Origin of the sequence: Sphingomonas sp. 10B4 (assembly GCF_035019905.1) — a bacterium.
Classification (GTDB): Bacteria; Pseudomonadota; Alphaproteobacteria; order Sphingomonadales; family Sphingomonadaceae; genus Sphingomonas; species Sphingomonas glacialis.
In genome coordinates this window covers 1-56,233 of record NZ_JASJVC010000005.1, presented here as the reverse complement: position 1 = coordinate 56,233, position 56,233 = coordinate 1, and the positions used below count along the sequence as shown (strand labels likewise).

Annotated in this window: 57 protein-coding genes, 1 tRNA gene and 1 pseudogene (1 of these 59 cut by a window edge); 28 read left to right on the top strand and 31 right to left on the bottom strand. The window is 64.1% G+C overall.

The window, feature by feature from the left end; all coding sequences use genetic code 11:
- From QN347_RS02665 to QN347_RS02585, 17 genes are all read left to right on the top strand, one after another.
- Positions 1-875: the 3' end of a hypothetical protein gene (locus tag QN347_RS02665; protein WP_322163346.1), read on the top strand. It extends 1,216 nt beyond the left edge of the window; 875 of the gene's 2,091 nt are visible here — the last part of the coding sequence; its start codon lies beyond the left edge, outside the window; its stop codon occupies positions 873-875.
- On the top strand, positions 875-1,828 hold the full coding sequence (locus QN347_RS02660; protein WP_322163344.1) for a hypothetical protein: 954 nt from the start codon (positions 875-877) through the stop codon (positions 1,826-1,828). Before QN347_RS02665 ends, QN347_RS02660 begins: the two co-directional genes overlap by 1 nt.
- The gene (locus QN347_RS02655) at positions 1,821-2,942 is read left to right on the top strand and encodes a hypothetical protein (protein WP_322163342.1); all 1,122 of its coding nucleotides are present in this window, start codon (positions 1,821-1,823) and stop codon (positions 2,940-2,942) included. The genes QN347_RS02660 and QN347_RS02655 overlap by 8 nt, the downstream gene beginning before the upstream one ends.
- On the top strand, positions 2,939-3,490 hold the full coding sequence (locus QN347_RS02650; protein WP_322163340.1) for a phage baseplate assembly protein V: 552 nt from the start codon (positions 2,939-2,941) through the stop codon (positions 3,488-3,490). Before QN347_RS02655 ends, QN347_RS02650 begins: the two co-directional genes overlap by 4 nt.
- A gap of 174 nt (positions 3,491-3,664) precedes the next feature.
- Positions 3,665-4,048: a hypothetical protein gene (locus QN347_RS02645; RefSeq protein WP_322163338.1), complete on the top strand. Its 384-nt coding sequence runs from the start codon at positions 3,665-3,667 to the stop codon at positions 4,046-4,048.
- 4 nt (positions 4,049-4,052) lie between these two features.
- Positions 4,053-5,180 carry a baseplate J/gp47 family protein gene (locus QN347_RS02640; RefSeq protein ID WP_322163336.1) on the top strand — a complete coding sequence of 376 codons (1,128 nt, stop codon included), beginning with the start codon at positions 4,053-4,055 and terminating at the stop codon, positions 5,178-5,180.
- The gene (locus QN347_RS02635; protein WP_322163335.1) at positions 5,180-5,908 is read left to right on the top strand and encodes a hypothetical protein; all 729 of its coding nucleotides are present in this window, start codon (positions 5,180-5,182) and stop codon (positions 5,906-5,908) included. The genes QN347_RS02640 and QN347_RS02635 overlap by 1 nt, the downstream gene beginning before the upstream one ends.
- A gap of 60 nt (positions 5,909-5,968) precedes the next feature.
- Positions 5,969-7,036 (top strand): gp53-like domain-containing protein, encoded by a 1,068-nt coding sequence (locus QN347_RS02630; protein ID WP_322163333.1) that lies wholly within the window; start codon positions 5,969-5,971, stop codon positions 7,034-7,036.
- A 45-nt stretch (positions 7,037-7,081) separates the two neighbouring features.
- Positions 7,082-7,519: a hypothetical protein gene (locus QN347_RS02625; RefSeq protein WP_322163331.1), complete on the top strand. Its 438-nt coding sequence runs from the start codon at positions 7,082-7,084 to the stop codon at positions 7,517-7,519.
- A gap of 16 nt (positions 7,520-7,535) precedes the next feature.
- On the top strand, positions 7,536-9,296 hold the full coding sequence (locus tag QN347_RS02620) for a hypothetical protein (protein ID WP_322163329.1): 1,761 nt from the start codon (positions 7,536-7,538) through the stop codon (positions 9,294-9,296).
- Between the two features lie 202 nt (positions 9,297-9,498).
- A complete protein-coding gene (locus QN347_RS02615) occupies positions 9,499-9,945 on the top strand; it encodes a hypothetical protein (RefSeq protein ID WP_322163327.1) in 447 nt (148 codons plus the stop codon).
- Positions 9,946-10,042: 97 nt separating this feature from the next.
- On the top strand, positions 10,043-11,287 hold the full coding sequence (locus QN347_RS02610) for a hypothetical protein (protein ID WP_322163326.1): 1,245 nt from the start codon (positions 10,043-10,045) through the stop codon (positions 11,285-11,287).
- An 83-nt stretch (positions 11,288-11,370) separates the two neighbouring features.
- Positions 11,371-12,087, top strand: a complete 717-nt coding sequence (locus tag QN347_RS02605) for an HNH endonuclease (RefSeq protein ID WP_322163324.1) — start codon at positions 11,371-11,373, stop codon at positions 12,085-12,087.
- Positions 12,084-12,236 carry a hypothetical protein gene (locus QN347_RS02600; protein ID WP_322163322.1) on the top strand — a complete coding sequence of 51 codons (153 nt, stop codon included), beginning with the start codon at positions 12,084-12,086 and terminating at the stop codon, positions 12,234-12,236. Before QN347_RS02605 ends, QN347_RS02600 begins: the two co-directional genes overlap by 4 nt.
- On the top strand, positions 12,233-12,679 hold the full coding sequence (locus QN347_RS02595; protein WP_322163321.1) for a lysozyme: 447 nt from the start codon (positions 12,233-12,235) through the stop codon (positions 12,677-12,679). The genes QN347_RS02600 and QN347_RS02595 overlap by 4 nt, the downstream gene beginning before the upstream one ends.
- On the top strand, positions 12,676-12,921 hold the full coding sequence (locus QN347_RS02590) for a hypothetical protein (RefSeq protein WP_322163319.1): 246 nt from the start codon (positions 12,676-12,678) through the stop codon (positions 12,919-12,921). Before QN347_RS02595 ends, QN347_RS02590 begins: the two co-directional genes overlap by 4 nt.
- Positions 12,918-13,418: a hypothetical protein gene (locus tag QN347_RS02585; RefSeq protein WP_322163317.1), complete on the top strand. Its 501-nt coding sequence runs from the start codon at positions 12,918-12,920 to the stop codon at positions 13,416-13,418. The genes QN347_RS02590 and QN347_RS02585 overlap by 4 nt, the downstream gene beginning before the upstream one ends.
- A gap of 256 nt (positions 13,419-13,674) precedes the next feature.
- On the opposite strand, the gene QN347_RS02580 is transcribed toward QN347_RS02585, so the two are convergent.
- Complete coding sequence (locus tag QN347_RS02580) at positions 13,675-14,223, bottom strand: hypothetical protein (protein WP_322163315.1); 549 nt, start codon at positions 14,221-14,223, stop codon at positions 13,675-13,677.
- Between the two features lie 56 nt (positions 14,224-14,279).
- On the opposite strand from QN347_RS02580, the gene QN347_RS02575 reads away from it, so the two are divergent.
- Positions 14,280-14,567 carry a hypothetical protein gene (locus tag QN347_RS02575; protein WP_322163314.1) on the top strand — a complete coding sequence of 96 codons (288 nt, stop codon included), beginning with the start codon at positions 14,280-14,282 and terminating at the stop codon, positions 14,565-14,567.
- 97 nt (positions 14,568-14,664) lie between these two features.
- Here QN347_RS02575 and QN347_RS02570 read toward each other — a convergent pair whose 3' ends face one another.
- The 4 genes from QN347_RS02570 to QN347_RS02555 form a co-directional block, all read right to left on the bottom strand.
- Positions 14,665-14,802, bottom strand: a complete 138-nt coding sequence (locus QN347_RS02570) for a hypothetical protein (protein ID WP_322163313.1) — start codon at positions 14,800-14,802, stop codon at positions 14,665-14,667.
- Positions 14,789-16,345, bottom strand: a complete 1,557-nt coding sequence (locus QN347_RS02565; protein WP_322163312.1) for an ATP-binding protein — start codon at positions 16,343-16,345, stop codon at positions 14,789-14,791. Before QN347_RS02565 ends, QN347_RS02570 begins: the two co-directional genes overlap by 14 nt.
- A 141-nt stretch (positions 16,346-16,486) precedes the next feature.
- Complete coding sequence (locus QN347_RS02560) at positions 16,487-17,449, bottom strand: IS1595 family transposase (protein WP_322163310.1); 963 nt, start codon at positions 17,447-17,449, stop codon at positions 16,487-16,489.
- Positions 17,450-17,553: 104 nt separating this feature from the next.
- Positions 17,554-17,796, bottom strand: coding sequence for a hypothetical protein (locus tag QN347_RS02555; protein WP_322163308.1), 243 nt, complete (start codon positions 17,794-17,796; stop codon positions 17,554-17,556).
- Positions 17,797-17,876: 80 nt separating this feature from the next.
- On the opposite strand from QN347_RS02555, the gene QN347_RS02550 reads away from it, so the two are divergent.
- On the top strand, positions 17,877-18,062 hold the full coding sequence (locus tag QN347_RS02550; RefSeq protein WP_322163306.1) for a ribbon-helix-helix protein, CopG family: 186 nt from the start codon (positions 17,877-17,879) through the stop codon (positions 18,060-18,062).
- The gene (locus QN347_RS02545) at positions 18,049-18,507 is read left to right on the top strand and encodes a GIY-YIG nuclease family protein (protein WP_322163305.1); all 459 of its coding nucleotides are present in this window, start codon (positions 18,049-18,051) and stop codon (positions 18,505-18,507) included. Before QN347_RS02550 ends, QN347_RS02545 begins: the two co-directional genes overlap by 14 nt.
- Before the next feature lie 110 nt (positions 18,508-18,617).
- Here QN347_RS02545 and QN347_RS02540 read toward each other — a convergent pair.
- From QN347_RS02540 to QN347_RS02515, 6 genes are all read right to left on the bottom strand, one after another.
- A tRNA-Arg gene (locus tag QN347_RS02540) sits at positions 18,618-18,694 on the bottom strand.
- Between the two features lie 86 nt (positions 18,695-18,780).
- Complete coding sequence (locus QN347_RS02535) at positions 18,781-19,482, bottom strand: class I SAM-dependent methyltransferase (RefSeq protein ID WP_133188785.1); 702 nt, start codon at positions 19,480-19,482, stop codon at positions 18,781-18,783.
- 263 nt (positions 19,483-19,745) lie between these two features.
- On the bottom strand, positions 19,746-20,207 hold the full coding sequence (locus QN347_RS02530; protein WP_322163301.1) for a DUF1178 family protein: 462 nt from the start codon (positions 20,205-20,207) through the stop codon (positions 19,746-19,748).
- The gene (locus tag QN347_RS02525; protein ID WP_322163299.1) at positions 20,204-21,025 is read right to left on the bottom strand and encodes a carbon-nitrogen hydrolase family protein; all 822 of its coding nucleotides are present in this window, start codon (positions 21,023-21,025) and stop codon (positions 20,204-20,206) included. Before QN347_RS02525 ends, QN347_RS02530 begins: the two co-directional genes overlap by 4 nt.
- The gene (gene grxC / locus QN347_RS02520; protein WP_133188791.1) at positions 21,022-21,279 is read right to left on the bottom strand and encodes a glutaredoxin 3; all 258 of its coding nucleotides are present in this window, start codon (positions 21,277-21,279) and stop codon (positions 21,022-21,024) included. Before grxC ends, QN347_RS02525 begins: the two co-directional genes overlap by 4 nt.
- A gap of 35 nt (positions 21,280-21,314) precedes the next feature.
- Complete coding sequence (locus tag QN347_RS02515) at positions 21,315-22,049, bottom strand: ComF family protein (protein WP_322163296.1); 735 nt, start codon at positions 22,047-22,049, stop codon at positions 21,315-21,317.
- 44 nt (positions 22,050-22,093) lie between these two features.
- Here QN347_RS02515 and QN347_RS02510 point away from each other — a divergent pair, with 44 nt between their 5' ends.
- Positions 22,094-23,002 carry a methyltransferase domain-containing protein gene (locus QN347_RS02510; RefSeq protein WP_206365659.1) on the top strand — a complete coding sequence of 303 codons (909 nt, stop codon included), beginning with the start codon at positions 22,094-22,096 and terminating at the stop codon, positions 23,000-23,002.
- On the opposite strand, the gene QN347_RS02505 is transcribed toward QN347_RS02510, so the two are convergent.
- From QN347_RS02505 to QN347_RS02445, 13 genes are all read right to left on the bottom strand, one after another.
- Complete coding sequence (locus QN347_RS02505) at positions 22,940-23,329, bottom strand: response regulator (RefSeq protein WP_133188797.1); 390 nt, start codon at positions 23,327-23,329, stop codon at positions 22,940-22,942. The genes QN347_RS02510 and QN347_RS02505 overlap by 63 nt on opposite strands.
- A gap of 59 nt (positions 23,330-23,388) precedes the next feature.
- Positions 23,389-25,851: an ATP-binding protein gene (locus tag QN347_RS02500; RefSeq protein ID WP_322163293.1), complete on the bottom strand. Its 2,463-nt coding sequence runs from the start codon at positions 25,849-25,851 to the stop codon at positions 23,389-23,391.
- Between the two features lie 57 nt (positions 25,852-25,908).
- Positions 25,909-27,309, bottom strand: a complete 1,401-nt coding sequence (locus QN347_RS02495) for an EAL domain-containing protein (RefSeq protein WP_322163292.1) — start codon at positions 27,307-27,309, stop codon at positions 25,909-25,911.
- A gap of 400 nt (positions 27,310-27,709) precedes the next feature.
- Positions 27,710-28,879: an acetylornithine deacetylase gene (argE, locus tag QN347_RS02490; protein WP_322163291.1), complete on the bottom strand. Its 1,170-nt coding sequence runs from the start codon at positions 28,877-28,879 to the stop codon at positions 27,710-27,712.
- A 35-nt stretch (positions 28,880-28,914) separates the two neighbouring features.
- A complete protein-coding gene (locus tag QN347_RS02485; protein ID WP_322163289.1) occupies positions 28,915-30,390 on the bottom strand; it encodes an efflux transporter outer membrane subunit in 1,476 nt (491 codons plus the stop codon).
- Positions 30,387-32,003 (bottom strand): DHA2 family efflux MFS transporter permease subunit, encoded by a 1,617-nt coding sequence (locus QN347_RS02480; protein WP_189674947.1) that lies wholly within the window; start codon positions 32,001-32,003, stop codon positions 30,387-30,389. Before QN347_RS02480 ends, QN347_RS02485 begins: the two co-directional genes overlap by 4 nt.
- A 1-nt stretch (position 32,004) precedes the next feature.
- Positions 32,005-33,225, bottom strand: coding sequence for an HlyD family secretion protein (locus QN347_RS02475; protein WP_322163287.1), 1,221 nt, complete (start codon positions 33,223-33,225; stop codon positions 32,005-32,007).
- Positions 33,222-33,860 carry a CerR family C-terminal domain-containing protein gene (locus tag QN347_RS02470; RefSeq protein ID WP_322163285.1) on the bottom strand — a complete coding sequence of 213 codons (639 nt, stop codon included), beginning with the start codon at positions 33,858-33,860 and terminating at the stop codon, positions 33,222-33,224. Before QN347_RS02470 ends, QN347_RS02475 begins: the two co-directional genes overlap by 4 nt.
- Before the next feature lie 86 nt (positions 33,861-33,946).
- Positions 33,947-35,428 (bottom strand): flavin-containing monooxygenase, encoded by a 1,482-nt coding sequence (locus tag QN347_RS02465; protein ID WP_206365660.1) that lies wholly within the window; start codon positions 35,426-35,428, stop codon positions 33,947-33,949.
- A gap of 77 nt (positions 35,429-35,505) precedes the next feature.
- Positions 35,506-39,750 carry a translocation/assembly module TamB domain-containing protein gene (locus QN347_RS02460; RefSeq protein WP_322163283.1) on the bottom strand — a complete coding sequence of 1,415 codons (4,245 nt, stop codon included), beginning with the start codon at positions 39,748-39,750 and terminating at the stop codon, positions 35,506-35,508.
- Complete coding sequence (locus QN347_RS02455) at positions 39,750-41,747, bottom strand: BamA/TamA family outer membrane protein (protein WP_322163282.1); 1,998 nt, start codon at positions 41,745-41,747, stop codon at positions 39,750-39,752. The genes QN347_RS02460 and QN347_RS02455 overlap by 1 nt, the downstream gene beginning before the upstream one ends.
- A 135-nt stretch (positions 41,748-41,882) precedes the next feature.
- On the bottom strand, positions 41,883-43,949 hold the full coding sequence (locus QN347_RS02450) for a malate synthase G (RefSeq protein ID WP_322163280.1): 2,067 nt from the start codon (positions 43,947-43,949) through the stop codon (positions 41,883-41,885).
- Between the two features lie 89 nt (positions 43,950-44,038).
- Complete coding sequence (locus QN347_RS02445; RefSeq protein ID WP_133188813.1) at positions 44,039-44,485, bottom strand: MarR family winged helix-turn-helix transcriptional regulator; 447 nt, start codon at positions 44,483-44,485, stop codon at positions 44,039-44,041.
- Positions 44,486-44,561: 76 nt separating this feature from the next.
- Here QN347_RS02445 and hppD point away from each other — a divergent pair, with 76 nt between their 5' ends.
- From hppD to QN347_RS02425, 4 genes and pseudogenes are all read left to right on the top strand, one after another.
- Positions 44,562-45,638 carry a 4-hydroxyphenylpyruvate dioxygenase gene (hppD, locus tag QN347_RS02440; RefSeq protein ID WP_189674953.1) on the top strand — a complete coding sequence of 359 codons (1,077 nt, stop codon included), beginning with the start codon at positions 44,562-44,564 and terminating at the stop codon, positions 45,636-45,638.
- A gap of 13 nt (positions 45,639-45,651) precedes the next feature.
- Positions 45,652-46,893 (top strand): annotated as a pseudogene (gene hmgA / locus QN347_RS02435) (homogentisate 1,2-dioxygenase); the annotation flags it as partial.
- A gap of 52 nt (positions 46,894-46,945) precedes the next feature.
- Positions 46,946-47,653: a guanitoxin biosynthesis heme-dependent pre-guanitoxin N-hydroxylase GntA gene (gntA, locus tag QN347_RS02430; protein WP_133191983.1), complete on the top strand. Its 708-nt coding sequence runs from the start codon at positions 46,946-46,948 to the stop codon at positions 47,651-47,653.
- Positions 47,650-48,246, top strand: a complete 597-nt coding sequence (locus QN347_RS02425) for an urea carboxylase-associated family protein (RefSeq protein ID WP_322163277.1) — start codon at positions 47,650-47,652, stop codon at positions 48,244-48,246. The genes gntA and QN347_RS02425 overlap by 4 nt, the downstream gene beginning before the upstream one ends.
- Before the next feature lie 143 nt (positions 48,247-48,389).
- Here the strand turns inward: QN347_RS02425 and QN347_RS02420 are convergent, their stop codons facing one another.
- Genes QN347_RS02420 through QN347_RS02410 form a run of 3 tightly spaced genes read right to left on the bottom strand, consistent with a single transcriptional unit; the run spans position 48,390 to position 51,026 of the window.
- The gene (locus tag QN347_RS02420; protein WP_322163275.1) at positions 48,390-49,802 is read right to left on the bottom strand and encodes a coniferyl aldehyde dehydrogenase; all 1,413 of its coding nucleotides are present in this window, start codon (positions 49,800-49,802) and stop codon (positions 48,390-48,392) included.
- A 10-nt stretch (positions 49,803-49,812) separates the two neighbouring features.
- Complete coding sequence (locus QN347_RS02415) at positions 49,813-50,274, bottom strand: hypothetical protein (RefSeq protein ID WP_322163273.1); 462 nt, start codon at positions 50,272-50,274, stop codon at positions 49,813-49,815.
- Positions 50,271-51,026, bottom strand: coding sequence for an A24 family peptidase (locus QN347_RS02410; RefSeq protein WP_322163272.1), 756 nt, complete (start codon positions 51,024-51,026; stop codon positions 50,271-50,273). The genes QN347_RS02415 and QN347_RS02410 overlap by 4 nt, the downstream gene beginning before the upstream one ends.
- A 117-nt stretch (positions 51,027-51,143) precedes the next feature.
- Here QN347_RS02410 and QN347_RS02405 point away from each other — a divergent pair, with 117 nt between their 5' ends.
- Positions 51,144-52,331, top strand: a complete 1,188-nt coding sequence (locus QN347_RS02405; protein WP_322163271.1) for an acetyl-CoA C-acyltransferase — start codon at positions 51,144-51,146, stop codon at positions 52,329-52,331.
- Between the two features lie 46 nt (positions 52,332-52,377).
- Here the strand turns inward: QN347_RS02405 and QN347_RS02400 are convergent, their stop codons facing one another.
- Positions 52,378-52,845 carry a GNAT family N-acetyltransferase gene (locus QN347_RS02400; RefSeq protein WP_322163270.1) on the bottom strand — a complete coding sequence of 156 codons (468 nt, stop codon included), beginning with the start codon at positions 52,843-52,845 and terminating at the stop codon, positions 52,378-52,380.
- A complete protein-coding gene (locus tag QN347_RS02395; RefSeq protein WP_133188829.1) occupies positions 52,842-53,345 on the bottom strand; it encodes an SH3 domain-containing protein in 504 nt (167 codons plus the stop codon). The genes QN347_RS02400 and QN347_RS02395 overlap by 4 nt, the downstream gene beginning before the upstream one ends.
- Before the next feature lie 96 nt (positions 53,346-53,441).
- Here QN347_RS02395 and QN347_RS02390 point away from each other — a divergent pair, with 96 nt between their 5' ends.
- Positions 53,442-54,440 (top strand): D-glycerate dehydrogenase, encoded by a 999-nt coding sequence (locus tag QN347_RS02390; RefSeq protein WP_322163268.1) that lies wholly within the window; start codon positions 53,442-53,444, stop codon positions 54,438-54,440.
- Positions 54,441-54,447: 7 nt separating this feature from the next.
- On the opposite strand, the gene QN347_RS02385 is transcribed toward QN347_RS02390, so the two are convergent.
- Both QN347_RS02385 and QN347_RS02380 read right to left on the bottom strand, forming a co-directional pair.
- Positions 54,448-55,332, bottom strand: coding sequence for a bestrophin family protein (locus QN347_RS02385; protein ID WP_322163267.1), 885 nt, complete (start codon positions 55,330-55,332; stop codon positions 54,448-54,450).
- A 70-nt stretch (positions 55,333-55,402) separates the two neighbouring features.
- Positions 55,403-55,753, bottom strand: a complete 351-nt coding sequence (locus tag QN347_RS02380; RefSeq protein ID WP_323493957.1) for a hypothetical protein — start codon at positions 55,751-55,753, stop codon at positions 55,403-55,405.
- 53 nt (positions 55,754-55,806) lie between these two features.
- Between QN347_RS02380 and QN347_RS02375 the strand changes: the two genes are divergently transcribed.
- The gene (locus QN347_RS02375) at positions 55,807-56,079 is read left to right on the top strand and encodes a hypothetical protein (protein ID WP_229839188.1); all 273 of its coding nucleotides are present in this window, start codon (positions 55,807-55,809) and stop codon (positions 56,077-56,079) included.
- Positions 56,080-56,233 lie beyond the last annotated feature (154 nt).

The window sequence follows — 56,233 nt, the reverse complement described above, 5'->3', positions numbered from 1 at the left end:
CCCGCTTGGACAATTTCGTTGATAACCACCAGACGATCGCCAAACTGGCGTTTGGCGGCCTCGCGCTCGTGTCTACCCTTGCCGTGATTGGCGGCGGCATCGCGCTCTTTACGGCGGGCATTCAGGGCCTCTTGCTCATCGGCAAATTGGCCGGTGTCGCGCGTTACGCCGTGACGGGCCTGACTTGGTTCGGCCGTGTCCTCGGCCTGTTCGGGCAATTGCTGATGAAACTCCCGGCTATCGCAGCGACAGCTGGGAGAGGTTTGCTGATCGCCTTTCGTGCGTCGATGGGTGTGCTTGGTCCGTTCTTTCGGGCTGGCATGGCAGCGTTCGGACCGTTCATCCGGGCGGGGCTTTTTGCCGTAGGAAACTTCGTGCGTACAGGAATCATGTTGGCCCTAAGCCCCATCGGTCTCGCTATCGCTGCAATCGCGGTCGTAGGCCTGCTCGTCTGGAACAACTGGAAAGAGATCAAGGCGGCGTTCTTCACGATCTGCAAGGATATCTACACCGGCTTCTACAAGCTCTTCCACGGGGACATCCTCGGCGCGCTCGGCAGCTTCGGGCACGCCTTCCTGCTCACGTTCCAGACGATCATCAACACGATCATCGCCGGGGTGAACCGCATCAACCCGCTGTTCCAGATCCCGAAGACCAGCTTCGCTGGGTCACCGGACGGCAACAGCCCGGCCGTTCGTCCAGCGGGCGCTCAACCTCAACGCGCCGGCGACGTGTATCTGGATAAGCATCTCGTGGGTAAGCATCTAACGCCCGTAATTTCGAATAACCAAGGCCGCGCGATGGGCAAGCCCAACACCGGCGGTTCCGGTTTCGACGCGTCGCGCGCGCGTCCCGCCGTCGCTGGCGGCCGCTGATGGTCAAGGTCCAGCTCGGCGACTTCATCTTCGGCCGCTTCGAGGTTCCCGAGCGGATCCCGTTCGGCGCGAGCCAGGCGCTCACCGTCCACAAGCTGGTCGGCGGCAAGCGCGTGGTCGATGCGATGGGCCGCTCGCCGCACGCGCTGGCCTGGTCGGGATGGTTCATCGGCGAGAACGCCCTTGCCGCCGCCCGCTACCTCAAAGGCGTCTGCGAGGCCGGTGCGCCGGTGCCGCTGACGTGGGACGAGCTCGCCTACACGGTCCTGATCGAGTCCGTGGATTACGATTACGTCCTCGAATCGCGCATCTCGTACCAGATCCGCTGCGAGGTCGTGACCGACGATACCGCGCCGATCACCGATGTCCCGCCGCTGAGCGTCGAGCAACTGGTCAACGATGACCTCGATGCAGCGAACGCACTGTCGGACGAGATCGGCGACCCCGGTCTCTCAGGCCTGATGGCGACGCTCACTTCGGCTGTCGCCGCGATCGGCGATTTCGCGACGGCACCCGCGAGCACCATCACTGCCTTGGGAACGCCCATCGGTGCGGCCCGCGCGCTGGCGGAAGCGATGATCACCGCGGCCTCCGGCACGATCGGCGCCGCACCCGGCATCGCAGGCGTTGCGCTCGGCGGGGACCCGCTGGCGATGGCGTCCGCGTTCATCAGCCAGATCGCGGTCGTACAGAATGTGGCGCCGCTCGTCGGGCTAGATCGCACACTCGGTCGCATGGCGGTCAATGTCGCGGCGATGAGCTCGGGCTCGTCCTCCCTGACGCTGGTCGGCGGGAACCTCTTCCAGATCGCCGCCGCGCAATATGGCGATGCGATGGATTGGGCTGCGCTCGCACAGGCCAACCGGCTGACCGACCCCGTGCTGAGCGGGGTGACCACGCTCGTCATTCCGCCGAAGCCGTCGAGCAACGGCGGCGGGGTGCTCAATGCCTGACATCAACGCGCACCCGACCAGCCGGGCACGCAGCCCGCGCGGCGCGGTCAAGATCAACGGGACGCTGGTCGACGCGTGGATCAGCCTCGAGGTCGACAACAACGCCTTTCGCGCGGCCGACACCTTCCGCGTCGAGTTCGCGGCGTACGATCTGCCGGCTGTAACCAGCATCGCGTGGTTCAGCACGCAAACCAGCATCGAGGTCGAGCTTTTCGCGACCGAGGACTGGACCGGTACCGGCGCCTATTACCCGGCCGCATCCGACCGTCTCATTCTCGGGCAGACTGACGACATCGAATTCGATCCCCTTGCCGGCACGCTCTCGGTCTCAGGCCGCGATCTCACGGCGACGCTGATCGACACCAAGACCAACGAGGGCTTCCTCAACAAGACTGCCAGCCAAATCGTCGCCATCCTCGCCGGGCGCCACGGTCTGTCACCGATCGCGACCGCGACGACGGCGCTGGTCGGGACCTATTACACCCAGAACCACATCAGCCAGACGCAGGAGCGCAGCGAGTGGGATATCCTGGTCGAGCTTGCCGAGTTCGAGGACTTCGACGTCTTCGTGACGGCGCGCGAGCTGCATTTCCAGCCCAAGCCCAAGGATTCTGGCAACCGCTACGCCATCGTCTACCGCTTGCCCGGCATCGATCCGGTGCCGAGTTCGAACGTCTCGACGGTGCGGTTCGACCGTTCGCTGACGATCGCCAAGGGCGTCGTGGTGACCGTGCGGAGCTGGAACGCCAAGCAGAAGAAGGGCTTCGAGGCGAGCTGGCCGAAATCGCCGAAAGCGACCAAGCCCGGGCAATCTGGCGCAGCTGACCCGATCAAATATCACTATTCGATCGCCGGGCTGACGCAGGACCAGGCGCAGCAGCGGGCGCAGCGCTATTACGACCAGATCACGAAGCACATGGTCACCATGAGCGCCGACCTCCCCGCCGACGACCTGATGAGCTGCTCGCTCGTCGTGCAGGTCCGGGGCACGGGCACGGCATGGGACCAGGATTATTACCCGGACTCGGTCAAGCGCTCGATGTCGCACGACGAGGGGTATCGAATGACCGTCACCGCCAAGAACATCAGCGCCGACGTCGAGGCGCAGTCATGATGGACCAGATCCTCAACCACATGCGGCGCGCCTCAGAAGAGGCGTCGAGCTCGCGCGCACCGACGCGCCACGGCATCGTCGACGGCTATGACCCGGCAAACCATGCGGTCCGCGTCCGGCTGCAGCCTGATGATACCCTGACCGACTGGATGCCGCTCAAATCGATGTGGGTTGGCAATGGCTGGGGCCTGATGCTGGCCCCGTCGGTCGGTGACGCGGTCGAGGTCGACTTCCAGGAAGCCGACGGCGGGGTCGGCAGCGTCGGATGGCGCTTCTTCAACGACAGCGACCGGCCGCTCAACGTGCCCTCGGGCGAGGCGTGGCTTGTCCACAAGGCCGGGCAATCGATCAAGCTGACGACGGACGGCAAGCTGATGCTCGCCGATGGGCATGGCGCTGCAGTCACGCTGAACGGCGACGGCACGATCAGCAGCGTGGGCAACTGGACGCACACTGGCACGTTCTCGGCCAACGGAATCGGCCTGACGACGCACCATCACACCGGCGTTCAGCCCGGCAGCGGCAACAGCGGAACGCCAGCCGCATAAGCGCGCGTTCGGACTGTACATCTGCCGCGACATCATGCTAAATCCGCCAAGTTGGGTTAGCCGCGAACGGCACCCGCCTCCCCTTGTATCTCGCATGATCCCGACGCCGCGGCGCACACCAGCGCCGTGCGGTCGCGTCGCGCGCAATCTCATCAATCAGGAAAGGGGCACATCGTGAACCTCTCCGATCTCTATCACTATTTCGGGTCCGATCTGTCGGCGTCGAATAGCGGCGATGTGCAGGCCGTCGATACCACGGTTCGCGGGCAGCAGCGGATCCTGCGGCGGCTGCTGACTAACCCGGGCGATTACATCTTCCAGCCCGACTATGGTGCGGGCCTGCCGCAGTGGATCGGCCGCACCGCGCAGATCAAGGAAATCCGGGCGCTGATCCGCGGTCAGATCCTGATGGAAGCCGCGGTCGCGAAGCTGCCCGAGCCGGTCATCCAGGTCGGCGCGATCCCCAACCAGGCCGGCGGCGGGTTCGCTGTCTCGATCGCCTACAGCGACGCCGCAACGGGCCAACCGGCCACGCTATCCTTCAACGTGACAGGCTGAACCTATGGCGCTGCAGACCAAGACCTTCGCTCAGGTCGTGCAGGACCAGGCAACGGCGACGCAGGGCGGCAGCACGCGCTATCTCGCCGACTTCTCGGTCGGCTCGATCCTGCGCGCGGTCATCGAGGCCAGCGCAGCGACCGTGATGTGGCTCCAGGGCCTGATCCTGCAATTGCTCGCGACGACGCGCGCCGCGACCGCCGCTGGCGCCGATCTCGACAGCTGGATGGCCGATTACGCGCTGACCCGGCTCGGTGCCGTCGCCGCGACCGGCGTGGTCACCTTCGCGCGGTTCACCGCGACGCTGAACGCCACGGTGCCCGTCGGCGCGCTGATCCAGACGACCGACGGCACGCAGACCTATCGCGTGATCATCGACACGACGAACGCAGCCTATAACGCTGTCGCCGGCGGCTACGTGCTGACCGCGGGCACGGCTTCAACAAGCGTGCCGGTCGCATCGGCATCGGCGGGGTCCAGCGGCAACGCGGCGGTCGGCGCGATCAATACGCTCGGCCAGGCGATCTCCGGGATCGATACGGTCAGCAACGCGACGGCGTTCACCAACGGCCTCGACGCGGAGACGGACGCCGCCTTTCGCGTCCGATTCATCGCCTATATCGCGTCGCTCTCCAAGGCGACCAAGGGCGCTGTCGGCTATGCGATCACCACGCTGCAGGCCGGGCTGACCTACACGCTGACCGAGAATTACACCTATGCGGGGGTCTACCAGCCCGGCTATTTCTATGTCGTCATCGACGACGGCAGCGGCGCGCCCTCCAGCGGCCTGATCTCGACCGTCTCGTCGGCGATCGACGCGGTGCGCCCGCTGACCTCGAGCTTCGGGGTGTTCGCGCCGGTCGTCGTCACCGCCGGTATCGCGGCAACGATCACGACGGGGGCGGGCTACAGTCATGCCGTCGTCGCGGCGACACTGCAGACCGCGCTCGCGGCTTACGTCAACGCGCTGCCCCTTGGCGTGTCGCTGGCGTGGTCGCGGCTGTTCCAGGTCGCCTATGATGCCTCGCCCGGCGTGACCGAGGTCACCTTGCTCACCGTCAATGGGGCCATGGTCGATCTGCCCGCGACGCCGCAGCAGGCGATCATTGCCGGTTCGGTGATCGTCAGCTGATGGCGAAAGGTGACGCTGCCGATATCACGGCGCGGATCACCACGGCGCTGCCGCCGTGGTTCGGCGACAGCAACCCCGTGCTGGCGGCGCTGATCGCGGCGTTCGCATCGGCTTGGTCGTTCATCTACAGCCTCTACGCCTATGCCAGGCTGCAGACGCGGATCACCACCGCAACCGATGGCTGGCTCGATCTGATCGCGCAGGACTTCTTCGGTGCCGCCGTCCGCCGCGGACCCGGCCAATCCGATGCGTCGATGCGCGCGAGAATCCTCGCCAACATGTTCCGCGAGCGCGGGACACGTGCCGGGATGATCTCAGTCCTGACGCAGTTGACTGGCACCGCGCCATCGATCTTCGAGCCGCTGCGGCCCGCCGACACCGGCGTCTACGGCGGCCCTCTGCTCGGGTATAGCGTCGCCGGTGGGTACGGCTCGACCAACCTGCCCTTTCAGGCATTCATCACGGTCAACTTCCTGCCCGGGATCGGTATCCCGCAGGTCGCCGGGTATCGGATCCAGACCGGCGGCTACAGCACGCCGAGCCGTCTGGAATATGCCTCGTTGTCGTCGCTTTCGGAGCGCGCGGCGATAGCAGACATCTACGCCGCTATCGACGCGGTGAAGCCCGCTGGCACGATCATGTGGACCGCGATCGGACCGACCGTGTCGCGCCTTCCGACCGTATTGGGCCTCAACTTCGTGCTCGGAAACTCGTCTCTCGGGTCCTGACCGGCCTGACCCTTTCATTGCATCAGGCGCCTCCGGACGCCTTTTTTGTTGGAGCCGCCCATGAACCGCAACATCGTCTATGCCGGGTCGATTCCGCTCGAGACCGACATCCTCAACCTCAATCGCAACACCATGATTGGGCTTGGCCGGCTGGCGATGGACGTTCTCGGTACCTCGACCGTCGCGTCCGGACTGGCCTGTACCCAAACCACTGTACCATCGATGTCGGTCGCGATCGGTGCCGGCGCGCTTTACAGCATGGCCCCCGTCGACAGCTCAGCCTATTCGAGCCTGCCAGCCAACACGACCGACCTGATCGCCAAGCAGGGCATCTTGTCAGCCTCGGACAACAAGCGACTGACGCTGATCGCGCCGGGCACCGCGGGGACGTCGGTCATCTATCTGATCCAGGGCGCGATCAGCGAGGTCGATGCGAACCCGATCCAGCTGCCCTATTACAACGCCAGCAACCCGACCGTGGCATTCTCAGGCCCTGGCGGCACCGGCGTCGCGCAGAACACCACGCGGCCCGTCACCGTCAACCTGACCGCGAAGGCGGGCACCGCTGCTGCAAGCCCGACCCCGCCGGCGGCCGATACCGGCTTCGTTCCGCTCTATTACGTGACCGTGTCGTACGGCGCGACCACGATTACCAATTCGAACATCACCGTCGCGACCGGAGCGCCCTTCCTGAGCACGGGCCTCGCCGGCATGATGCCGATTGCAGGCGGGACGTTCACGGGACCGGTTGCCGGACAGACGCCGGTGGCAACCGACAACTCCACTCTGCTCGCGACGACGGCCTTCGTTCAAGGACTGCTAGGCGGGTCGGCCGCAGCGCGCGGGTACCAGAAATTTCCCAACGGCACGATCCTTCAATGGGGCGTCGATTCGACCGGATCCGGTTCAGCCGCCGTCGTGTTCCCGATCCCTTTCCCGAACGCCGTCTACGTCGTCGTCCCGACGATCAGCAACACGTCCGCCGCGATCGGCGCGTGGGGAACGGTGCAGCTTGGGGCCGGATCGACCCTGAGCGGATTCAACGCCTATAGTGCCAGCTTCGGCACAGCATCTGGCGCCGCGGCAAACAGCTCCTTTCAGTTCAACTGGATCGCGATCGGCTCCTGACCTGCAGCGTTCGCCCGTCCGCATCCATTTTCAAGGTGAACTCCGATGGCATTTGTTGACGGGCAGACGCTGACCGCGGCGCAGCTGAACGCCGCCTTCGCCTCGTTGCTGTCTCAAGCCGCGCTGCAGGCCACTGCCGTCGTCACCGAGCCGATCGCCGCGAATGCTTTCGTCAACATTTACAGCAGCGCGGGCGTGCTGAGCGTCCGGAACGCGATCGCAACCGACCTGAGCACCGCGGCAAGCGGCTTCGTTCAGTCCGCCTACGTGATTGGGCAAGCAGCGGTGATCAACATGCTCGGGATCAATGCTGGCGTCACGGTGACCGCAGCTGCGATCCCCGGGGTGTGGTTGAGCGAAACCGTGCCCGGCGGTTTCACCACGACCCAGCCGACCACGACGGGGCACATCAGCCAGTCGCTCGGCCAAGCGATGCCGAGGCTCGGCATCTTCTTCACGATCAACCCCGCCTACGTGCAATAATCGCAAGGATCGCGCCATGAAGCGTCTCAAATTGCTCGTCCTGGCGGCGGCGCTGATCGCCGGCCACGCGAACGCGTCCGACAAGAAGCCAATGACGATGGTCGGGAGTCAGCCCGGCCAGTTGCAGCTCGGCGACAAAATGGTCGTCAATCCGTCGACCACGGGTGCGGCGTCGATCAAGATCCCGCAGGGCACCCCGCCTGCAGCCCCAAGCGACGGCGATTGCTGGATGACGGCGGCGACTGGCCTCGCGTGTGCCGTTAACGGCACAGCGGTTCCGGCTGGTGTGCCTTATCAGGATGTATCGACCGGCGCCCGCGTCCGCTCGATCACGGCGAAGCTCGCCGACATGACCGATGTCCAGGACTTCAACGGCTGCGACGCGACGGGCGTTTCGGACAGCACGGCGTGCTTCCAGAGCGCGCTCAACAAATATTCAGGCGGTGCCGGCGGCATCGTTCGCTTCAAGGGCGCGTATCGGATCGCATCGAACCTCACGATCCCGGTGGGGGTCATGTTGAAGGGTAGCTGCGACATGCCAGGCACGCCCGGCAATAATTCGAGCGTGCCCTACAACCTCTACACCTGTGGCATCCTACGGCTCGCCAGCACGGCCTCGATTACGATGATGAGCGGTTCGGGAATCTCGAGCGCGATCATCTATCGCTATGGGATGTCGTTTCCGTCGGTCGACAGCAGCGCCTACGCTGGCACCGCGATCGTGAGCTCGGCTGACGATATCAGCATCTCGCGCGCGATGATCATCGGCTTCAACAAGGCGTTCAACTGCACCGCCTGCCAGCGCCCGCGCATCGACTATCTCTATGCCGACAACATCAACAATATCGAGATCAGCGCCTCGCTCGACATCCCGTGGATCAGCCATCTGCATGCGTGGCCGTTCGGCACGATCGGCGGTACCGGCGGCACGAACCAGAACAACGGCCGCCAAGGCGACTGCATCTACCTCCACGATACGGTCGATTGGTCACATATCAGCGACAGCTTTTGTTACGGGTATCTGCACGGCCTTCATATTAAGAACGTCAACACGACCAGCGTCATCGGATTCTCAACCGATAACCTCTTCGATACCGTCCCGATCCTTGCAAATTCCGTTGGCATTCTGATCGAAGGCTTTTCCGCAGATACCCGTGTTGTTGGCTTTCAAGGTGCGGCGCAGGCTCGGGCGGGCATCGAAGTCGCAACCGATGCTGGAGTAACATCCCTCAACGACACGACCGTTTTTGGCGGCAGCGCGTACGGCATTCTCGTGTCGAAAGGCGATACCATCATCAACGGCGGCTTGCTCGGCACGAATGCTCCTATCGTCAATGGTGTCGTCGTCGCGTCGTCGACCGCCCAGGTGAGCATCAATAACGTGCGCTTTGGCAATGTTACGGGGACGGCGGTCGGAACGACGGTCCCAACTTCCAAGGTTTTCCTCAACGGCAACGACTTTGGCAGTTTCACGGGGGGAATCGCCAACTCGACGATGACGGTGCAGTCGATCGCGTCGGCATCTACGCTGGTCGTTCCGAATACGGGCAGCGTCTTCAATGTCACTGGCACTACATCGTTCGGACAGATTGCTAACGGCTACGCCGGGAAGTGCGCAACATTCGTGTTTGCGGGGGCTCTATCGGTCTACAGCAGCACGGGATCCTATGGCGCAATCCACCTGAACGGCGGCGGCACATTCACCAGCGTCGCCAACGACACCCTGACGGCCTGCCACAACGGCACACAGTGGTTCGAGACGGGGAGGTCGCATTGATGCGGCCCGACCAACAACTTGAAAGTGACGTGACCATGGAAATCCTGACGCAAGCAGATGGCCGTCCAGTCGCGCACACTCGCGAGCCGCTGAGCGTGGTCGAGCCCACTAGCGGATCTGCGCCGGCTGTTCCCGGCGTATGCGCAGCGCCCCTGCCCGATCTGCGGCAGACTGCGACAGACGCGATCGAGATGCTGGGCTGATGGAAGACGCGCTCTCCCCCCACCTGTTGGGCTCTACGCAAGGAATGACGCTACAAGTGCTTACGCAGATCCGCGATAGCTTGTCCGCCATGAGCCGAGATATTCGCGCGAATAGCGAAGCGACATCCGATGTGCGCGAGCGGGTCATTCGGCTCGAGGAACGCGATCGGCGGTTCAATGATCTGGAGGAGCGCGTCCACGCAACTGAGATCGATATAACAGACCTAAAGGGCGATAAGAACCGGCGTGAGGGTGCCCATAGCCTGATCGGCAAGTTCCCGAATTGGCTTTCGGTCATGATGGCAATCGCGAGCATCTTTAGCGCGGTGTGGCTATTCGGTCGCTCGGTAGGTGTGGTTCCGCCGCCTCCTACTCCAGCCAGTATCACCGAACCGCGCCGCATACCTGGCATTGGCGACCCACCTACGCCGGGCATTCCCCGGTGATAGATCCAGAATACTCCGAGGATGACGCGCTTAGCCGCGGTGTTCGCGAGGTGGCCGAAACATATGACCAGGCCGCTGCGCCGGTCGAGGGGGAATAATGGTAACGCCACCACTGAGCGACGAACTGCTGGCCGAGGCGGTCAAGGGTTACGCCGAGCACGGCAACAACATGGTGCACGCGGCTGCGGCGCTGGGGATTGCGCCTTCGACGTTGCGAACGAGGCTAAAGATCGCGGCTCGCAGTGGCATGGCTCCGGGCCATTGGACGAGCGGGACCGCCCCCGGCTTTATCGTGGATCGCGTCAATATCACGCGCGGTAAGGATGGGGTTGAGCGGACGCACGAACGCCAGGTGCCGGAAGGCCAGCTAGACGCATCCGCCATCCCCACGACGCATATCAAGGGGCGGCTTACGGTCACGTCGGGGCCGAACGGGATTGAGCGGATACACCAACGCTACATGCCCGATGAGGCGCGGCAAGCGGAAGCAATGCGCGCTGCGGCTGAGGCGATGGCGGAAGCGCTTCCCCGGTTATCGCCAGAACGCGTGCCGAACCTAACGCTAAAGCATCTCCTAACGCTCTACACGTTCACCGATTTCCACCTTGGCGCGCTTTGCTGGCACAAAGAGGGTGGGGCTGATTGGGACGTGAAGATTGCGGAAGCGGTCGGTATGGCCGCGATGCAAGCGATGGTGGCGCAATCCCCGCCAGCCGATACCGGCGTTGTGTCGTTTCAAGGCGACTTCATGCATTGGGATGGTCTGCTGCCCGTCACCCCCGGCCACGGCCATGTACTCGATGCTGACAGCCGTTTCGGCAAAGTCGTGGAAGTTGCGATCCGGCTTATTCGCCAGCTTGTTTCGCTCGCCCTCCAAAAGCATCGCAACGTCCGGCTGCTGATACTCGAAGGCAACCACGATATCTCGTCGTCGCTTTGGCTTCGAAAGCTATTTGGCGCGCTCTATGAGAATGAGCCTCGCGTCGCGGTGCACGATAGCGAATTGCCCTATTTTGCCTTTGCGTGGGGCAATACCATGCTTGGCTTCCACCACGGACACCTGAAAAAGAACGACCAGCTTCCGGCCTTCTTCGCTGATCAGTTCCGATCGATGTGGGGCGGGTGCAGCAAGGTATATATCCATACCGGGCATCGGCACCACAAAGAGGACAAAGAACATTCTGGCGCGCGGGTAATTCAGCACCCCACCTTAGCCGCGAAGGATGCTTATGCCGCGCGTGGCGGTTGGTTGAGCGAGCGCGCGATTACTGCCGTCACCTATCACAATGTTTTTGGCGAGGTCGGAACGACGACTATAACGCCCGAAATGCTTGCCGCATGATAGGAACAATGATAGAACGGACGGATCGGGGCAGCGTTGGCGCGCTACCCTCGATCCTGACCACACGAGCGTTGGAGCGCCCGATGGCTACCGTTGTTTCTAAAGCATGCAGCGCGTGCAAGCTAGATAAGCCGTATTCGGAATTTTCACCGGATGCTCGTGCTACTACTGGCCTTCAACCTCGTTGCCGCGAATGCTGCCGAAAAGCAAAAAAGGCAGCGCGCGGTTCCGATATCGATGGTGCAAACGCGAAGTTGCGCGCACGCTATGCTGAGTCCGGCGCAGGCCGTAGAGCAAGCAACAACGCTTGGCGCGAACGCAACCGCGACCAACTTCTAGCGGGCAAGAAGCGCTGGTATAAAAGTGTTCGGGATGACCCGGCATTTATTGCCAAGGTCCGCCAGCGCGCGATCGATACGAAAGATCATAAGCGTGTTTACGATCAAGAATATCGGCAGCGCGATCCGCAAGCCTGCCGTGCGCGAGCGCTCGCATGGGCGAAGCGCAACCCTGAGAAGCGCGCTGCGATTTCGAAGGCCTACAGCGGTCGCCGTCGTGCTCGGACGGCAACGGGGGTCGGTGGGAAAGCTCTGAACGACTGGACGATTGCGCAGCCAAAGCGCTGCTACTGGTGCGGTAAAGCCTGCGCAAAATCCTTCCATGTCGACCATTATGTGCCGTTAGCGCGCGGGGGTGAGCACGAGCTACACAACCTCGTCATCGCGTGCCCGCCCTGCAACCTGAAGAAAAACGCCAAAGACCCTTTCGAGTTCGCTCAAGAGGTTGGGAGACTTCTGTGACCGAGAACCTCCGCTACCTGATCGCTGTCGCCAACTCATCCTACGAGAACGGCGACGGCTGGAACGCGAAACGCGATGCCGAGCAGGCGCTCAAGAATTGGCGCGACTGGCTGCCGGCGCTGCTCGATAAATTGGAGACGAAGGCATGACACCTAGCAAAGCCTGTGCGGATCTCGTCCGCTCGTTCGAAGGTGAGGAACTGAGGGTCTATCCCGATCCCGCCACAGGCGCAGCGCCCTACACGGCTGGCGTCGGCCACACTGGCCCCGATGTGAAGCGCGGCATGGTCGTCACGAAGGCCATGTCGGACGACTGGCTGCGATCGGATCTGGCGCGCTTCGGATCGGGCGTTACCGCGCTCGTCGGAGCGCACAAGACCACCCAAAGCCAGTTCGATGCGCTGGTGTCGTTCGCCTTCAACCTCGGGCTGGGCAATCTGGCAACCTCCACGCTGATCAAGAAGCACAACGCTGGCGACTATGCCGGCGCAGCGCTCGAGTTCGGGAAATGGAACAAGGCAGCAGGCAAGGTCATGGCTGGCCTGACGCGCCGCCGTGCTGCTGAGGCTGAAATGTATCGGGAAGCGAAATGAACGCTCAAGAACAGCTTATCGCATACATGGCGACGCTCGCAGCCTTGGTGATTGCGCTTGTCGGCTCCATGCTGATCGCTGCGTTTGTGCCTGGCATCCTGGGCCATGTGGCAGACTTCGGCATCGGCACTGTCACGGGCGGGCTGATCGGCGTTCTGCGCATCCCTAGCACCCGCCAGAACCCTGTCGCGACGACGGACAGCGGCGATGTGAGCGTGACGACGCAGGGAGGGGCGAAGTGATCCTGCTCTACATCCTCGCAAACTGGAAATGGCTGCTCGGCGCTGCTGCATCGGCTGGCCTCGCCATCGCCCTGACCTTCACCGCCATCGACCGAAACCAGTGGCGGGCAACCTCCCGCAAGCAAGCCGCCGTCCTTGCGCTCGTCAAACCTGCGCAGGATCTCGCGCTCGCCAAAGCAAAACAGGCCATCGCCGACACCGAGGCCCGATACAAAGGACACGCCAATGACGCAGACACCGCATACGCTGCCGGGATGGCGGCTGCTAGTACCGACACTGATCGCTTTATCGCTGCTCACCGGGTGCCAGTCTGCGCCGCTGGTGGTGCAGCCAGCGGAACCGCTCCCGCCACCTCGGGTGGCAGTGCCGGCGTTCCTGCTGACCTGTCCGGCTATTCCGTCGTGGCTAACACTGACGTGCAAGCCTGCTCCGGTGCAGCAACCTACGCGATGAAGGCTCGGGATTGGGCGCTGGGGTTGGATAGTGTGAGTAAGTAGCGGCGGGCTCTAGGCTATCCGCGGCCCCGGCGTTCCCACCCGCTCGACCGTCCCCGCATCCTCTGGCGCTGGGGGATGGGTGGAAGAACGCTTAGGCAAGCATTCGGTAGGCCCCATGCCGTCGTCGCGGTGATCCCACGCATGATCTACCACTGCGTCTGAAAGCTGATCACCTCGTTTCCTCGTGATCATCCACATATCGGCTGCGAACATACCCCGTTCGAAATACGCCTTCTCATACTCCATCGCGTCTCTCTCATTCTGCACTTGGCGTCTCCCTGATAGCGAAACATGCGGCAAGCAGCGCCTCATCGTAGCAGGCGATGCAGTCTTCCCAGCCGAATTGACCATGCTCGCACTGACCAACCTTGTTGGCTGGCGCCGGATATCCTTCGCTGATGGCTGCCTCAAACCTATCGGCAGCCCCCGCAACCGCAGCCGAAACCCGCGCGTCCTCGCCGGTGATGTGGGCGAGCGCGGCGAGGGCTGCACAGGCATCGGGATTGTAATCCTCATCGGCACCATCGTTATAGCCTACTTTGTAAGCCTCTCTGATAACCTCGTCTGGAACCCCAACAGACGAAAGCGCGGCCGCAGCTTGGTTGCATAGGCTGATATATGTACCGATGAACCCCCTTGAGCTTTCATCAGCTGGCCGTGCTCCATATAAGAGCAACCGCCCCACCAGCGCCTCAACGTCCAGTTGGGCGGTAAGCTGCGTCTGCGGCACACCCTTGCTGCATGGTCGCATCGCTGCGTCCGCATAGCTCATGCCGGTCTCGCCGAAATCGATTGGTAGGGTCATAGAACATCCTTCGTTTGCGCGCCCACTGCGGGGCGGGGGGATAGGACTGCCGCTGCTTGCCGCTCGAACTTGCAGAGTGCGTCAAAAGCCCGCTCGTATCGCTCTTCGTCACCCGTGCATGCGGCATAGGCATCCCCGAGGCGACATTCGCGGATCAGCTCGACTGCATCGGCCAGCCAACGCGCATAGTTCGGCATATCTATCACTTCGGCGATTACGTATCTTACAAACCCTACTGCAAAACCGCTCTGGCCAGTTGGAAAATTGCGGCTACCAACCCGAGGATTGCGCACCACCGCATGATTGCCACACCAAGCTTTGACGGCGGTCGGGTTCGAGAGTGAGCAGCGCTAAGGACGGCCGACATCCATTGAGGCTTCACGGCGATGGGCAGAAAAAGTACGACCGCGCAAACTGAGAGTAGAACGTCGGGTTGATCGCTCACTCAGGCTTCTCCGACACCGGCTTATGCTTCACGATCTTGCGCAGCCTCTCATCAAAGCGCGCCTCGTCATCGTCGGTTTCGAGGTCTCGCGCGGCTTCCTTGAATTTGTCGAGTTGGGATTTATCGCTGCTCATCAGTTTTCTCCACCAACCGATAATGAGACTTTGCGTCTCGGGCATAGGTTCCACTAACAAAATCCAACACGCCTTTACGGACTAAGCGGTCTAGGTCCTTCTTTGACGTCGCCCAAGTGCGTCCAGTTAGCCGCGATGCATCAGAAACATGTATGATCCTGTTTCGATATGCGTGTGCTGCTAGCGCAATCTCGTGTTCTTGTAGTATTCGCCAGAGTTCGACGCCGAAGTACACTGCTACATCACGGTCTGATGCCCTCTTTCGAGTGAGATGATCATTAAATAGTGTCACTCGAACGACAACGCCATGAAGCGCTTCTTGCTTGAAAATGGGGTCCGGGAGGCTGTAATTTGCCATGCTTTCCCTGATACGCCTCGTTCCCTCGCGCGCCATTTGGACATATCCAAGGTAGCGCATTGCATCCATGAAATGGTGGTTTCGTGCAGCGCGAGTCAGATATAAGTTGGTTTCGTTGACCGGTGGAACAAACCCTCCGGGACTCTCAATTTCCATGCGGTTCGGAAACAGCTTTACCGTAATTTCCGTACCGGCGAAGCTGTAGGAGCGATGTACGCAAGCGTTGACCAGTGCTTCGAACCAAGCCCATCTCGGGTATTCCGGGGTCGTCTCAAACTTACCGTCTTTGTTCAACCAAGTAACATCGTATACCAATTCATCTAGTTCCGCCGCAGATGCTCTTATAATCTCAACCACATTTCCTTCAAAGAACCGATCTCGTAGTGGCGTGTAGCTGTTACCCGATCCCTCTACGTTATCGCCAAAACGCTGTACTCTTACGCGGCATCCGGGAATACTCTTTCTGGGACTTTTTGCGGCCAGAAGGACGAGGGCATTGTTAGGAGTTACAACGCCTTTGTCATCAGTCAGTAAATACCGGTCTTTCAAAATCTCAGCATTACTCCAGTTCTCTCGCCGTTCTCTAGACCTAAATCCATCGCAAAAATCTTGAACGATCCCATCGTCAAAGTCGTCTGGGTATGTGTACGGAGCGCGGGCAAGCTCGAACGTTAGTTCTTGCCGCGTCGATCTAAAATCCTGCTTTTCTTCGTCGCTCATTTTGTGAATAGAGTCGCCGTAACGGATCCAAGCTTCTTGCTTGTTAGTTTCGATAAGACGACCGATGTACGGTATGTAGATGGCAATGCAAAAGTCCGGCTTTCCATCGACGGTTGCTTGTATTCTGCGAAATTCAGGCCGAGACTCGGGGCAAAGCTGGGTGTGGTTATGCTCAATTCTATTAGCTTGATCATATGACAAGCTACTGCACCCGGTAGGCTTGCCATGCGAATCTGCGCCGAAAACAAGGACACCGCCGTCCGGCGTATTTGAGAAGGCGCTAAGGTATTTGGCCATGTCGGCGTAATCAACTTTGACACCGCCTTTATAGTCTATTCGTCGCCCCTCTGAAAAGAACGGCATCATCTGTGCCGTCAGCCGCACCCATATCTCGCGAGGGGTCCAAAGCGCGGGGAAGTCGGCAACCGTAAAGGGGCCCTCGAATGGCAATTCCATTTGGCTCATGTGAGCAAGATACAGTGTGTCGACCCGCACGTCGACACACTGTATGCAGGGGTGTCGACGATTGCGTCGACACCCCCCCCCTATCGATGTGGCTTGCACCTCCATCGCGATCGGACGCGTGACACATTCCCGCAAGGCAACTTAGGCGAAGTGACGAGCTGTTTGGTAAGTCAGGCGCTTGCCGACGATGCCCTTGAGCCCTTCGACGGTGCGCGCCTTATCGTCCACGCCGTTCGCGATCCGGTTGTTATAACGGAACTCGTACTCGGCGAGGTAGCGGTGCAGATGCTGCTCGCCGCAGTGCTGGTAAACGCCCTTCATCCCACGCTTGAAGATCGAGAAATATCCCTCGACCGTGTTGCTGTGAATGCGGCGGTCAACGAGATCGACGTACTGCCCGGCGCTGTGCGTCGTGGTGCCGTGACCGGCAAAATGATCGGAAATCTTCGTGTATGCCTTATGCTCGTCCGTCATGATCGTGGCTTCGCGGGCCACGTTGGCGAGGACGATCGGCATCAGCGTAGCGGCCGTCACGTTGTCCACGACCATCGTGCGAGCCTTGCCGCTGTCGCGATCGACCAGTGCCAGCACCTTCATCTTGTGATGGAACGCGCGCTTGACCGGCGCACCCTTAACGCGGCCGATGAACGTCTCGTCCACTTCAACGATACCGCCGCCCGAACCGAACGGCGCGAGATCGCCCGAACGCATCGCCTCGCGGATGCGGTGCGACAGGAACCACGCCGAATTGTACTGGATTTCGAGGACGCGGCTGAGCTGGTGCGAACTGATACCCTTCTTGCTCGACATCATCAGGTGAACGGCCTGGAGCATGATGTGGAGCGGGAGCTTGGCGTCCTCGAACACGGTGCCGACCTTGACCGTGAACTGCTTGCGGCACTCGCCGCACTTCTTAAGGCCATGGCGCAGCGCGCCTTCCGGGCTCTTCTTGCTCGGCTTACCACGGACGCCCACCAGATCGTACACGCGGCCCTTCACGACGCCGCAATGCGGGCAAACCGAACCGTCCGCCCAAACGATGCTTTCGAGGTACGCGAAGGCTGCGGCTTCGTCGTGAAAGCGGGGCTGGGAAAGAACGGACATGACGGCATTGCTCCTTGCCGTCTGCCCTACCGTTCCAGCGTGGGTTTGTCAAATACGTAATCGCCATCACTTCTCCCCTCCCGGCTGGAGGGCGACGGCGGTCGTCATGCCGTCGCACTCCCAGCACAACGCCACAAGTGGATCATGTAAGGCAGGCTGCGAGCGATGTTGCTGTTGCCAGCCGCATCGTACCAGTAGAACCGGCCGCGCGCCCCGACATCCAAAAGCGCCTGCTTGAGGCCAGCCCTCCCATAAGGCGCGAACCGGAACTCACCGTTCGAGGCCGTCCAGTAAACGTAGGCCCGATGTCCATAGCGCGCTTTGCGTTTCAGTTCTGCATGGGTCATGTCCGCTTGCCTTTTTAGATGGTGTAAGTTGTGTAACTCCGCCACTTGCACACGTCAAGTGAGTTGTGTAACTACCTGTTGTGCAGCAACCGACGCTGTGGCAAACGGCAGCGATGGAGAAAAAAGACGTGAGAGTGCAGCTCGTGATCTCGCCAAGCGAGATTGAGGCTTTGGACGCCTGGCGCGCCAAGCAACGCATCTGGTCGCGCTCGGAGGCGATCCGGCAGCTGATCGCGGAGGGGGTGAAGCGCGATGGCGTACGGTGATAGTTTCGCCGGATCGGTAGTTTACGTCGTTTCCCGAGGAGACGGTTGGCACAAGATAGGCGTGACGGCTGATATCCAGCTGAGGCTTTACCACATTCACCGAGATATCGGCTTCAAGCCGGTAACCTTGGTCCACACGGTTGCTGCCGATCGCGCCGCAGCTAAGGTCGAGAACTTGGCCCATTGGGCATTGATCGACTTCGAGCACGACCACGAATGGTTTCGGGCGAGCGCGGAGCAGGCGATCCAAGCTGTTGAGAATGCAATGGCGCGCTATGAAGCGGGAGACCGGATGCAGGCAAAATTCTGCGTACAGAAGAGGCTGGCAGTGTGCGACGCGATCAACGCCCGCATCCCTGCAGTTCTTCGCCCGAGAGAGACTCGGCACCGCTTGATCGAAGCGGCTGTGTTGGCGGAACTTGCGAGGCGGGAGCGTACCGCCTGACCGGGAACATTCAAAGAACGATCCGGGAACCTGAAACACCGAGGTTCCAACTGCACCTTTAACCCAAGGTGCAGCGGTGGTAAGGAAGCCTAGATTTCTGCGGGTTTGCTTGGTGCCCCCGAGTGGATTCGAACCACCGGCCTGCGGTTTAGGAAACCGTCGCTCTATCCACCTGAGCTACGGGGGCTCCGGGGATGTCCCTAGATTTGCAGCGCCCCCAGGTCAATCTCGATCACATCACAGCCCGTGCAGAGTTGAGTTGCACGCGGCCTGTCAGCGGTAGGCGTGAACGATCATGCGGCGGGTTTTCAAGTCTGCTCGCGGCAACCAGGAAACTGCATGAGGCTTGCCGGCAATCGTGACGTCGATCCGCGAAAAACCCAACCGCTCGAGCAGCAAGCGCACCAGCGCGGGATTGGGCGCCCAGAAATTGGTCGGATCCCCGCCGAGCTCGTGGCTCTGGATGAAACGTGCCAAGGGCGCCTTGGTATTGATCATCGTCGTCTCGGTTTCGACGACCAAATGATCCCGGCACATTGCCGCGGCCGCCTCGAGATGGCGGTAGATGTCGGTGACGTGATACAGGACGCCGAGGAACAGCACGACATCGAACTGACCGAACTTTTCGGGCGTCAGACCCAATGGCTCGACGTCGAACGAGCGGACCTTGGAGCCAAGCCGGGAATGAATGAAATCAAAGCCGTCTTTGGTGCCCCAGCCCGGCCCGGACCAGCAGAAATGATCGGTCGCCAGCACATCCGCGGCACCGCGCCGCTCCGCCTCGAACGAGAAATACCCATCCCAAGCGCCGATATCGAGCACGCTTTTGCCGGTCAGGTCATCGGGCAGGATCGCCGCGGCCTCGCGCCGGAGAATCGCTTCGGACTTATAGCCCTTGATCGATTCACCGTCGGGCAAGTCGAACGAATGAAACCATTGAATGCCATGCGCTACGCAATCAGCTAGATTCGCCACTTACGGTATTCCCTGCTTTTATCGGTTACGTCGCGATAGGTTTCGAACGAGGTGCCAAGGCTCGCAGCATTGGCGGAGGATCGAGCCCGGCGGCCCCTGCGGTGCCGTTGGTCTGAACCATAGCTGCCAGGGCGGGGCAACCGCAAATTCGCTCTAACCAACGCTGCGCACGATGTTTGTATCACGGGCAGGTCACCAAGCAGAACACGCCAGCCAGCGCCCGCAATAGGGTCAGCCGCACCCGACTGCCGTAACAAACCCGGTCAGTTCACCGATCGGGGCGGGACGACTGGCAGGGGTAGCGCGGCGATCGGGACGCCGTCGTCGATCAACGCTTTGGCCTCTGCCACCGTGGTTTCTCCGTGGATCGGTGTGGATGCCGTCTCCCCGACATGCATCGCACGCGCCTGGTCGGCAAAACCGCGGCCGACCCATTGCGAGGTTTCAAGCATTTGGGCCTGTGCAGAGGCCAGAGCGTGCAGCGCGGCCTTGATTGCTTGCGGCGTGGGTTGCGCTGGCGAATCCGGCTTGGTGACGGCGACCGCGCTGCGGCTATTCCCCTTCGCGCCGACGTTGGGCGCCATCACGGCCTTGGTCACCGTGCGATCGCCGCAGATCGGGCACGCCAGAAGGCCGCTTTCCTGCTGGTTCTCAAACGCGCGGCTGGACCCGAACCACGCCTCGAACACGTGCGTCTTCGAACAGCGCAAATCGAACACGATCACGCCGACGTGACCTCGGGGATCGGGCGACGGTGCGCGAGGACCGGAATCCGCGCTCGCACATCGGCGATACGGGCCGCGTCAATCTCCGCAAAACCGAGACCCGCCGCGTCGTCCATGTCGAGGATCACCTCGCCCCATGGATCGACGACGAGCGAATGGCCGTAGGTCTCCCGTCCGTCCTGATGCGTCCCGCTCTGTGCAGCGGCGACGACATAGGCGCCCGCCTCGATCGCGCGTGCGCGGAGCAGCACATGCCAGTGTGCGGCACCAGTCGGCTTGGTAAACGCGGCAGGCACCGCGAGCACCGTCGCGCCGGCGTTGCTCAACGCGCGATAGAGATCAGCAAAGCGGAGATCGTAGCAGATCGACAGCCCAAGCGCGCCCGCTGGCGTCTGCGCGACAACGGCGCCCGCGCCCGGGGCATAGCTCGCCGATTCGCGCCAGCTCTCCCCGCTTGGCAAATCGACATCGAACAGATGAAGCTTGTCGTAACGCGCGCGGATCGCGCCGCTATCGTCGATCACGAATGCGCGGTTCGCGAGCCGACCGTCAGGGCCGAGCACCGCAAGCGATCCGAGATGGACCCAAAGGCGATGCTCCGCCGCGGCCGATCGCACGGCCGACAGCACCGGGTCGTCCTCCTCGCGGCGGAGGTGCTGCGCCGCACGGCCGCGGTCCCGATCGACCAGCCCCGACATTTCCGGGGTAAACAGCATCGCCGCACCGGCCGCGGCGGCGTCCGCAACGGCCGATACGATCGTCCTGGCGTTGGCGGCGGGATCGATCCCGCTCGTCATCTGCGCCAGCGCGATCTTCATGCCGCCAGCAGCGCGTCCAGCTTGCCCGCGCGCTCGAGCGCGGCGAGATCGTCCGATCCGCCGACATGCTTCCCGTCGATGAAGATCTGCGGGACGGTGGTGCCGCCATTGGCACGTTCGAGCATTTCGGCACGCTTGGGGCCGCCCATCGTGATGTCGAACTCCTCGGGCGTGGCGCCCTTCGAAGCGAGCAGCTTCATCGCACGCGCGCAATAGGGACAGAAGGCTTTGGTATAGATTTCGATCTTTGGCATCGATCAAAGATGTGGACGCAAGTCGGTGTTGTCAATCAGCGAGCGTCGCGCGCGTCGTCGAGGACGCGCGCCCAGCACAGGATCGAGACCTTCGCGGCCCCCGCGCGCAAGAGGACGCGTACGCACGCATCGGTGGTGGCGCCGCTGGTATAGATGTCGTCGATCAGGACGACCGTCTTGTCGCGCAGGCGGGCGTGCGGATCGACCACGCGAAACACTCCCGCCACTGCCCGCGCCCGCGCCCTCGCGCCCATACCGCGCAGCGGCGGTGTGGCCCGCACGCGGCGGAGCAGAAGCGGATCGTTCGGCACGTCGCATGCAATCGTCAGCGCGTGCGCAATCAGCGCCGCCTGGTTGAAGCCGCGCGACCATAAGCGCCAGCGATGCAACGGCACCGGGATCAGCAACGCCGCATCGGCGGGCATCAGCCGCGCCATCTGGCGCCCGACGGTCTCGGCGAGGGCGGTGCGGCCACCATATTTCAGGCGGAGCGCAACGGTGCGCGCGACCTCGCCATAGGCGACTGCGGCGTGGATGCCGGCATGGTCGGGCGGGTCGGCGAGGCACTGCGCACAGAATGCGTCGTCGCCGCGATCATAGGCGAACGGACCGTTGCATCCGGCACACCAGGGCGGCGCTAGAAAGCGCAATTTGCCCCAGCACTCGGCGCAGAACTGATGGTCGTCGCCCGTCACGCCGCCACATCCCGGGCAGCGCGGCGGAAGTGCGAAATCGGCGACGAAGCGCAAGGGGATAAGCCAGGGCGACACGCCGGCCCTTGTCGCGCGGCCTCGCCAGCGGCACAAGCGCGGCAATGAGTGTCCCCGATATCTTCGACCGCGATGCGCGCCGCCTTCGCCGCGACCGCGCCGCCCCCGGCTTTGCCGCGTTCGATTTCCTGCGCACGGCGATGCTCGACGGGATCACCGAGCGATTGGCGAGCGTGACGCATCGCTTCACCGACATGCTCGATCTCGGCTGCTTCGACGGCGCGCTGCAAGGCCCCGAAGGCGCGACCGTGACGCGCTGCGACGCGGGCGCGGCGTTCGCGGCGCGCGCAGGCGGCATACAGGCGGACGAGGACCGGCTCCCCTTTGCCGCCGGCGCGTTCGACCTGGTCGTCTCGGTGGGCGTGCTCGACAGCGTCAACGATCTGCCGGGTGCTTTGACGCTCGCGCGGCGTGCGCTGCGGCCCGATGGGCTGTTCCTCGCGGCGTTTTGCGGGATGGGTACGCTGTCGACGCTGCGCGCGGTCCTGCGCGAGGCCGAAGGCGATCGCCCCGCGGCGCGGATCCATCCGCAAATCGACGTGCGATCAGCGGGGGACTTGCTGATGCGCGCCGGCTTCGCGCTCCCGGTTGCCGATATCGAGCCGCTGAGCGTGCGCTATCGCGGCATCGGTGGGTTGCTCCGCGATCTGCGCGGGATGGGCGGCACCAACATCCTGCGCGACCGCACCCCGTTACGCCGCGACACGCTCGCGCGCGCGGCAGACCTGTTTGCGGCGCGCGCGGAGCCCGACGGCAAGACCGTCGAGCATTTCGATATCGTCTATCTTACCGGCTGGTCCCCTGCCCCGTCGCAACCCAAACCGGCGCGACGCGGCAGCGCGACCGCATCAATGGAGGGCGTGCTCGGGCGACCGGCCGGCAGCGCGCGCTCAGCCGATCATCCCGTCGCCAATCCCCTTGGCGAGCATCCGTCCGATCGCATCGAACAGTGAGTCCATTGCGACGGGCTTGAACAACACTTCGTCGGCCCCCTCGGCGAGGCACCGCTCGCGCAGATCGACCGCAGTATCGGCGGTGAGGACGATGACCGGCAGATCGGCCTTTGCGTCGCCGCGCCCGCGGATGCGGCGCAATGTCTCAAAGCCATCCATCCCCGGCATGCGCAGGTCGAGCAACACGATCACGAAGTCTTGAGTGTCGATCAGCGCGAGACCGGCCTCGCCGCTCTCGGCACCAGTCATGGTTGCGCCCGCGACATCGAGCATGTCCTTCACAACACGGCGATTCATTGGGTCGTCTTCGATGAACAGAATATTCATCACACCATTGCCAAGCGATTAAAGGGGTAAGACACATACGACATTACAGAATCTCTATTTCATGCCGCTTGAGTGACACGGGTGAATACGGTGCGACTATCATCGGGGGCGCTGTCGAACAACACCGCCGCAAGCGCAACGCCCGCGATCGGTTTGGCGACAAGCTGATCGATCCCTGCGACGGAAAAACGGACACGGTGCGCTTCATCGGGTGCAGGCCACAACAATGTCGTCCGTACGGGACAGCTACCGAGCGTGGCAAGCGCCGCATCGAGATCCGGCTCGGCCGTGATCGTGCCGTCATCGATCAGCACATGGGCGACACCGCCCTCCCCGATCCGGGCGACCGCTTCGTCAACCGACGACGCGAACACGATCTCGCCCGCGCGCGCGGCGAGCACGGCGCGCAACATGCTTCGCGAAATGGGGTTGCGGTCGAGAATGAGGAGCGCGGTCGCCGCCACGGCCGGATCCACCGCGACCGCCGCGGGGGCTGCAGCCAGTCGTAACGGCAGTTCGAGCGTGAAGGTCGACCCACTTCCGACTGTGCTCGTGACGCCGATCGCGCCGTCCATCGCCTCGGCCAGGTTCAGACAGATGGCAAGGCCAAGACCCGTACCGCCGAATTGCCGCGTCGTGCCCGCATCGACCTGTCGGAACGATTCGAAGATGATGCCGAGCTTGTCGGCGGGAATGCCGATCCCGCTGTCGGTGACCGCGATCGCCAGAACCGAAGCCCGCGCCGATGCGGCAAGCCGGATTTCACCCGCCGCGGTGAACTTCAGCGCGTTCGACAACAGGTTGAAGGCGATCTGCCGCACGCGCGCGGCGTCGCCGACCACGTGATCGGGGCAACCGTCGAGGTCGAGCACGAAGCGCACGCCCTTAGCACGCGCTTGCTCCTCCCACAGCCGTGAGACGTCGCGCAGCGTAGCCTTGAGATCGTACGGCACGTCTTCGAGCGTGAGGTTGCCGGTTTCCATCTTCGCCACATCGAGAATGTCGTCGACGAGGGCCCGCATCGAGACGCCCGCACCGTGGACGACGCCGATCCGATCCCGCAACGAATCGGTTAGCGTCCGGTCGGCGAGCATCACCTGCGTCATGCCGAGGATGCCGTTGAGCGGCGTGCGGATCTCGTGGCTGGTCGTCGCGAGAAACTCGGTCTTGGCGGCGAGCGCCTTGGCGAGCGCGGCATTGGTCCTGGCAAGGTCGACGTTGGCAGCGCGCACCTCGTTGCGGCTGCGGCGGATCGTGATCAAGCCGAAAGCGAGCATCGCCATGATGATCAGCGTCGCGACCGCGGCGCCTCCGAAGATCGTTTGCTGAGTGCGGGCACGCAGCTTCGCATCGTCGATGTTGCGCTGCAGTTGCGCGCGCCGGAGCTTCTCGAGGTTGAGCTCCTGGCTCGCGAAATCGAACCGCGCGGCGGCGAGTGCGGTGTTGGCCGAAGCGGCCAGCTCGGACGTCTTGTCGTCGAGCGCCTTGAGCGCCTCGAGATGGATCAGCGCCTGCGCCTGATTCCCGGCCTGTTTGAAGATATCATAAGCGGTCTGATGCGCCTCGCGAACGTCGAGCGTGGGGGCTTCGGGATCGACACTGGCAAAGGCGCGGGTGATCAGTCGTTCGGCGAGCGGCATATGGTTGCGCAGCCGGGCAGACCAAGCAGAGAGGACGAGGAAGTGGTTCAGCGCCGACCTAGCTTCAGCACCATTCGCTGCCGCAAGGCCGAGCGCAACCGAGCGATCGGCCTCGACGGGTTGCCCTGCCAAAAGTTGACCTCTGGCGATGTTGCGGAGCGTCTGCGCCTCCATCGCCGGACTGGCCAGTCGACGCGCAATTGCCAGAGCCTTGCGAAACTCGATTTGCGCCTCCGGAATTCGATGCAGTTCCTGCAACGAAATCCCCCGATTGATATAGACCGAAAAAGATGTTTTCGGATCACCTTGATAGACGTCCAGAGACTTTGCGAAATATTTTAGTGCCTGCTCCTGATTTCCGGCTTCTTGATACAGTACACCAATCAAAACGATTGCTATCGCTTGGCTTCGCGTTTCGCCGACAGCTCGGAAGACTTCGTGGGCCTGCTGATATGCCGCAAGCGCACCGGCGACATCGGCCTGCGCCATCTTCAAGCCGCCGCGCGAAAGCAGCAGATCGCCATACAGCTTAGTGGGAGGACCAGCTTTGGCGACGAGACCAATGGCATGATCAATAAGGGGCTTTGCCCGGTCGAGATCGTTGAGCCGGAGAAATGCCTCTCCTTGTAGCCACTGCGCGGTTGCTACAGCGATGATCTTGCCGCGACCAACCATGACTGCGCTGGTACGCTCCGCAGCTTTCGCCTGCAGGATCGCCTTCGCCGGATCGGTCATCATCTTGGCCATCGAGTCGGCGACGAGCGCCTTGTAGCTCGCCTCGTTCGTGGAGTCGTCTTTCCCAACCTGAACGTCAGCAGCCGCCACCGGTATCGCAAACGCGAGTACCGTGAGAGCAAAAGTCCGGAGAAGCACGCGCCACATCACTGCCTTTTGCAGCCTAAAATGTTAAAGCGACGCTAACCTGCCGCATCAGAGCCATTAGGCACTTTTCCAGAACGCTGCCGAACGCTGGAACATCGACTTGCGCGGATCCTCCGCCGGGCGCTCGCGGTAATCGTGGAGGAAGCGCCGAAAGGCATCAATCGAGACCGGGCGGCTGATCAGATATCCCTGGATCATATCGCACCCCATCACCGATAGGAGCGCCATCGCCGCTTGGGTCTCGACGCCTTCGGCCGTCACTTCCATGTCGAGCGCATGCGCGAGGTCGATCGTCGACCGCACGATCAAGGGATCGCGATTGCTGCTGGTCAATTGCAAGACAAACATCTTGTCGATCTTGAGCTCGCGCGCCGGCAGCTGTTTGAGATAGGCGAGCGACGAAAGCCCCGCCCCATAATCGTCGATCGCAATGACAATGCCTTGATCAGCCAGAATCTGCAGATTGGCGATGGCGCATTCCGGATCGCGAATGACGGCGGTCTCGGTGATCTCAAAGCCGATCTTGACGCCGCCTTCGCGCACTGCAGCGCATGCCGTTTCGACGAAATGCTTGTCGCCGAGCAACTGGCCGGAAATGTTGATGAAGATCGTCAGGTCATGGCCGTCGGCGGCGAGCACGCGCTGGTCGCGGATCACCTCGTCGATCGTCCAAAGCGTCAGTGCGGAAATTTGCCGAGCTTCCTCGGCGACGGTGATGAAGTCACCGGGCAGGATCAATCCGCGAGTCGGGTGCTGCCAGCGGACCAATGCCTCGGCGCTGGTGATTTCCTGCTTACGAACATGCACCTTGGGCTGATACTGAAGGAACATCTCGCCACCCGCGATGGCACGCGGCAGCTCGCGCGTCAGTGTCAGCCGATCGAACGCGGCAGTGCCCGCCGATAGATCGCGCAGGACGGTCTCCTGATCGGCATGGGTATCGTCGAGCGCCCCTTCGGCTTCTTCGACCAAGCGGACGTCTTCGGTCGTACCACGCGGCGCCCCGGCTGCCCCCACCAGAATCTCGAAAGCGTGCAATTCGGTGTCGATGTCGAACGGTCGCGCCGTTGCCTCTCGCAATTTTGCAACAGCAGCTTCAAGCGCTCCGAAGCCGTCACCGATAAACGCCACTTCGATGGTAGCACGACCAATCGCCAAGCTCGACGCCTCGGGCAACGCCACCGCAATGCGCGCCTCGAGTTCGCGTGCGAGGTCTTCGGCGCGAGTTGGCCCGAGATGACGGCGCAGCGCGGCAAAATTCCCGATCTGGACGAGGCACACGAACTGCCATGCACCGATGCGCAGAGTCGCCGCACCGCGTTGCAGACCACGTTTTACGCTGGTGCGGCGCGAGGGTGCGACGCTGGCCACGGTAGTGGCGCCATCGGCAGCACCGCGTGGCGATGAACCCCGGGCCGGACGCCGGGGAGAAAGGTGAGGTTGCAGGATGCGCGCCATGACACTGGGCTAACCCCCAGCATTGAAAGAACAGTTAAGGCGCGCTTGCCCGTTCCGAAACCCCAAAAGCCGGATTGCTTCATCCTTAACAGTATATTAAGCATGTTTCGCACCCGACTGGGTGTCACATGGGAGAAAAGTAATGCTGCGTTTTATCCTCGCGATGATCTACGGTGAATCTTCGCGCCCCTTCTGAACCTCGTTCCGACCCGACACGACCGAGATTAGGTCCTTTTTGGAGCGATTTATCGGACGTGTCGGGTCATCATGCCCTGATTTTAATATGTCGGTTTAAAATTCGGCCGCAGTAACCACAGAACAGCTTAAAATCGTTTCTGACCCGGCAATTGACGTAGAGCGCAGTTAGCCTGGCGGCTTCGCCTCCAAATATTTTTTCGCCCTAACGCAACGCCTCTATCAGCCGCCGCATAAACGCCGCGCCGCGCTCGAATTGAGCGATCTCCAGATACTCATCCGCCTGATGCGCTTGCTCGATCGAGCCCGGCCCGCAGATGATCGTCGAAAATCCCGCACCCTGAAATTGCCCGGCCTCGGCTGCATAGGGCACGACACGCGCCGGACCATTGTCTCCAGCCAGGCGCCGCGCCAGCGTTTCGGCCGCACCACCGGGCTCGGGCGCGAACGAAGGCGTTCGGGAGCGACGCGCGACAACGACACCGGCGTCGGTAAACCGCGCCTTGAGCGCCTGATCTTCCTCCGCGCAGGCGGCAAGGAACGGCGCGATGATCGTATCCGGATCCTGCCCCGGCGGCGTCCGCAGATCGAAGGTGAAGCCGCACTCGCGTGCCAGGATGTTCACCGCAGTCCCACCCTGCATCAGGCCGATCGTGAGGGTCGCATGCGGGGGGTGATAGAGCGATTCGGGATCGGGATGCCGCTCGAACGATTCGGCCAGTATGCGCAATCGGGCCATGAGCCCAATCGCGACCATATTGGCCGAGACTCCGAGGTGCGTCAGGCTCGAGTGCGCCTCGTGCCCCGTCACCGTCACGCGCCAGGTCGAGATGCCCTTATGGCCGCTCACGACCTCCATATCGGTCGGCTCGCCGACGATGACGGCGATTGGCGCCGGCAGCTCGGCGACCAGTGCGCGGATCATCGACGGCGCGCCGAGGCAGCCGACCTCCTCGTCATAGGAAAAGGCCAGATGCAGCGGCCGAGCGGTTTTGCCGCGCGCAAAGGCCGGGACCGCCGCCAGCGCCAGCGCGAGAAAGCCCTTCATGTCGCATGTTCCGCGACCGTAAAGCCGCTCGCCGCGGGGTGTCAGCGTAAACGGATCGCTCGTCCACGCCTGCCCGTCGACGGGCACGACATCGGTATGTCCTGACAGGACCACCCCGCCCGGCACGGCCGGCCCGATCGTTGCGTAGAGATTGGCCTTCGAACCATCGGCATTCGCGACGCGACGCGACTCAACGCCGAGGTCGCCGAGGTACGCCTCGACATATTCGATCAGCCGAAGGTTCGAATCGCGCGATGTGGTGTCGAAACCGATCAGCGCTTCGAGATGCGCCAGCGCGGCGGTTTGCAGGTCGTCGGAAAGGTCCATCGGCCAATCCTAGGCGTCGAGCGAACCGCTGCCAATCACCCGGCCTTGGCTTCCTCCCAGCCCCCGCCGATCGCCTTGAACAACGCCGCCGTGTCCTGCCGCAACTGCGCGTCGCTCGCGACGAGTTGCTCGCGCGCGCTGAGCACGGTGACTTGCGCGTCGATCAACGCGTTCTGCGCAACGAACCCTGCACTATATTGCGCATAGACCGCATGGTTGGTCGCTTCCGCATCGGCGACCGCGCGACGCAGCGCCGCGTTGCGCCGTCGCTCGGCGTCGATCCGCGCGAGCGGATCCTCGACATCGCGCAACGCGCCAAGCACCGTTGCCTGATATTGGAGATACGCCTGTTCGCGGTCCTCCTTGCGGACGCCGACCGTCGCACGACGCCGGCCCCAGTCGAGCAGCGGAAACGTCACGCCGCCGACGCCCGTTGCCTGGATGCTGTCGCGCGAGAACAGCGAGGCGAGCGACGTCGACAGGAGCTCCGCCATCCCGGTGAGTTTGAACTTGGGATACAGGTCGGCCACCGCGACACCGATATCGGCGGTCGACGCCGCGAGATTGCGCTCGGCCATGCGAATATCGGGACGCCGCCGCAGCAAATCCGATGGCAGCCCTGCCGGCACGACGGGCATGGCCTGCAATGGCGGTAACGGCGCGGTCAGCTCGGCGGTCAGGCTTTCAGGTTGCGCGCCAAGCAGGATACCCAGCGCGTGGATCCGGACGCGCACATCCGCGCGCAGCGGCTCGAGCCGCGCTTCGAGCGTGGTGATCTGCTGCTGCTGACGCGTCACGTCGATCTGCGGCGAGAGCCCGACCTTGGCGACGTTCCCGGCGATCTGCAGCGATCGACGCTGTCGCCCGAGTTCGTCCTCGACCACTGCGATCTGCGCTTGATCGAGCCGCATCGCGAAATAGGCCTGCGCCACTTCAGCACCAAGCGTGACCGCGGCATCGCGTTGCGACCAGATCGCGGCGTCGGTGCGCGCCAGAGCGCCCTCGACGCTCCGCCGCCCACCGCCGAACAGATCGATCTCCCAGCTCGCATCGAAGCCTGCGGCATAGGTGGTGATGCCGCTGCCCGGCAGCGCGATTCCTCCCGAGCTCACCGAACCACCCGCGCCGCCGCCCGAGAACAGGCTGGCGAGCGAGGAGAAGCCAGCGTTCCTGCTGAACTCGACATGCGTCACATTGCCCGTCGCATCGACCGTCGGTTTGCCGATCGCGTGCGCCGCGATCTCCTGCAGCCGTGCCTGGCGGACGCGCGAGCCAGCGATCGCGATGTTCGGACTGTCCTTCAGCGCGCGCTCGACGAGCGAGGTCAGCGTCGGATCGCCGAACGCGGTCCACCAGTGTGCCGGGTCGATCGTCGCGCCGGGAGCGGTGGCTTGCGGCTCGCTGAAGGCGGGCGGCACCGCCATTTCGGGCGCGTGATAGTTCGGGCCAACGGTGCAGCCGGCGACCAGAGTCGCGCCCAGCAGCGCAGTCGTGACGAGAGAGCGGGTCAATGGGCCATGCCTCCACCGGAGCCACCGGACTTGCCGGAGCGCATAAAGAAGACGACCGGGGCTATGCAGAGCACCACGATCATCAGTGAATGAAAGACGTCGAGGAACGCCAGCATCGACGCCTGGCGCTGCACCGTCTGATAGAGCACCGCGAGCGGCGTCGTCGTCGGATCCCCTACCCCGCCAAACGCGCCCCCCGCCTTGGCGAGCCACTCGTTGTAATTGGGGTTGAGCGGGCTCAGGCCATTGACCAGTTCCGACTGATGACGCTGCAAGCCCGACGCCAGCAGCGTCTGCGACGCCGAGATGCCGATCGACCCGCCAAGATTGCGCGCGACGTTGAGCATGCTCGACGCTTGCGCGGTCTTGTTCTGCGGCAACCCGACATAAGCGACCGCGCTGATCGGGACGAACAGGAACGGCAGCCCCATCGCCTGATAGAGCCGCGCAACGCCGGCATCGAGGAACGTGATGTCGGCATTGAGGTGCGTCATATTCCACAGCGCGAAAGCCTGGACGAGCAGCGCCGGGAAGAGCAGCAGCCGGACATCGACGACGCCCGACAGCCGACCGGCGAACGGCACCATCACGAGCGTCGCCACCCCGCCGAACGTCAGTGCGAGCCCTGCCTGGAACGACGTGTAGCCCAGCACCTGCTGCAACATCTGCGGAATCAGCTGCGTCGTGCCGAACAGGATCATGCCGGTCACACCCATCACCAGCAGCGTTAGCGAGAAATTGCGGTTCTTGAGCAATTTCAAGTCAAGCACGGGCTCGGGGTGGTTGGTTTCCCAGAAGGCGAGCGCGATCAACGACAGCGCCGAGATCGTCGCGGTGGTGATGATCAGACCGCTCGAAAACCAGTCCTCGCGCTCGCCGCGATCGAGTGTCAGCTCGAAGAAGCCGAGGCCGAGCGCAATCAGCAGGATGCCGATATAATCGACACGGATGCCGCGCTTGAGCAACTTGGCGCGATCGTCCTTGATCGCCTTCGGCTCGTCGACGAACAGATTGACGAGGAAGAGCGACACGATGCCGATCGGCACGTTGATCAGGAACACCCAATGCCAGCTCGAATTCTCGGTGATATAGCCGCCGAGCGTCGGCCCGAGCACTGGTCCCACCACCACCACGATCGCGAACGCCGCAAACGCCATCCCGCGCAGTCGGGGCGGAAAGGTATCGGCAAGCATCGATTGCTCGACCGGCGCGAGGCCGCCACCGCCGATCCCTTGCAGCACACGCGCGATGACGAGCGTCGACAGGTTCGGCGCCAGGCCGCACATCAGCGACGACAGGGTGAACAGACCGATCGAAATCATGAAATAGCGTTTCCGCCCGATCACGTCGGACAGCCAGCCGCTGATCGGGATGATGATCGCATTGGCGACGAGGTAGCTGGTCAGCACCCACGTTGCCTGGTCGTTGGATACCGACAGGCCGCCGGCGATGTGATCGAGCGCGACGTTCGCGATCGAGGTGTCGAGCACCTCCATGAACGTCGGGATCGAGATGATCGCGACGATCAGCCACGGGCTGTAGCTGCCCGCCGCCGATCGTGTCGGATCCCATCCATCCGCACGTTTCCCGGTCTTTGCCGGGGCGGCGGCCATCTTAGCGGACCTTGACCGTCGGGACGACCGACATGCCCGGCCCCAGCGGATATTTGCGCGGATCGGGACCGTTCTTCAGATCGAACTCGATCCGCACGGGTACGCGCTGGACGACCTTCACGTAATTGCCCGTGGCGTTCTGCGGCGGCAGGAGCGCGAAAGCCTGGCCGGCGCCGCGCTGGATCGAATCGACATGCCCCTTGAACTTGACGTCGGGATAGGCGTCGACCTTGATCTCGACCGGTCGGCCGATTGTCATCAACTGCAGCTGGGTTTCCTTGAAATTGGCGGTGACCCAGATGTGGTCGGGAACGATCGCCATCAGCTGCGTGCCCGGGCCGACATAGGAACCGACATTGACCGAGCGGTTGACGACCTGACCCGACACCGGTGCGACGAGGCGGTTGTCGCCCAGCGTGACCTTGGCTTGCTGGACCGACGCGCGGCGCGCTTCGATCACGGCTTGCGCAGCGGCGACCTGGCGGCGTGCGACGGTGATGTTGGCGGCGGCGCTGTCGATTTGCTGGCGCGCGGCGGCGGCATCGGCCGCGGTCGATCGTGCGGTTGCGCGCGCGGCGTCGAGCTGCTGCGCCGCGACGGCATTCGGATCGAGCCGCACCAGCGCCTGATAGCGGGCGAGATCCTGTTGCGCCTTGGCCGCCGTCGCGAGCGGGCTACGCGCCTGTGCTGCCGCCTGATCGCGGCTCGCCTGCGCTGCGGTGACTTGCGCGCGCGCTTGCTCGTATTGCGCCTGCGCCTGCTTCACGTTGGCGTCGGCTTCGGCGACCTGCGCCTCGGGGCCCGACGGCTCGATTACCGCGAGCAGGCGACCCGCCTCGACGTGCCGGTTGTCGATATCGGCAACCGACTTGAGCGTGCCGGCGACTTTGGGCGAGATGCGCACGATATGCGCGTCGACGAACGCATCGTCGGTCGTCTCATACTGGCGCGCGTCGAGATAATAGAACGTGCCGCCGATCGCGATGACCGCGACAACAATCACGAGAATGATCCAGAACAGCGGTTTGGTGAAGATCGACGGCTTCTTCGTCTTGTCATCGGACGAATCATCATCCTGCGACGCATCGCTGTCGCCCGCATCTTCCTTGGTATCGCCCTTTTGCGCATGGGACGACGCACCGTCTTCATCGCCTTGCCCATTCGTGGGCTTGCGATCTTCGGCGTCGTCGGACTTTCGGGCGGTGCTCTGGTCTTCGCTCATGGAAGTTCCTGTCGTTCGGCAATCAGTTGGTCGAGAATGGCGTCTGTATTGGCCGCGATCCGGGCTGCGAGCAGCGCAATCGCCGCCGAGTCGATGTCGCGGCGTTGCAGCAATTTGAGGACCGTCGCGCGCGAGCCACGGAGCACGATCACCTGGCCCATCAGCGTGATCGCGGTGACCTGCGCGACGGTGGCGTCGCGGCGCGCGGTCGCGATGCAGATCAACTCGACCAGCATGGCGAGCATCCGCCCCATCAACCCACCATAGATGCGCTCGAAGGCTTCGGTCGGCTCCATCTGCTCGCGCATGATGAACAGCGAATACATCGCGCTCTTCGGCCCCGTCATCGTATCGATGAAGCGCCGGATCATGCCATGCAGCAAGGCGCGCGCCTGATCGGGGGTCAGCCCCGCGGGCACCTCATCGATCGAAAGCGTTGCCTTGAAGTCGGTGCCGATCTGCGCGGCGATATAATCCGCGGCGGCAAGGTAGAGGCCTTCCTTGCCACCAAAATGGTATGTGATCGACGACATGGCCGTCCCCGCCTTCGCGGCGATGCTACGCGTGCTCGCACCTTCCAGGCCCTTGCTGGCGAATTCTGCGATCGCGATTTCGAGGAGGCGTTGCTGAAGCACCCGGCGCCGTTAATTCGTTCGAACGAACACGGCAAGAGCAATCTTTCGTTACGCAAGAACACGGACGATCGACCGTGGTTCCGACGTCAGGCGGCGATTTTGTCGGTGCGCTTGGTCGACGCGGGGTTTGAAAACACCATCGCATCGTCGACCGAGCCGAAGCGCAACGTCAGCAAGTCTCGCGCATAGTTCTGATGCAGTCGCCACGGCGACTTGTCGCCCTGCTTGGGGAACCGCGCCATTGCCCGCGTGACATAGCCCGAAGTGAAGTCGAGGAACGGCTTGGGCTCGGGCAGCGCACCTTCGAGCGTTGGCGTCGCCTGGCGAAGGCCGCGCGTCTTCATCGTGTTGAGCAAGCGACAGACATACCCGCAGGTCAGGTCGGCCTTCAGCGTCCACGACGCGTTGGTATAGCCAAAGGACGACGCCATGTTCGGCACGCCCGAATACATCATGCCCTTGTAGTTATAGGTGTCGGCCAGATCGACCGCCTCGCCGTCGACACTGAAAGCCACGTCGCTGAGCAATTGCAGTTCGAGGCCGGTCGCGGTCACCACGATGTCGGCTGGCACTTCCGCGCCGGAGGCGAGCGTGATGCCGTCCGGCGTGAAATGGGCGATCGTGTCGGTGACGACCGAAGCCTTGCCCGTCTTCAACGCATCGAACAAATCCGCATCGGGAACGAGACACAGCCGCTGGTCCCAGGGATTGTAGCTCGGCGTAAAGTGCTTCGCCACGTCGTAATCGGGCCCGAGCTGGTCGCGCACCATGTTGATCAGCCGTTCCTTGGTCTTGGACGGCCGTTTGCGCGCCAAGTTGAAGAACGCCATGCCCAGCAGCACGTTGCGCCACCGCACCAGCCGGTAGGCGAGCATCGCCGGCAGTTTCCGGCGCAGCCAGTTCGCCGTCGCATCCTCGGCCGGACGCGACACGACATAGGTCGGGGAGCGCTGCAGCATCGTCACATGCGCGGCGGTCTGCGCCATGGCAGGCACGAGCGTCACCGCAGTGGCGCCGCTGCCGATGACGACGACTTCCTTGCCGGCATAATCGAGATCGGCGGGCCAGAATTGCGGGTGCACGATCCGCCCCGCGAACTGCTCGGTCCCCGCCCAGTCGGGCGTGTGGCCGCGTGCGTAATTGTAATAGCCGCTGCACATGAAAAGGAAATTGCAGGTGAAGCTGGCCGGACCATCGGGACCGTCGGCGCGCACCGTCCACCGGGCGTCCGATGTCGACCAACTTGCCGTCTGAACGTGATGCCCGAAGCGGATGTGCTGATCGATGCCATAGTCGCGTGCCGTGTCGCCGACATACTGCAAAATCGATGGACCATCGGCGATGGCTTTCGCCTCGGTCCACGGCTTGAACGCGTAGCCGAGCGTGTACATGTCCGAATCGGAACGGATGCCAGGATAGCGGAACAGGTCCCACGTCCCGCCAAGCGTCGCCCTTCCCTCAAGGATTACATAGCTGCGGTCGGGACACAGCGTCTGCAGGTGATACCCCGCTCCGATCCCCGAAAGCCCGGCCCCAACCACCACGACGTCGAAATGTTCTGTGCGCATCGTCACTCTCCGGGATACCGGATATTCGATTTTTACACGAAGCGAAAGCGGAACCGCCGATCGGCGGCTCCACCCCGTCAGAAGTCGCGCTTGTAGCGCACCGTCGCGTTCGACCCGCCGAACGACCCGGCCTGTGACAGCACGCTGAGCGCCTTGGTCAGCGACACCTCGATCTGAGTCGCAGTGAAGCCGCGCGCGTCGGTGATCACTTCGACGTAGATGTTCTTGGTGATGTACTTTCCGGCGGCGAGCGAAGTGCTCTGCCCCGTTGCCGGGTCGGCCCCCAGGATCCGCAGTCGATCGATCCCGGCGACGCTGCGCAACTTGCCGAGCGGATTGAGCCCGCCGCCCGATCCGCGCAGCGAGTTGAGCGCGGATGCCAACTGGATCGCCTGGATCGCGGACAGATTGGTCACCGAGCTGCCGAACAACAGCCGGCTGAGCACTTCGTCCTGCGGCAGCGCCGGGGTCGAATTGAAGGCGATCTGCGGCTTCTGGCCGGTGCCGGTGATGTCGATCACGACGGTGATGTCGTTGGTTGTCGTCGTCGCGCTGATGTTGATCTCGGGATCGACCAGCGCTCCGCCAGCGAAGCGGACATCGCCCTTGGTCACGTCGAACCGCTTGCCAGCGAACGAATAGGTCCCGCGCACGATCTGCAGCCGACCGAGGATCTGCGGCGCGGCCGAGGTTCCGGCCACGCGCATATCGGCCTCCCACTCGGACTCGAGCCCCATGCCGGACACGAACAACTGATTCTGCGCGCGCACGCGGATGTCGAGCTTGAACAAACCGATCGGGGCCTCGGCGGCAGGTTGCGTGGCGGCCTTCACCACATCGCTCTTGCGGCGGACTCCCGTCAGTTCGGCGACTTCGGCCTGGCCCTGGCGGATGATCTCGTAGCGCGCATTAGGGATACGGATGTCCCCGGTGATCAAGCCACCCTTGGCCTTGCTGTTGCTGACCGAGACGGTGCCCGTCGCGGTCGCGCCAAGCGCGTCGCTGCTGGCAAGCCGCGCGTTGTTGAGCGTCGCCTTGATATCGATCGGGAAGCCCGCCGCCGACGAGAAGCCAACCGAGCCCTGCGCTTGCACACTGCCCTCGCCAGCGCGCGCCGACAATTGCGTCAGGTCGAAACGATCGTTGGTGAAACGACCGGCGATCTTCATTTGCGTGAGACGCGTGCCGTAGACTTCGTTGTCATAGGTCAGCGCATCGGCGCGAACCAAGCCGGTCAGTTGCGGCGCATCGACGCGCCCGCCGAAATCGGCAGCAACCGCGATCGGCCCCGACACTTGCTGCTTGGCCAGACCAGCGAGCGAGAACAACACGCTCGACGGACCGTTATAGCGGATCCCGCCCGACAGAGGCGCGGCGAGCAAGCGCTGCGTCCAGCTGCTGCCGCCGCCCAATGGCTGCAAGGTCGCGACCAGGCGACCGACCGTCGCGCCGCCACGCTGGATGAGCGCACGCGCGTCGCCGCCAGCATTGGTCAAGCCGACCTGTGCGATCACGTCGACCGGCTGCGAAACGCTCGCCAGGCTCGACCGCGTGAAGTTCTTGATGCGGAACCGGCCAGCGATCTGCGGGACCGAAGCGCCTTGCGGCTGGGTGTAATCGAGCGACCCCGTCGCGGTGCCGCCCAAGCCAAGATCGGGAACAAGCGCGTTGGCAACCGACACGTCGAGCGAGTCGAGCCGCAGCTTGGCGGAGAGCCCCTTGCCATATTCGCCTGCGATCCGCGCGCTGCCACCCGCGCTGTTCGCGCCGGCGCCGAAATCGATTCGCGTCGGTTGCAACCGATACGAGCCGCGATCGATCTCGATCCGCGCGACATTGCCGGTCTTGAAGGCAATACCGTTGGCTTGGCCCTGCGTCGCGACGAGCCACAGCTTGGGGCTCAAGCGCGCGTTGGCAGCAACGCGGAACGGCACCCCGTTCGAACCCGTCGCGAGCACTTGCGCGGTGCCGCTGCCGTTCACGTAATTGATTTTCGCGCGCGCTGCCGACAGCACGGCAGCGCCGTAGCGCAGATCGGCGACCTGCGCGTCGGCGACGATTTGCGGCGCGTTCGGATAGAGCACGGCCTGCGCATTGATGATCGCGCGGCCGATCGTGAAGTCGGTCGCCCCCGGGATCTTCGCGTTGCTGGCGCGCGCGGCGACATCGACGCGCTGGACCTTGCCCTGCGCGCCGAGCAGGGCAGCGCCGCTGATGCCCGATCCGGCAAAGGTGATCCGCCCGCCGAACGGCCCGGCGGCAAGCTGCTCGACCCGGCCCTTAAAATCGACGCCGGCGAAGCGGGCGTTATGGATGTCGGCGGTCAGCCGTGGTGACGGCGTTACGAGGACATCGGCGGTGAACGGCCCGTAATTGGTCCCGCCCTTCGCCAGCACCGCGTACGATGCGCCGTTGCCGCGTATCTGCGCCTCAAGATTCACCAGACCGACGCCGACGCCCGGCCGCGCGGCGCGGAGCAGCACGACAGGCTTGGTCGCCGTGCCCGTCACGCGCGCGGTGAGTGGGCCGTACTGGTTGGAATACGCGTCGGCATCGACGAGCAGCGGCCCCTTCGGATCATACCGCCCCTGCCCACGCAGGACGCGGAATTGCGGCGCATTCAGCCGCAGGTTGCGGAAGGTGATGATGCCGTTGGGATCATAGCCGACATCGGCGGTGACCGCGGCGTTCCCGCCGAGAAAGCTGCGCGCGCCTTCGTTGAAGATCTGCGACGTCTTGGCCGCGACATGCGCGGTTATGCCGAAGCCACCGCTCGCTACCGTCACCAGCTTGGCGTCGGTGCGCAGCGAGAGGATGCCGACACCATCGACCTTGTAATCGTTGACGCGGCCGTTGAGCGCGCCGCGATACAGGCCTGTCGCAAGATCTGCGACTACCACGGCGGTCGCATCGATCTTGCGCGAGCGGATCCGCAGATTGTCCGACAGCACCTTGCCCTTGGCCATCGCGAAGTCGCCGTTGATCGCGACGTTGTCGAGCAACCCGCCCGCCGCCGCGTTCAACCCGGTCACGCGCGCGGCGCGCGCTGCGACTGGAACGACGATGTGATCGGCATTCACGCGCGCAAGACCCGAAGCATACAGCTGCTCGACCCGCGTCTCGCCAAAGCCGAGCACGCCGGCGGTGATGACGTAATTGACCGTCGGCGTAGCGAACTTGCCGTCGAGCACGACGCGCGCAGCGACATCGCGACCGTTGAGGTTGGGCGCGATTGCGCCGGGGGTCAGCAGCTTGGCGTTGACGGCGAATTGCCCGAAGCTGCTCTGCGCGAAATCGAGCAGGCCCTTGGCGTCGAGCGCGAGCGCGTCCGACCGCAGCGTCGTCGTCAGATTGACTTTGCGCTGGTCGAGTGTCGCGTCGACCGCGACTTGCAAGACCGGCGCGGTCAGCCGCGCGATCGGGTTGACCGGGGTCGCCTTGTCCTTGGGCGCGCCGCCTGGATAGAGTCCGGGGTTGGTCGTCCCGCGCACCTTGAAGGTGCCGCTATGCGCCTCGAGCGACAAGTCGGCGAGCTGAGCGCCGCCGAGCGTGCCCGTCGCCTTGCCAGACCACGCCTTCCAGCTGCCCTTGCCGCCGATGGTAAAGTCGAGCGGCGCCTTCAGGCCACCCATTCGCGCAACGACGCCGTTGGCCGGCGCGGTCAGCCGCGCATCGAGGTCGAGCTTGTCCTGATCGGGCACCGCATCGAGCTTCAGCACCAGACGATCGCCGCCAGCGATGTCGGCACCCGTCAGCGCCGCAACATTGGCGGTCACCTGTGCGCGCTTGTCGGCGATGTGCGTCGCGGCGTCGATCTTGAGGATATGCGCCTCGCCCGTCACCGGCTTGGCGAGAATCATGCGATCGACGGTCAGCCGACCGATATCGATATCGAGATCGGGCAGGATCGGCGCGTTGGGGTCGGTCGGTGTCGGCTTGAACGCGGGCGAGCGCGTCATCGTCACCAACGCCGCCTGCGCCGAGCGCACGTCGATATGGTTCTGCGCATAGGCAAACGGCCGCCAGTCGACCGCGATCCGCGGGGACGCCAGGAACACGCCCTTCTGGTCGCTCACTCGGACATCGGTCAGCACCATCGCGCCGTAGAGCGATCCGTCGATCCGCCCGACCTTGATGTTGAGCCCCGAAGCGGTGGTGTAGCCGCCCAGATAATTGGCGATCACGCGTCGCCCGGGCGCGGTGTTGAGCCCGAGCACGAACAGCCCGACGAGCGCCACCAGCCCGACCAGCGTGATCGCCACCCACTTTACGATACGCTGCCACAGCGGACGGCGCACGACGACGACCTCTTCCTCGGCCATCAAAAGGCTTGTCCGATCGAAATGTAGAGCGCGACCTTGCCGTCGCCCTTACGCGGGTTGAGCGGGGTGGCGACGTCGACGCGCAGCGGCCCGAAATTGGTGTAGAAGCGCCCGCCGATGCCCGCGCCGTAGCGCAGATCGGTGCCCTTGGGGATCGGACCTTCATAGGCGTTGCCGCCGTCGAAGAACGGCACGATCCCGTAATTGCCGAAGCGATAGCGCGCCTCGAGCGCGAACTCGTTGAGCGAGCGCCCGCCGACCGGATTGCCCTGCGGATCGAGCGGGCCGAGCCGCTGATAGCCGTAGCCGCGCACCGATCCGCCACCGCCGCCATAATAGCGCCGCGACGGCGCGAGCTCGTCCCGCCCGGTACCCGCGATCGAGCCCGCGCGGAGCCGTCCGGCAAGCACGATACTGTCCCCGATCGGATAATAGCCGCTCGCTTCGATCAGCGTGCGGGCGTACGGCCGCACTGCGCCACGGACCGAGGTCTCGGGGCTGAGGCTCAGCTTGAGGCGATAGCCCTTTGTCGGGTTGAGCAGACTGTCCGAGCGGTCGAACAACACCTGGCCGGGCAAGGCTGCGATGAAATAGGTCCCGCGCTTGCGCGCGCCGAGGCCGAAATCATAGACGCTCTCGTTGGTCCCGACCAGTTCGAAGCCATAGGCGTAGGTGAACTTCTTCTGCCAGAGCGGCGTCGAATCGTACGATACCTTGCCCGACAGCGTCGCGGTCAACGCATTGTACGCGTCATAGCTCGTCCGGTTGGCCGATGCGGTGAACGTCACCGTCTTGTCGCGCTTGCCGGCGTTGGACCGGCGGAAGGTCGCGCTCGCGCCTTGCTCCTGCGTGCCGCCGACTGCGGTGAAGATCAGCGCGCCTTCGGGCGCGAATCGGTTGCGATCGGTGTACGACCCTTCGAGCCGGACGCCCTGCCCCGTGCTGTAGCCACCGCTGACCGCGAGCGAGCGCTGCTTGCCGCGCTCCTGCTTGACCAGCAGATTGACCTGCTCGGTCCCGTCGGGGTTGATGTTCCCGGTCCGCACCGGCTCGACCGAGACAGTCGAGAACAGTCCGGTCGCGACGAGTGCGGCGCGCAGATCGTCGGTCAGGCGGTTGTCGTAGAGCTGCCCAGGCTTGAAGCGCGTCAGCACGCTGACATGCTCGGCGCCGAAGGCGAGCCGTCCCTCGGTGGCGAAGGTCCCGAACGACGAGCGCGGACCGGTATCGACCGGCAGCGTATAGTCGCCCGTCCCGGTCATATCGTCGAGCAGGATGTCGCGCTGGCCGACCTTGGTGAACGGGTATCCGCGCTGCGGCAGGATCAGCGCGACATTGGCTTCGGCACCCTGGACTCGATCGGCTTCGATCGCGTCGCCGACCTTGAGCGGGAGCTGGCTTTCGATCAGCCCCGGCGGCGTGGTGGGTTCAGCCTTTACGGTGATCGTGCCGAGCTTGTACTGCTTGCCTGGCGTCGCCGAGACGATCGCGCGCAGCTTCGTCGGATCGCCAGGGATCGGCTCGAGCGTCGAAACCGCGGTGCCGTCGTAATAGCCGAGCGACTTCATCAACCGCACCGCCAGCGCCTCGTCCTCACGCGCCCGCGCCGAAACGACGGTCGCATTGGCGGCCTTGCCCTTGCCACCACGGAGCGCCGAAAGCCCGTTGAACTGGCCCTTCAGTTTCACCGCATCGAGACCGCGAACTTCGGTATCGTAGCGAATGTCCGGCGACTTCGTGTCCTTGAAGGTCGCATCGACCAGCGGAGTCGAATCGAAGCCCTGGAGCGAAGGCAAGGGTTGCGCGAGCTCCGGCGCGGCTGTCTCGGCCGGCGCTTGGGCGACGGGCAGCATCGGCTCGAGCGGAGCGTTGATGTCGTTCGACAAAGGCGGCAGCGCCTTGGTGAATTCCGCATCGGGAACGATCGCGGGTTCGGGCGCTTGTTGCGCGGCAACCGGCGCAGTCGACGGCGTTACCGGAGGCTCCGACTGCTGCATCCCTGCAGCAGCGACAGCCAAAATCCCACTCGAAAACACCGATACGCTCAACGACTCACTTCCCCGCTTCTGCGCAGGAACCTCTCGCGAACGACTCCCACTTGACTGCCAACGCACGAAACGGCGTTGGTTTCCCTACCTTTGTTTCAGCATCAGCCGATAGGTGTGGAGCAGCGGCTCCGTATAGCCATTGGGCTGCGCGCCGCCATCGAAAACAAGCGCGCGCGCCGCCTGCAGCGCCAAGCTGTCGGGATGCCCGCTCATCGGATGATAGAGCGGGTCGCCGGCATTCTGCGCATCGACCTTTGCTGCCATGCGCTCGAACGCCGCATCGACGTCCGCTGCGGTCGCAACCCCGTGGAGCAGCCAATTGGTGATGTGCTGCGACGAGATGCGCAGTGTCGCGCGGTCTTCCATCAGCCCGATATCGTGGATGTCGGGCACCTTGGAGCATCCAACGCCCTGGTCGATCCAGCGCACGACATAGCCGAGAATCCCCTGCGCGTTGTTGTCGAGCTCGGCGCGGATTTCGTCAGGCGTCCAGTTGCGGCCTTGCGCGACGGGCACGCTGAGCAGCGCATCGAGCGACGGGATCGATTCCCTGGCGATTGCCTTCTGCCGCGCGAACACGTCGACCTGATGATAGTGCATCGCATGCAACGTCGCCGCGGTCGGGGACGGGACCCACGCCGTATTGGCGCCAGCCTGCGGATGCGCGATCTTCTGCACGAGCATATCGCCCATCCGGTCGGGCGCGGCCCACATCCCCTTGCCGATCTGCGCCCGGCCCGACAGGCCGGCGGCAAGACCGATGCGGACGTTGCGGTCCTCATACGCCTTGATCCACTCGCTGGTCTTCATCTCGCCCTTGGGGATCATCGGCCCCGCGCGCATCGCGGTGTGCATCTCGTCGCCGGTGCGATCGAGGAAGCCGGTGTTGATGAAGACGATGCGGTCCTTCACCGCCTCGATGCAGGCGGCGAGATTGGCCGAAGTGCGGCGCTCTTCGTCCATCACGCCGACCTTGAGCGTATTGCGCGTCAGACCGAGCAGATCTTCGACCGCGTCGAACAGTGCATTGGTGAAGACGCATTCGGCCGGCCCGTGCATCTTGGGCTTGACGATATAGACCGAACCCGCGCGGCTGTTCTGGAACGCGCCGAGCTTGCGCAAGTCGTAGAGCGCGATCGTGCTCGTGATGATCGCGTCGAGGATCCCCTCGGGCGCGTCGCTGCCGTCGCCGAGCCGCAGCGCGGGCGTCGTCATCAAGTGTCCGACGTTGCGGACGAACAACAGGCTGCGTCCCGCCAGCGTCAGGCCGTCGTCGTAGACGCGATCGGGGTTGAGCCGTCGCGTGATCGTCTTGCCGCCCTTGTCGAACGATTCCTCGAGCGTTCCCGTCATCAGCCCGAGCCAATTGGTATAGGCCGCGACCTTGTCCTCGGCATCGACCGCGGCGATCGAATCCTCGAGGTCGCAGATCGTCGTCAGCGCCGATTCGAGGATGACGTCGGCGATCCCCGACGGATCGTCACGCCCGATCGGATGGTCGCGATCGACCACCACTTCGATGTGCAGCCCGTGATGGACGAACAGCCACGACGCGCCCTTGCTCCCGACCAGCTGCGCCGGATCGCGCAATACCGGCTCCTTGTCGGCGAGTTCGGCCCAGGGACGGTCCGCAAGTGGTACGGCCTGGTCGAGAAACGCCTTTGCGGCAACGACGACCTGGCGCCCGCGCACCGGATCATAGCCGCCCGGCACCGCCATCCCCGGCAACGCGTCGGTGCCGTAATAGGCATCGTACAGGCTGCCCCAGCGCGCGTTGGCAGCGTTGAGCAGGAAACGCGCGTTGAGAATCGGCACGACGAGCTGCGGCCCCGCCATCGTCGCGACCTCCGGATCGACATGCTCGGTGGTGACGGTGAAGGGCGCCGGCTCGTCGACGAGATAGCCGATCTCGCGCAGATACGCCGCATCGACCGCCCCGCCCGCCTGATAGCGCGAATCGATCTTGGCCTGGAGATCGTCGCGCACGCGCAACAGCGCGGCGTTCTCCGGCGCGAAGCGGGCATAGATCGCGGCAACGCCCGACCACCACGCGCCGGGCGCGATGTCGAGCCCCGGCAGGACCCGCTCCTCGACGAAAGTGGCGAGCGGCGCTGCCACCGAAAGGCCGGCGCGATCGAGCATGTCGGGCATGGATGTCCTCCTGGAAAAACACGGTTCGCCTGGGGAGGGCCGAGGTCGCTTAGGCCAGCAAAGGCCCTGCTATCAACCCTGCTCCCTCCTCACTCCGGGTCGAACGGTGCGGCAGATGCCTCGATCCGGTCAAGCATCGCGCGGAACGCCTTGATCTCCGCTGGCGAAAATCCCGCAAAAACCCGCGCCTCGAGCTCGAGCGCCTTGGGCGCGACATCGTCGTACAACGCCTGGCCCGTCGCCGTCAGCGCGAGCATGTGCGAGCGCTGATCGCCCGGATTGGGCTGCCGCGCGACGAGCCCGCGTTCGACCAGGGCGGCGGCGGCGCGGCTGACGGTGACCTTGTCCATCCGCGTCGCCAAGCCCAGCGCCTGCTGCGTCATCCCCGGCCCTTCGGCGATCACCGCGACGAGCCGCCACTCCGAAATCTTGAGCCCGAACAGCGCCTGATACGCGCTGGCGATCGCGGCAGACACACGGTTCGACGCGATCGACAAGCGATAGGGCAGGAAGTCGTCGAGTTTGAGCGTTGCCATGCACAATCGATACGGGATGGACCGGTTCGTGCAAGCCCGCTATATCGTTTCATCTGAAACCAGTTGGAGCCGACCGATGACCGCGCCAGACACCAAGCCTGCAAACCCGATGGGCCTGAACGGCTTCGAATTCGTCGAATTCACCTCGCCCAACCCCGAGGCGATGGCCGACCTGTTCGTCAAGATGGGCTTCACGCATGTCGGCAACCACAAGTCGAAGAACGTCCGCCGCTACGCGCAGGGCGACATCAACTTCCTGCTCAACATGGATGACGCGGGTCAGGTCGCGGGCTTCCGCGATACGCACGGCCCCTCGGCCAATGCGATGGCGTTCCGCGTCGCTGACGGCGAAAGCGCGCTGAAGATGGCGGTCGAACGCGGTGCTGTCGCGGTCAAGGGCGCAGTTGGCCCGGACGAGCTCGAGCTCCCCGCGATCGAAGGCATTGGCGGCGCGAACCTGTATCTGGTCGACGAGAAGTCGCGGATCTACGAAACCGACTTCACCCCGGTCGAAGGCGCGGGCGTCGATGACCACAGCGTCGGCCTCCACACGCTCGACCATCTGACGCACAATCTGCAGCGCGGGCGGATGGCCTATTGGGCGGATTATTACGAGCGTATCTTCAACTTCCGCCAGATCCGCTATTTCGACATCGAGGGCCAGTCGACCGGCCTCTTCTCCAAGGCGATGACCGCGCCCGACGACAAGATCCGCATCCCCTTGAACGAAAGCCAGGACGAGCATTCGCAGATCGAGGAGTTCATCAAGGACTATAAGGGCGAAGGCATCCAGCATCTCGCGCTGGCAACCGACGACATCTTCAAGACGGTCGATACGCTGCGGGCGAACGGGATCCGTTTCCAGACGACGCCGCAAACCTATTTCGACCTGATCGACAAGCGCCTTCCCGGCCACGACCACGACGTCGAGGAAATGCGCAAGCGCGATATCCTGATCGACGGCGCGCCCGAGACCGGCGGCGGCCTGCTGCTGCAGATCTTCACCGAGAACATGGTCGGGCCGATCTTCTTCGAGATCATCCAGCGCAAGGGCAATGACGGCTTTGGCGAGGGCAATTTCAAGGCGCTGTTCGAGAGCATCGAGCTCGACCAGATCCGCCGCGGCGTGGTGCCGGGCGCAGTCGAGGCGTAAGCACGCGCGTCGCCCCGGCGCGCTCCCGGTCGGCCGCAATTCCCCACAAAAGCCAGCGTTCGGCCTTTATGCCGAGCAGCTCAGCGGCACCGCCTTCACTGCGCCGCGCCACGAGAACCGCCGTTCGTGGCTGTACCGCTTGCGCCCGTCCGCGGCGCACCCAGCGTTCACGCGCTATGACGGCGCGCCGCTCTTCGCCCCCGGCGTCGCCACCGCCCCGCTCGCCCCCAACCGGCTTCGCTGGAAGCCGCTCGAGACGTCGGACGCCGACTGGCTCGACAGCCTGACGACAATGGTCGTCGCGGGCGATGGACCCAAGACGCAGACCGGCGTCGCGATGCACATCTACCGAGCGACCAAAGACATGGCGAACCGCGCCTTTGCCTCGGCCGATGGCGAGCTGCTGATCCTGCCCGAGCACGGTGCGCTGACCCTGCTCACCGAATTCGGCCGGATCGACGTGAAGCCCGGCGAAGTCGCGCTGATCCCGCGCGGCGTGCGTTTCCGCGTCACGCTGCCCGATGGCACGGCGCGCGGCTATGTCGCCGAAAATCACGGCCAGCCCTTCCGCCTGCCCGATCTCGGCCCGATCGGCGCGAACGGCCTCGCCAACCCGCGCGATTTCGAAACCCCCGTTGCCTGGTTCGAGGATGTCGAGGGCGACTATCAGCTCGTCCAGAAATTTCTCGGCAGCCTGTGGAGCACCAACCTCGGCCGCTCGCCGCTCGACGTCGTCGCGTGGCACGGCAATTACGTGCCCTGGAAGTACGACCTTACGCGCTTCAACACGATCGGCAGCATCAGCTTCGATCATCCCGACCCCTCGATCTTTACCGTGCTGACCTCGCCGAGCGAAGTCCCCGGCACCGCGAACGTCGATTTCGTGATCTTCCCACCACGCTGGCTGGTTGCCGAGGACACCTTCCGCCCGCCCTGGTTCCACCGCAACACGATGAGCGAATGCATGGGGCTGCTGTACGGCGCGTATGATGCGAAGGCCGACGGCTTCGTGCCGGGCGCGCTGTCGCTGCACAACCAGATGAGCGGGCACGGCCCCGACGTCGCGAGCTGGCAGGGTGCCAGCGCCGCCGACCTCAAGCCGCACAAGCTCGACGGGACGATGGCGTTCATGATCGAGAGCCGCTGGGTCTTCACACCCACCGAATTTGCCTTGAAAACGAGCGCCCTGGACGCCGATTACGATCAAGCGTGGGACGGTTTTCCCAAGGCACAAGTTCATGAAGCGTCTGATTGAGATCAACTAGGTTTTTGGGAACCTTACGCAGGCGGGAGTCGTCTTGATGGGCATGCCAGCCCCGTCCACTCCGCTCTTCCCCTGGCGCCACCGCGCGCAGGGAGATTTCCAGGCCTTGCTCGACGCGCACGTCGCGGCGGCCGATTTCCCGTGCGTCGGGGCCAAGGCCGCGCTGGCCAAGGGCACGCTTGCGGTCCTCGCGTGCGATCGGATCGACAGCGCGTGGGACGATTTGCGCATTCACGACGGGCTGATGCATTTCGCAGCCGACTATCGTGCCGAGCCCGGGCTTTTTCGCAGCTTCGCGGTGATCTTCGATGGACCCGATGCGCTCAGCGAAGACGCGTTCGAGACGGCGCTGTGGCAGCGTGCACAGTCGATCTCGGACAAGGACGTGTGGCGTGGCCAGGGCTATGACAAGGGCGTCAGCGCCGACCCGGACAGCCCGCATTTCTCGCTGAGCTTCGGCGGCGAAGCGTTCTTCATCGTCGGGCTGCACCCAAACGCCAGTCGCCCTGCGCGCCGCTTTGCGCGTCCGACGATGGTGTTCAACCTGCACGACCAGTTCACCACCTTGCGCGACCAGGGCCGCTACGAGGGCATGCGAGAGAAGATCCTCGTGCGCGACGAGGCGCTGGCGGGCAGCCGCAATCCGATGCTCGCGCGCCACGGCGAAATCAGCGAGGCGCGGCAATATAGCGGGCGGGTGGTCGACGCCGAGTGGAAATGCCCGTTCAGCTATGCGGGCACGCCCGAATGAGCGTGACGATCGAAATCCCCGAACGCAGCGGCACCGCCTTCCGGCTGTCGCACGGCGAGACGCTGACGGTGATCGACCCGCGCGGTCGGCAAGTTGCCGATCTGCTCGCGTTCAACGCTGAAGACCTCGATGAGGTCATCTCTTCGGGCAGGACGCTCGATTATGCCGAGACGATCTTCCTGACGACGGGCCATTTGCTCTATTCGAACCGCTCGCGGCCGATGCTCGAGATTGTCGCCGACACCGTCGGGCGGCACGATTTTTTGCTCACACCATGCTCGTACGACACCTTCCACCACTTCTATCCCGACTTGCCGCCGCATCGCGGATGCTTCGGCAATCTGGCGGCGGCGCTCGAGCCGTATGGCGTCGCGCCCGACCGGATTCCGGTTGCGTTCAACTGCTTCATGAATGTGCCGGTGGACGCGACCACCGGCAAGCTGTCGGTGCTGCCGCCGATCAGCAAGGCGGGCGATCACATCGTCTTTCGCGCGGCGATGGACCTGGTGATCGGCCTCACCGCCTGCTCGGCACCGGCGAGCAATGGCGGAAGCTTCAAGCCGATCCACTACCGGATCGACTCTGCTCGCTAACATTTGGTTCGAAGCCCTACTTCGTCGCCCCGGCCTTGTGCCGGGGTCCACTGTCACGCACGCGCCGCGGCCGCAGCGCTCGCGGCCCGGTGGACCCCGGGACGAGCCCGGGGTGACGGTTAGACGGGGAAGCTGGTAACCGCCTATTTCATCTGCCGCTTGATGCTCGTCCACGTCGCCTTGCCGTAAGGCGGCTTGAGGCCGGCCAGCTTGGCGACGTCGAGCTTGGCTTGCTTGAACACCGCCTTGGCGTGGCTGAACGTCTTGAAGCCATCGGTGCCGTGATACGATCCCATCCCCGAAGGACCGATCCCGCCGAACGGCAGCTCTTCCATCGAGACGTGGAAGACCACGTCGTCGAGCGTCACGCCGCCCGAAATCGTCCGATCGAGCACGCGCCGCCGTTCGTCGGCATCGGGCCCGAAATAATAGAGCCCGAGCGGCCGGTCGCGGCGGTTGACCTCGCCGATCGCGGCGTCGATCCCGCTATAGCGGCGCACCGGGAGGATCGGTCCGAAGATCTCCTCCTGCATCACGATCATGTCGTCGGTCGCGTTGCGGACGATGTGGAGCGGCATCTTGCGGCTGTTCGAGCCGGCGAAATCCTCGCCCGCCGGATTGACCGTCTCGACCGTCGCACCCTTGGCGCGCGCATCGGCGACCCATTCCTCGAGCCGCTGGTGATGCCGGTCGTTGATGATCGCAGTGTAATCGGGATTGGCGAGTAGCGTCGGGTACATCGCCGACACCGCTGCCTTGAGGCCATCGACCACCGCTTGTTCCTGCGCTTCGGGCACGAGCATGTAATCGGGCGCGAGGCAGATCTGGCCGGCGTTGAGCATCTTGCCGATCGCGACGCGCTCGGTCGTCTTGGCGATATCGGCGTCCTTGCCGACGATCACCGGCGACTTGCCGCCGAGCTCGAGCGTGACGGGCGTGAGATTGTCGGCGGCGGCATGCAGGATGTAGCGCCCGATCCCGGTCGCGCCGGTGAAGATCAGATGATCGAACGGCAGCTCGGAGAACGCCTTGCCGATGTCGGCCGCGCCGCTGAAGAACGCGAGTTCGTCGGCTGCGAAATATTTCGGGCACACTGCTTCGAACAGCGCCGCCGTGCGCGGAGTGAATTCGCTCGTCTTGACCATCACGCGGTTCCCCGCCGCAAAGGCGCCGGCGACTGGGCCCATCACCAGATTGACCGGGAAATTCCACGGCGCGATCACGCCGACCACGCCCTTGGGCTGATATTCGACCCAGGCGCGCGCGCCGAGCAGGCCGAGCGGGAATTGCACCGCGCGCTTGTCACGCCGCATCCAACCCTCGACCGATTTGAGCGCATGGCGGATCGGCGCGACCGAGGATGCGATGTCGGTGAGCATCGACTGCTCGCGGCTGCGATGCCCGAAATCCTCGCTCAGCGCGTCGCAGAACGCGTCGGCATTGTCGGCGATCATCGCGGCGGCGCGCGTGAGCCGGTCCTTGCGGACCGCGAGGCTGACGGGCAGCTCGGCCATGAAGGCAGCGCGCTGAGCGTTCAGAACATCGAGCATCGTCATCATTTTCCCCTCACGTGCAGCCAATCAACCCCGCGACCGGCACTATGATCGTATCCTGCCCCGCTTGGTCGATCTCGAGCAATCCCTCGGGCACGACCGCTCCACCACTGATCGATTCGCGGGTTTCAACCTTCATCGTCAATTTCGCGACGAGCGGGCCGCCGCCATATTCGGCGCGTTCGGGAAATCCGAAGCCGCTCGCGCCGGTTTGCGCGCTGCGGTCGAGATCGGTCACCTTGCCCTGAACCGAGACGCGCAACCGCGCCGGATCGGCCCCGACCATCGCGATCAGCGCTCGAGTCCCACTCGCGGTCCAGAGATAGGCAGCGCAGCCGCGTGCGGGCAAATCCTGCTTCGGAATCGCGCCGATCGGCAGGCCATCGACCGACGCGAGCGGCTGGGCTGGCGGAACCGGCGTCGCCTGCGGGGCTGCGGCAATCACGAGCGGCGCGAGCAAGAGAAGCGCTTTCATGACGACTGGCCTAGCAGGAACAGCCAGGCCGGGTAAGCCGCGATCGCGAGCAGCGCCCCGAACGGCATTCGGTCGCCCAGCCCTGCTTTGCGCCCGTTCAGCATACCGGCCAGGACGATCGCCAGCCCGATAAGCGCGGCCAGCAAAACGACCGCCGGGAGCAGCCGCCAGCCGAGCCATAGCCCGATCGCGCCGAGCAATTTCGGGTCTCCCCCGCCCAGCCCCTCGCGGTGCCGCAGACGCTTATACCCTGCCCCGATCGCCCACAGCACGGCAAAGCCGCTCACCGCGCCGATCAGCCGGTCAACGAGCGAGGGCTCGACACCGAGTAACCCCGTCACGAGCCCGCCGCCCGCTAGCGTCGCCGTCAACGCGTCGGGCAGCCAGAATTCAGCGATATCGAGTGCGGCAAGCGTCAGCAGCAGCCAGCCGAATACGGCGCCCGCCAGCCCGACCGGGCCCGGCACCGCCCAACCGGCAAGCACGCCGACCCCCAAGCAGCCGAGCTCGATCTGCCAATGCCGCGCGTCGATCGGCGCCCTACAGCGCCGGCATCGCCCTCCTGCCAGCGCAGCGCTCACCAACGGAATGAGATCACGCACGCCGAGCGACGCGCCGCAGCCGTCGCAGTGCGACCGCCCGCGCATCACCGATCGCCCCTCGGGCCAGCGGATCACCAGCGTTGCGAGAAAGCTCCCGATCACGGCGCCGAGCAGCCCGAGCAGCGCCGGCCATAGGAGGATCTCCACCATGCGCCTCCTTATCGCCATTCCCGTCGCATCGGGAAGCCACCCGATCGCGGCTCGTTTGTAAAACCGCCGGCTCCGTCCTAAATAACACCCATCTTTTATCCTCGCGAAAGATCGCCAATGTCCGCTGATCCCGTCGTCATCGTCTCCTATGCCCGCACGCCGATGGGCTCGTTCCAGGGTGCGCTTACCGGCGCCACCGCAACCGAGCTCGGCGCCGCCGCCGTCGGTGGCGCGGTCGAGCGCGCCGGCGTTTCAGGCGACGCGATCGAGCGGATCTATATGGGCTGCGTCCTCCCCGCCGGGCTCGGCCAGGCCCCCGCGCGCCAGGCCGCGCTGAAAGCGGGCCTCCCCGACCATATCGAGGCGACGACGGTCAACAAGATGTGCGGATCGGGCATGATGGCGACGATGCTCGCCGCCGATGCGCTGGCTGCCGGCTCTGCCGACCTGATCGTCGCGGGCGGGATGGAGAGCATGACCAACGCGCCGTATCTCTCGCTGCGGCATCGGAGCGGCGCGCGGATCGGGCACGACGTGCTCAAGGATCACATGTATCTCGACGGGCTCGAAGATGCGTATCAGCCCGGCAAGCTGATGGGCAACTTCGCCGAGGACACCGCCGCCGTCTATCAATTCACGCGCCAGCAGATGGATGAGTATGCGATCGAGTCGCTCCACCGCGCCCAACGCGCGCAGCAATCGGGCGCGTTCGACCGCGAGATCGTCGCGGTCGAGGTGAGCGGTCGCAAGGGGCCGACTACCGTCAGCCTCGACGAGCAGCCCGCCAAGGGCGATGTCGCCAAGATCCCGACGCTCAAGCCTGCATTTTCCAAGGAAGGCACGATCACCGCGGCGAACGCCTCGTCGATCTCGGATGGCGCCGCGGCGCTGGTGATGACGCGCGCGTCGGTCGCCGAAAAGCTCGGCCTCACGCCGATCGCCCGGATCGTCGCGCAGGCGGCACACGCGCACGCGCCCGAGCTGTTCACCACCGCGCCGGTGTTCGCGATGCGCAAGGCGCTCGCCAAGGCGGGCTGGTCGGTCGACGATGTCGATCTGTTCGAAGTCAACGAGGCCTTTGCGGTCGTCGCGATGATCGCGATGCGCGACCTCGGCATCGCGCATGACAAGCTCAATGTGCATGGCGGCGCGTGCGCGCTCGGCCATCCGATCGGCGCGAGCGGCGCGCGCATCCTCGCGACGTTGCTGTCGGCACTCCAGACCAGCGGGCAGAAGCGTGGCCTCGCCTCGCTGTGCATCGGCGGGGGCGAAGCGACCGCGGTCGCGGTGGAATTGATGAACTGAGGCGTAAGCCCGGCAGCGCCCTTCCCCTGGTCCCGGGGGAAGGGCGTTATTCCAGCGCGAGCGTATAGTACCGCGCGAACACGCGGTCGCTATAGCCCGCAAACGGATCGCATTCGACGAACCCGGTCCGCTCGTATAACGCATGCGCCGGCGAGAACGGAGGGGTCGTCCCCGTTTCGAGGCTCAAGCGTCGATAGCCGCGCGCCCGCGCCGCGGCGATCACATGCGCAAGCACCACGCTAGCGACGCCGCGCCGTAAGTGCGTGGGCGCGGTGCGCATCGACTTGATCTCGCCGTGGCGCGCATCGAGCTGCTTGAGCGCGCCCATGCCGAGCAGTTCCGCGCCTTCCCACGCTGTCCACAGCGTGACCGCGGGATCGCGCAGCCCGGTGAGGTCGAGCGCGAAGACGCTGCCCGGCGGCGAATTTTCGTTCGCGCTGCGCACGTGCAGCTCGAGCAAGGCGATCACCGCAGGATGGGTCAGATCATCCTCGACGATGCGCCAGCCGCTCACGGCAGCTCTTCGGTCGGCTCGACGCCCCACAGGTGGTTTGCTTCGACATAGCCGCCGCGCCCGCGCACGTCGAAATGGCACCACCCGCGCGAACAGCGGCTCAACCGCCCGACGACGCCGGGCGCCGCGCGCCACAGGATCCGCCCGCCATCGCGCGGCGAATCGCGGAGCTCGGCCACCATTCCGAGCACCACCGCGGTGCGCTTCTCGCTCACCAGCGTGCCCATCATCCAGCCTTGCGTGCCGCCCGGATCCTCGACCTTGTACCAGGCACCATGGTCGTAGACGTCGAGCACCTTCACCGGCAGGTCGGCGCGCTGGTACAGCCAGCTCGACGGATAACTCCGCGCCGGTCCGGTCCGCATCCGCGCTTTGCCCGCCGAGATCGAGGCGAAATAGGGCGGCTTCTTCTGGACGAGCCCGGCCAGCACCGGCGCCATCGCGCTGCCGCCGAGCGTGATCGCCGTTGCCGCCAGCAAAATTCTGGCCCCAATACGCATGCTATTTCCCCGTCTGTGTTCGCGCCCGTTTATCGTGCTTCGCGCACACGCTTCAACACCGTTGACGAGGCCAAAGCGCTCCGCCAAGCCATGTCCATGCCCGAAACGAGACGCGTGCCGAACCCGAAAGTCGCCGTAACGCGCGAATTGCCCGACGCGGTGATCGAACGCATGACGCAGCTGTTTGACACCCGGCTGTTCCGCGGGCCCGTCGGCATGACGCGCGATCAGCTCGCCGCCGCGATGGCGGACTGCGACGTGCTGGTCCCGACCGTCACCGACGAGATCGATGCCGAATTGATCGCCAATGCCGGCGCGCAGCTCAAGCTGATTGCCAATTTCGGCGCGGGCGTGAACCATATCGCGCTGAAGGCCGCGCGCGCGCGCGGTATTATCGTCACCAACACCCCCGGCGTGCTCACCGAGGACACCGCCGACATGACGATGGCGCTGATCGTCTCGGTCCCGCGCCGCCTCGCCGAGGGCGAGAAACTGGTGCGATCGGGCGCGTGGCAGGGCTGGTCGCCCGGCGGGATGCTCGGCCATCGGATCGGCGGCAAGGCGCTCGGTATCCTCGGCATGGGGCGGATCGGCCAGGCGGTCGCGCGGCGTGCGCGCGCTTTCGGGCTGTCGATCCATTATCATAACCGGAACCGCTTGCCGAAGGTGGTCGAGGCGGAATTGCAGGCGCAGTGGCACCCCAATCTCGACGCGATGCTGGGCGCGATCGACATTCTGACGATCCACACTCCACGCAATGCCGACAGCGAGGGCCTGCTGAACGCCGACCGCATCGCGCTGCTGCGCCCGCACGTCTATCTCATCAATGCCGCGCGCGGCGGGATCGTCGACGAGGATGCGCTGATCGACGCGCTCGAGGGTCAGCGGCTGGCGGGCGCCGGGCTCGACGTGTGGAAGCACGAGCCGCAGATCGACCCGCGGCTGCTGGCTTTGCCCAACGTCGTGATGACGCCGCACATGGGGTCGGCGACCTATGAAGGACGGATGGCGACGGGCGAAAAGGTCATCACCAACATCCGCATGTGGGCCGACGGACACCGCCCGCCCGATCAAGTGCTCGAGGGTTGGGCCTAAACCTCGCTTACCATAGCACGCCGCGCGCATCGGGCCGCAGCGGCTCTGGCGCTTGATCGCCAATCGCCTGAAGCAGATCGATCTCGATCGTCCGGCACATCGCCGTCAGCGGCACGTCGTGGACGGTGTTGGCGAACGGATCGAGCAGATCGTCGCCGATCGCGAGCACCACCAGGAACATCAGCCCGGCGATGCTCGACCCGAGCGGGGTCGCGAAACCGAGCGTATCGACCAGCCCGATCGGCAGCAAGATGCACAGCAGGTGCGTGAAGATCGTCGGGAAGAAGCGGTACTGGCTCGGCAACGGCATGTTCTTGAGCCGCTCCATCCCGCCCTGCGCATTGGCGATGTCGACGAGGATGTTTTCCATCGATGCCTGCTGGATCGTGTCGATCCAGCCCTGCGCACAAGCCCCGTTGATCCGGCGGCCGGTGCCATCGACGATGCCGTTGGCGACATTGACGCGTCCCAGCGCGAAATCGGCCTCGCCGCGCGACAGGAAGCGCAACACCTCGCCGTCGGGCGCCTGACGCCGCAACTGGCAGCGCAGCGCGTTGACATAGGCGATCTGGCGCAGGATGATCGTGCGCTTCAGATCCTTCGCTTCGTCAGGCAGATAGTTGCGCGCCTGGCGTGCGAGGCTGCGGCTGGCGTTGATCATCTGCCCCCACAGCACGCGCCCTTCCCACCAGCGCTGATACGCCGAATTGCTGCGGAACCCGAGGAACAGCGCGAGCGCCGTGCCGAACAGCGTCAGCGGGAGCGATGGCGCGGTGAACGGCACGACGTAATAGGTGACCGTCACGATCACATCCCAGACGAACAGCAAGGCAGCAGGCCGCCAGATCTCGCGGAGGATGTGGCGATAGCCGGGGGTGTTGGTGACGATCATCGGTTCTCAGGGCTTTCAAGGGCGCTGCTGCGCGATAGGGCCGAATGGTGCCTGCGGCAAATCCACACCATTACGGCGCGATGTCCGCGGCCGCCGCACCAACCCGTGCGGTCTCATGCGTATCGACCGGTTTGACCGACGCCTTGGCCAATGCAGCAGCGGTGCCCGATGCGGGACGCAGAACGAACCATTGCGGGCGGTCGATTGCAATTAGGAACGCCAGCAGCGCCAGACCGAACCCTAACAAGGACAGCGAAGCGCGCGCCGTTGGGGTCATCTTCGAGCGTTTCGGGGATTGCGACGTGTGCATAACGGAACTCCTCTTTCCAACGCCACCAAGCTGGGAAGAGGTCGCAACGCGCGTGTTAGCGAACGATGACGTTTTATTGCTGCGGCGCAGCATGAATAAGAGAGCGAGCAAAGACAAAGCGATAGCGTGCCGCCATCGCTGAGGAATACTCCAGGTCTCGCGCCTTGAACTTTCCGATTGACGCCTACCGCACGGCGTTGCAGCTTGATGACAATTATAAAAGATGGAGAGTGATGATGGACCGAATGGGGTCGTTTGCCGTGGTCGCGGCGCTTGTCTTGGTATCAGCGCTGCACATCATCAGTGCCCCGGCGTATTTCAACATCGTTCCTGCCATGCTGCTTGTCGTCGGCTTCATCCGCCTCGTCAGCCATCCCGCCCCTTCCGAGACCGCCGCGAGCGAAGATCTTTCGCTCGCTCCCACCGCCGAAGCTTGATCCGAAAAGTATAAGGCGGCGGGGGGGGGGGGGGGGACCCCCCCCCCCCCGGGGGCGGGGGGGGGGGGGAAAAAAAATGGGGGGGGGGGGCCCCCGCCCCCCCCCCCCCCCCCCGGGGGGAAAAACCCCCCCCGCGGCCCCCCCCCCCCCCCCC

What these genes read in the sequence shown, in the direction of transcription:
- QN347_RS02660 (WP_322163344.1), top strand. Translation starts at nt 875, where the DNA reads ATGGTCAAGGTCCAGCTCGGCGACTTCATCTTCGGCCGCTTCGAGGTT.
- QN347_RS02655 (WP_322163342.1), top strand. Translation starts at nt 1,821, where the DNA reads ATGCCTGACATCAACGCGCACCCGACCAGCCGGGCACGCAGCCCGCGC.
- QN347_RS02650 (WP_322163340.1), top strand. Translation starts at nt 2,939, where the DNA reads ATGATGGACCAGATCCTCAACCACATGCGGCGCGCCTCAGAAGAGGCG.
- QN347_RS02640 (WP_322163336.1), top strand. Translation starts at nt 4,053, where the DNA reads ATGGCGCTGCAGACCAAGACCTTCGCTCAGGTCGTGCAGGACCAGGCA.
- QN347_RS02635 (WP_322163335.1), top strand. Translation starts at nt 5,180, where the DNA reads ATGGCGAAAGGTGACGCTGCCGATATCACGGCGCGGATCACCACGGCG.
- QN347_RS02630 (WP_322163333.1), top strand. Translation starts at nt 5,969, where the DNA reads ATGAACCGCAACATCGTCTATGCCGGGTCGATTCCGCTCGAGACCGAC.
- QN347_RS02625 (WP_322163331.1), top strand. Translation starts at nt 7,082, where the DNA reads ATGGCATTTGTTGACGGGCAGACGCTGACCGCGGCGCAGCTGAACGCC.
- QN347_RS02620 (WP_322163329.1), top strand. Translation starts at nt 7,536, where the DNA reads ATGAAGCGTCTCAAATTGCTCGTCCTGGCGGCGGCGCTGATCGCCGGC.
- QN347_RS02615 (WP_322163327.1), top strand. Translation starts at nt 9,499, where the DNA reads ATGGAAGACGCGCTCTCCCCCCACCTGTTGGGCTCTACGCAAGGAATG.
- QN347_RS02610 (WP_322163326.1), top strand. Translation starts at nt 10,043, where the DNA reads ATGGTAACGCCACCACTGAGCGACGAACTGCTGGCCGAGGCGGTCAAG.
- QN347_RS02605 (WP_322163324.1), top strand. Translation starts at nt 11,371, where the DNA reads ATGGCTACCGTTGTTTCTAAAGCATGCAGCGCGTGCAAGCTAGATAAG.
- QN347_RS02595 (WP_322163321.1), top strand. Translation starts at nt 12,233, where the DNA reads ATGACACCTAGCAAAGCCTGTGCGGATCTCGTCCGCTCGTTCGAAGGT.
- QN347_RS02590 (WP_322163319.1), top strand. Translation starts at nt 12,676, where the DNA reads ATGAACGCTCAAGAACAGCTTATCGCATACATGGCGACGCTCGCAGCC.
- QN347_RS02580 (WP_322163315.1), bottom strand. Translation starts at nt 14,223, where the DNA reads ATGACCCTACCAATCGATTTCGGCGAGACCGGCATGAGCTATGCGGAC.
- QN347_RS02570 (WP_322163313.1), bottom strand. Translation starts at nt 14,802, where the DNA reads ATGAGCAGCGATAAATCCCAACTCGACAAATTCAAGGAAGCCGCGCGA.
- QN347_RS02565 (WP_322163312.1), bottom strand. Translation starts at nt 16,345, where the DNA reads ATGAGCCAAATGGAATTGCCATTCGAGGGCCCCTTTACGGTTGCCGAC.
- QN347_RS02560 (WP_322163310.1), bottom strand. Translation starts at nt 17,449, where the DNA reads ATGTCCGTTCTTTCCCAGCCCCGCTTTCACGACGAAGCCGCAGCCTTC.
- QN347_RS02555 (WP_322163308.1), bottom strand. Translation starts at nt 17,796, where the DNA reads ATGACCCATGCAGAACTGAAACGCAAAGCGCGCTATGGACATCGGGCC.
- QN347_RS02545 (WP_322163305.1), top strand. Translation starts at nt 18,049, where the DNA reads ATGGCGTACGGTGATAGTTTCGCCGGATCGGTAGTTTACGTCGTTTCC.
- QN347_RS02525 (WP_322163299.1), bottom strand. Translation starts at nt 21,025, where the DNA reads ATGAAGATCGCGCTGGCGCAGATGACGAGCGGGATCGATCCCGCCGCC.
- grxC (WP_133188791.1), bottom strand. Translation starts at nt 21,279, where the DNA reads ATGCCAAAGATCGAAATCTATACCAAAGCCTTCTGTCCCTATTGCGCG.
- QN347_RS02510 (WP_206365659.1), top strand. Translation starts at nt 22,094, where the DNA reads ATGAGTGTCCCCGATATCTTCGACCGCGATGCGCGCCGCCTTCGCCGC.
- QN347_RS02505 (WP_133188797.1), bottom strand. Translation starts at nt 23,329, where the DNA reads ATGAATATTCTGTTCATCGAAGACGACCCAATGAATCGCCGTGTTGTG.
- QN347_RS02500 (WP_322163293.1), bottom strand. Translation starts at nt 25,851, where the DNA reads ATGTGGCGCGTGCTTCTCCGGACTTTTGCTCTCACGGTACTCGCGTTT.
- QN347_RS02495 (WP_322163292.1), bottom strand. Translation starts at nt 27,309, where the DNA reads ATGGCGCGCATCCTGCAACCTCACCTTTCTCCCCGGCGTCCGGCCCGG.
- argE (WP_322163291.1), bottom strand. Translation starts at nt 28,879, where the DNA reads ATGGACCTTTCCGACGACCTGCAAACCGCCGCGCTGGCGCATCTCGAA.
- QN347_RS02480 (WP_189674947.1), bottom strand. Translation starts at nt 32,003, where the DNA reads ATGGCCGCCGCCCCGGCAAAGACCGGGAAACGTGCGGATGGATGGGAT.
- QN347_RS02475 (WP_322163287.1), bottom strand. Translation starts at nt 33,225, where the DNA reads ATGAGCGAAGACCAGAGCACCGCCCGAAAGTCCGACGACGCCGAAGAT.
- QN347_RS02465 (WP_206365660.1), bottom strand. Translation starts at nt 35,428, where the DNA reads ATGCGCACAGAACATTTCGACGTCGTGGTGGTTGGGGCCGGGCTTTCG.
- QN347_RS02460 (WP_322163283.1), bottom strand. Translation starts at nt 39,750, where the DNA reads ATGGCCGAGGAAGAGGTCGTCGTCGTGCGCCGTCCGCTGTGGCAGCGT.
- QN347_RS02455 (WP_322163282.1), bottom strand. Translation starts at nt 41,747, where the DNA reads ATGCAGCAGTCGGAGCCTCCGGTAACGCCGTCGACTGCGCCGGTTGCC.
- QN347_RS02450 (WP_322163280.1), bottom strand. Translation starts at nt 43,949, where the DNA reads ATGCCCGACATGCTCGATCGCGCCGGCCTTTCGGTGGCAGCGCCGCTC.
- QN347_RS02445 (WP_133188813.1), bottom strand. Translation starts at nt 44,485, where the DNA reads ATGGCAACGCTCAAACTCGACGACTTCCTGCCCTATCGCTTGTCGATC.
- hppD (WP_189674953.1), top strand. Translation starts at nt 44,562, where the DNA reads ATGACCGCGCCAGACACCAAGCCTGCAAACCCGATGGGCCTGAACGGC.
- gntA (WP_133191983.1), top strand. Translation starts at nt 46,946, where the DNA reads ATGCCAGCCCCGTCCACTCCGCTCTTCCCCTGGCGCCACCGCGCGCAG.
- QN347_RS02425 (WP_322163277.1), top strand. Translation starts at nt 47,650, where the DNA reads ATGAGCGTGACGATCGAAATCCCCGAACGCAGCGGCACCGCCTTCCGG.
- QN347_RS02420 (WP_322163275.1), bottom strand. Translation starts at nt 49,802, where the DNA reads ATGACGATGCTCGATGTTCTGAACGCTCAGCGCGCTGCCTTCATGGCC.
- QN347_RS02415 (WP_322163273.1), bottom strand. Translation starts at nt 50,274, where the DNA reads ATGAAAGCGCTTCTCTTGCTCGCGCCGCTCGTGATTGCCGCAGCCCCG.
- QN347_RS02410 (WP_322163272.1), bottom strand. Translation starts at nt 51,026, where the DNA reads ATGGTGGAGATCCTCCTATGGCCGGCGCTGCTCGGGCTGCTCGGCGCC.
- QN347_RS02405 (WP_322163271.1), top strand. Translation starts at nt 51,144, where the DNA reads ATGTCCGCTGATCCCGTCGTCATCGTCTCCTATGCCCGCACGCCGATG.
- QN347_RS02395 (WP_133188829.1), bottom strand. Translation starts at nt 53,345, where the DNA reads ATGCGTATTGGGGCCAGAATTTTGCTGGCGGCAACGGCGATCACGCTC.
- QN347_RS02390 (WP_322163268.1), top strand. Translation starts at nt 53,442, where the DNA reads ATGCCCGAAACGAGACGCGTGCCGAACCCGAAAGTCGCCGTAACGCGC.
- QN347_RS02385 (WP_322163267.1), bottom strand. Translation starts at nt 55,332, where the DNA reads ATGATCGTCACCAACACCCCCGGCTATCGCCACATCCTCCGCGAGATC.